Annotated in this window: 56 protein-coding genes; 22 read left to right on the top strand and 34 right to left on the bottom strand. The window is 63.1% G+C overall.

The annotated features are described in order from the left end of the window. Positions 1-103: 103 nt before the first annotated feature. The gene (locus Q0105_RS16560; RefSeq protein WP_298213236.1) at positions 104-1,702 is read left to right on the top strand and encodes a fibronectin type III domain-containing protein; all 1,599 of its coding nucleotides are present in this window, start codon (positions 104-106) and stop codon (positions 1,700-1,702) included. Positions 1,703-1,898: 196 nt separating this feature from the next. Here Q0105_RS16560 and Q0105_RS16555 read toward each other — a convergent pair whose 3' ends face one another. Then, positions 1,899-2,540 (bottom strand): GntR family transcriptional regulator, encoded by a 642-nt coding sequence (locus tag Q0105_RS16555; RefSeq protein ID WP_298213235.1) that lies wholly within the window; start codon positions 2,538-2,540, stop codon positions 1,899-1,901. A 127-nt stretch (positions 2,541-2,667) separates the two neighbouring features. Between Q0105_RS16555 and scpA the strand changes: the two genes are divergently transcribed. From scpA to bioB, 8 genes are all read left to right on the top strand, one after another. Beyond that, positions 2,668-4,839 (top strand): methylmalonyl-CoA mutase, encoded by a 2,172-nt coding sequence (scpA, locus tag Q0105_RS16550; RefSeq protein WP_298213234.1) that lies wholly within the window; start codon positions 2,668-2,670, stop codon positions 4,837-4,839. Between the two features lie 17 nt (positions 4,840-4,856). Next, positions 4,857-5,327, top strand: a complete 471-nt coding sequence (locus Q0105_RS16545) for a GNAT family N-acetyltransferase (protein ID WP_298213233.1) — start codon at positions 4,857-4,859, stop codon at positions 5,325-5,327. Then, a complete protein-coding gene (gene meaB / locus Q0105_RS16540; RefSeq protein ID WP_298213232.1) occupies positions 5,324-6,343 on the top strand; it encodes a methylmalonyl Co-A mutase-associated GTPase MeaB in 1,020 nt (339 codons plus the stop codon). The genes Q0105_RS16545 and meaB overlap by 4 nt, the downstream gene beginning before the upstream one ends. Positions 6,344-6,378: 35 nt before the next feature. After that, entirely contained in the window at positions 6,379-7,911 is a 1,533-nt protein-coding gene (locus Q0105_RS16535; RefSeq protein ID WP_298213231.1) for an acyl-CoA carboxylase subunit beta, read from the top strand. Between the two features lie 27 nt (positions 7,912-7,938). Then, on the top strand, positions 7,939-9,987 hold the full coding sequence (locus Q0105_RS16530; RefSeq protein ID WP_298213230.1) for an acetyl/propionyl/methylcrotonyl-CoA carboxylase subunit alpha: 2,049 nt from the start codon (positions 7,939-7,941) through the stop codon (positions 9,985-9,987). 66 nt (positions 9,988-10,053) lie between these two features. Next, positions 10,054-10,536 carry a VOC family protein gene (locus tag Q0105_RS16525; RefSeq protein ID WP_298213229.1) on the top strand — a complete coding sequence of 161 codons (483 nt, stop codon included), beginning with the start codon at positions 10,054-10,056 and terminating at the stop codon, positions 10,534-10,536. Between the two features lie 100 nt (positions 10,537-10,636). Next, positions 10,637-10,888 (top strand): hypothetical protein, encoded by a 252-nt coding sequence (locus Q0105_RS16520; protein ID WP_298213228.1) that lies wholly within the window; start codon positions 10,637-10,639, stop codon positions 10,886-10,888. Positions 10,889-10,901: 13 nt separating this feature from the next. Beyond that, entirely contained in the window at positions 10,902-11,960 is a 1,059-nt protein-coding gene (bioB, locus tag Q0105_RS16515) for a biotin synthase BioB (RefSeq protein WP_298213227.1), read from the top strand. A 4-nt stretch (positions 11,961-11,964) separates the two neighbouring features. On the opposite strand, the gene Q0105_RS16510 is transcribed toward bioB, so the two are convergent. The 9 genes from Q0105_RS16510 to Q0105_RS16470 form a co-directional block, all read right to left on the bottom strand. Then, on the bottom strand, positions 11,965-12,252 hold the full coding sequence (locus tag Q0105_RS16510; protein WP_298213226.1) for a YciI family protein: 288 nt from the start codon (positions 12,250-12,252) through the stop codon (positions 11,965-11,967). 52 nt (positions 12,253-12,304) lie between these two features. Continuing rightward, positions 12,305-12,892: a TetR/AcrR family transcriptional regulator gene (locus tag Q0105_RS16505; RefSeq protein WP_298213225.1), complete on the bottom strand. Its 588-nt coding sequence runs from the start codon at positions 12,890-12,892 to the stop codon at positions 12,305-12,307. 13 nt (positions 12,893-12,905) lie between these two features. Continuing rightward, entirely contained in the window at positions 12,906-13,994 is a 1,089-nt protein-coding gene (locus tag Q0105_RS16500; RefSeq protein WP_298213224.1) for an alkene reductase, read from the bottom strand. Positions 13,995-14,236: 242 nt separating this feature from the next. Beyond that, the gene (locus tag Q0105_RS16495) at positions 14,237-15,160 is read right to left on the bottom strand and encodes a response regulator (RefSeq protein WP_298213223.1); all 924 of its coding nucleotides are present in this window, start codon (positions 15,158-15,160) and stop codon (positions 14,237-14,239) included. A gap of 22 nt (positions 15,161-15,182) precedes the next feature. Then, positions 15,183-16,352, bottom strand: a complete 1,170-nt coding sequence (locus Q0105_RS16490) for a two-component system response regulator (RefSeq protein WP_298213222.1) — start codon at positions 16,350-16,352, stop codon at positions 15,183-15,185. Beyond that, positions 16,345-19,395 (bottom strand): response regulator, encoded by a 3,051-nt coding sequence (locus tag Q0105_RS16485; RefSeq protein ID WP_298213221.1) that lies wholly within the window; start codon positions 19,393-19,395, stop codon positions 16,345-16,347. The genes Q0105_RS16490 and Q0105_RS16485 overlap by 8 nt, the downstream gene beginning before the upstream one ends. A gap of 69 nt (positions 19,396-19,464) precedes the next feature. Beyond that, on the bottom strand, positions 19,465-19,998 hold the full coding sequence (locus Q0105_RS16480) for a molybdopterin-dependent oxidoreductase (RefSeq protein WP_298213220.1): 534 nt from the start codon (positions 19,996-19,998) through the stop codon (positions 19,465-19,467). A 396-nt stretch (positions 19,999-20,394) separates the two neighbouring features. Then, positions 20,395-20,841: an OsmC family protein gene (locus Q0105_RS16475; protein WP_298213219.1), complete on the bottom strand. Its 447-nt coding sequence runs from the start codon at positions 20,839-20,841 to the stop codon at positions 20,395-20,397. Positions 20,842-20,862: 21 nt separating this feature from the next. Beyond that, a complete protein-coding gene (locus tag Q0105_RS16470; protein ID WP_298213218.1) occupies positions 20,863-21,771 on the bottom strand; it encodes an MBL fold metallo-hydrolase in 909 nt (302 codons plus the stop codon). A 97-nt stretch (positions 21,772-21,868) separates the two neighbouring features. Between Q0105_RS16470 and Q0105_RS16465 the strand changes: the two genes are divergently transcribed. The 3 genes from Q0105_RS16465 to Q0105_RS16455 are packed head-to-tail and all read left to right on the top strand — an operon-like array spanning position 21,869 to position 23,121. After that, a complete protein-coding gene (locus tag Q0105_RS16465; RefSeq protein ID WP_298213217.1) occupies positions 21,869-22,216 on the top strand; it encodes a metalloregulator ArsR/SmtB family transcription factor in 348 nt (115 codons plus the stop codon). Continuing rightward, positions 22,210-22,644 (top strand): YeeE/YedE thiosulfate transporter family protein, encoded by a 435-nt coding sequence (locus Q0105_RS16460; protein WP_298213216.1) that lies wholly within the window; start codon positions 22,210-22,212, stop codon positions 22,642-22,644. The genes Q0105_RS16465 and Q0105_RS16460 overlap by 7 nt, the downstream gene beginning before the upstream one ends. Positions 22,645-22,683: 39 nt before the next feature. Next, positions 22,684-23,121: a DUF6691 family protein gene (locus tag Q0105_RS16455; RefSeq protein ID WP_298213215.1), complete on the top strand. Its 438-nt coding sequence runs from the start codon at positions 22,684-22,686 to the stop codon at positions 23,119-23,121. A gap of 32 nt (positions 23,122-23,153) precedes the next feature. On the opposite strand, the gene Q0105_RS16450 is transcribed toward Q0105_RS16455, so the two are convergent. Both Q0105_RS16450 and Q0105_RS16445 read right to left on the bottom strand, forming a co-directional pair. Then, positions 23,154-23,759 (bottom strand): hypothetical protein, encoded by a 606-nt coding sequence (locus Q0105_RS16450; protein WP_298213214.1) that lies wholly within the window; start codon positions 23,757-23,759, stop codon positions 23,154-23,156. A 98-nt stretch (positions 23,760-23,857) separates the two neighbouring features. After that, positions 23,858-24,715 (bottom strand): LysR family transcriptional regulator, encoded by an 858-nt coding sequence (locus Q0105_RS16445; protein WP_298213213.1) that lies wholly within the window; start codon positions 24,713-24,715, stop codon positions 23,858-23,860. 81 nt (positions 24,716-24,796) lie between these two features. On the opposite strand from Q0105_RS16445, the gene Q0105_RS16440 reads away from it, so the two are divergent. Together Q0105_RS16440 and Q0105_RS16435 are read left to right on the top strand one after the other, a co-directional pair. After that, positions 24,797-25,177 (top strand): tautomerase family protein, encoded by a 381-nt coding sequence (locus Q0105_RS16440; RefSeq protein ID WP_298213212.1) that lies wholly within the window; start codon positions 24,797-24,799, stop codon positions 25,175-25,177. A gap of 297 nt (positions 25,178-25,474) precedes the next feature. Further along, positions 25,475-26,281: an SDR family oxidoreductase gene (locus Q0105_RS16435; protein WP_298213211.1), complete on the top strand. Its 807-nt coding sequence runs from the start codon at positions 25,475-25,477 to the stop codon at positions 26,279-26,281. Positions 26,282-26,370: 89 nt separating this feature from the next. On the opposite strand, the gene Q0105_RS16430 is transcribed toward Q0105_RS16435, so the two are convergent. Genes Q0105_RS16430 through Q0105_RS16415 form a run of 4 tightly spaced genes read right to left on the bottom strand, consistent with a single transcriptional unit; the run spans position 26,371 to position 30,080 of the window. After that, on the bottom strand, positions 26,371-27,777 hold the full coding sequence (locus Q0105_RS16430) for an MATE family efflux transporter (protein WP_298213210.1): 1,407 nt from the start codon (positions 27,775-27,777) through the stop codon (positions 26,371-26,373). A 17-nt stretch (positions 27,778-27,794) separates the two neighbouring features. After that, positions 27,795-28,274 carry a MaoC family dehydratase gene (locus tag Q0105_RS16425; protein WP_298213209.1) on the bottom strand — a complete coding sequence of 160 codons (480 nt, stop codon included), beginning with the start codon at positions 28,272-28,274 and terminating at the stop codon, positions 27,795-27,797. A gap of 38 nt (positions 28,275-28,312) precedes the next feature. Beyond that, the gene (locus tag Q0105_RS16420) at positions 28,313-29,590 is read right to left on the bottom strand and encodes an MFS transporter (RefSeq protein WP_298213208.1); all 1,278 of its coding nucleotides are present in this window, start codon (positions 29,588-29,590) and stop codon (positions 28,313-28,315) included. Then, positions 29,580-30,080 (bottom strand): MarR family winged helix-turn-helix transcriptional regulator, encoded by a 501-nt coding sequence (locus Q0105_RS16415; RefSeq protein ID WP_298213207.1) that lies wholly within the window; start codon positions 30,078-30,080, stop codon positions 29,580-29,582. Before Q0105_RS16415 ends, Q0105_RS16420 begins: the two co-directional genes overlap by 11 nt. Positions 30,081-30,153: 73 nt before the next feature. Between Q0105_RS16415 and Q0105_RS16410 the strand changes: the two genes are divergently transcribed. Both Q0105_RS16410 and gloA read left to right on the top strand, forming a co-directional pair. Next, a complete protein-coding gene (locus Q0105_RS16410; RefSeq protein WP_298213206.1) occupies positions 30,154-30,705 on the top strand; it encodes a PaaI family thioesterase in 552 nt (183 codons plus the stop codon). Further along, entirely contained in the window at positions 30,702-31,115 is a 414-nt protein-coding gene (gene gloA / locus Q0105_RS16405; protein ID WP_298213205.1) for a lactoylglutathione lyase, read from the top strand. Before Q0105_RS16410 ends, gloA begins: the two co-directional genes overlap by 4 nt. Before the next feature lie 109 nt (positions 31,116-31,224). Here the strand turns inward: gloA and Q0105_RS16400 are convergent, their stop codons facing one another. Continuing rightward, the gene (locus Q0105_RS16400; RefSeq protein WP_298213204.1) at positions 31,225-31,740 is read right to left on the bottom strand and encodes an OmpA family protein; all 516 of its coding nucleotides are present in this window, start codon (positions 31,738-31,740) and stop codon (positions 31,225-31,227) included. 101 nt (positions 31,741-31,841) lie between these two features. Here Q0105_RS16400 and Q0105_RS16395 point away from each other — a divergent pair, with 101 nt between their 5' ends. Next, the gene (locus Q0105_RS16395) at positions 31,842-32,435 is read left to right on the top strand and encodes a gamma-glutamylcyclotransferase (RefSeq protein ID WP_298213203.1); all 594 of its coding nucleotides are present in this window, start codon (positions 31,842-31,844) and stop codon (positions 32,433-32,435) included. Positions 32,436-32,536: 101 nt separating this feature from the next. Further along, positions 32,537-33,061: a superoxide dismutase family protein gene (locus Q0105_RS16390; RefSeq protein WP_298213202.1), complete on the top strand. Its 525-nt coding sequence runs from the start codon at positions 32,537-32,539 to the stop codon at positions 33,059-33,061. Positions 33,062-33,091: 30 nt separating this feature from the next. Here Q0105_RS16390 and Q0105_RS16385 read toward each other — a convergent pair whose 3' ends face one another. Further along, the gene (locus Q0105_RS16385; protein WP_298213201.1) at positions 33,092-33,691 is read right to left on the bottom strand and encodes a nucleotidyltransferase family protein; all 600 of its coding nucleotides are present in this window, start codon (positions 33,689-33,691) and stop codon (positions 33,092-33,094) included. Positions 33,692-33,750: 59 nt separating this feature from the next. Continuing rightward, the gene (locus tag Q0105_RS16380; RefSeq protein ID WP_298213200.1) at positions 33,751-34,518 is read right to left on the bottom strand and encodes an SDR family oxidoreductase; all 768 of its coding nucleotides are present in this window, start codon (positions 34,516-34,518) and stop codon (positions 33,751-33,753) included. 102 nt (positions 34,519-34,620) lie between these two features. Here Q0105_RS16380 and Q0105_RS16375 point away from each other — a divergent pair, with 102 nt between their 5' ends. Next, the gene (locus Q0105_RS16375) at positions 34,621-35,520 is read left to right on the top strand and encodes a LysR family transcriptional regulator (RefSeq protein WP_298213199.1); all 900 of its coding nucleotides are present in this window, start codon (positions 34,621-34,623) and stop codon (positions 35,518-35,520) included. Positions 35,521-35,578: 58 nt separating this feature from the next. Here Q0105_RS16375 and Q0105_RS16370 read toward each other — a convergent pair whose 3' ends face one another. Next, positions 35,579-37,312, bottom strand: a complete 1,734-nt coding sequence (locus Q0105_RS16370; RefSeq protein WP_298213198.1) for a methyl-accepting chemotaxis protein — start codon at positions 37,310-37,312, stop codon at positions 35,579-35,581. Between the two features lie 173 nt (positions 37,313-37,485). Next, positions 37,486-38,385, bottom strand: a complete 900-nt coding sequence (locus tag Q0105_RS16365; protein ID WP_298213197.1) for a LysR family transcriptional regulator — start codon at positions 38,383-38,385, stop codon at positions 37,486-37,488. A gap of 150 nt (positions 38,386-38,535) precedes the next feature. On the opposite strand from Q0105_RS16365, the gene Q0105_RS16360 reads away from it, so the two are divergent. After that, complete coding sequence (locus Q0105_RS16360; protein WP_298213237.1) at positions 38,536-39,786, top strand: alpha-hydroxy acid oxidase; 1,251 nt, start codon at positions 38,536-38,538, stop codon at positions 39,784-39,786. A 29-nt stretch (positions 39,787-39,815) separates the two neighbouring features. On the opposite strand, the gene Q0105_RS16355 is transcribed toward Q0105_RS16360, so the two are convergent. The 4 genes from Q0105_RS16355 to Q0105_RS16340 form a co-directional block, all read right to left on the bottom strand. After that, a complete protein-coding gene (locus Q0105_RS16355; protein ID WP_298213196.1) occupies positions 39,816-40,199 on the bottom strand; it encodes a nuclear transport factor 2 family protein in 384 nt (127 codons plus the stop codon). 113 nt (positions 40,200-40,312) lie between these two features. After that, positions 40,313-42,598, bottom strand: coding sequence for a xanthine dehydrogenase family protein molybdopterin-binding subunit (locus Q0105_RS16350; RefSeq protein WP_298213195.1), 2,286 nt, complete (start codon positions 42,596-42,598; stop codon positions 40,313-40,315). Positions 42,599-42,616: 18 nt separating this feature from the next. Further along, positions 42,617-43,078, bottom strand: coding sequence for a (2Fe-2S)-binding protein (locus Q0105_RS16345; protein ID WP_298213194.1), 462 nt, complete (start codon positions 43,076-43,078; stop codon positions 42,617-42,619). 157 nt (positions 43,079-43,235) lie between these two features. Then, on the bottom strand, positions 43,236-43,808 hold the full coding sequence (locus Q0105_RS16340; protein ID WP_298213193.1) for a TetR/AcrR family transcriptional regulator: 573 nt from the start codon (positions 43,806-43,808) through the stop codon (positions 43,236-43,238). 158 nt (positions 43,809-43,966) lie between these two features. Here Q0105_RS16340 and pdxH point away from each other — a divergent pair, with 158 nt between their 5' ends. Then, entirely contained in the window at positions 43,967-44,605 is a 639-nt protein-coding gene (gene pdxH / locus Q0105_RS16335; RefSeq protein WP_298213192.1) for a pyridoxamine 5'-phosphate oxidase, read from the top strand. A 57-nt stretch (positions 44,606-44,662) separates the two neighbouring features. Beyond that, on the top strand, positions 44,663-45,079 hold the full coding sequence (locus Q0105_RS16330) for a hypothetical protein (RefSeq protein WP_298213191.1): 417 nt from the start codon (positions 44,663-44,665) through the stop codon (positions 45,077-45,079). Between the two features lie 48 nt (positions 45,080-45,127). Here Q0105_RS16330 and Q0105_RS16325 read toward each other — a convergent pair whose 3' ends face one another. From Q0105_RS16325 to Q0105_RS16285, 9 genes are all read right to left on the bottom strand, one after another. Next, on the bottom strand, positions 45,128-46,084 hold the full coding sequence (locus tag Q0105_RS16325) for an AEC family transporter (protein WP_298213190.1): 957 nt from the start codon (positions 46,082-46,084) through the stop codon (positions 45,128-45,130). 74 nt (positions 46,085-46,158) lie between these two features. Beyond that, positions 46,159-47,106 (bottom strand): sensor domain-containing diguanylate cyclase, encoded by a 948-nt coding sequence (locus tag Q0105_RS16320; protein WP_298213189.1) that lies wholly within the window; start codon positions 47,104-47,106, stop codon positions 46,159-46,161. Between the two features lie 434 nt (positions 47,107-47,540). Further along, the gene (locus Q0105_RS16315) at positions 47,541-48,002 is read right to left on the bottom strand and encodes a hypothetical protein (RefSeq protein WP_298213188.1); all 462 of its coding nucleotides are present in this window, start codon (positions 48,000-48,002) and stop codon (positions 47,541-47,543) included. A gap of 72 nt (positions 48,003-48,074) precedes the next feature. Further along, entirely contained in the window at positions 48,075-49,070 is a 996-nt protein-coding gene (locus Q0105_RS16310; protein ID WP_298213187.1) for a hypothetical protein, read from the bottom strand. A 260-nt stretch (positions 49,071-49,330) separates the two neighbouring features. Continuing rightward, positions 49,331-51,460 (bottom strand): TonB-dependent receptor, encoded by a 2,130-nt coding sequence (locus Q0105_RS16305; RefSeq protein ID WP_298213186.1) that lies wholly within the window; start codon positions 51,458-51,460, stop codon positions 49,331-49,333. Positions 51,461-51,657: 197 nt separating this feature from the next. Further along, positions 51,658-52,062 carry a hypothetical protein gene (locus tag Q0105_RS16300; RefSeq protein ID WP_298213185.1) on the bottom strand — a complete coding sequence of 135 codons (405 nt, stop codon included), beginning with the start codon at positions 52,060-52,062 and terminating at the stop codon, positions 51,658-51,660. A gap of 38 nt (positions 52,063-52,100) precedes the next feature. Next, positions 52,101-52,697: a DUF3299 domain-containing protein gene (locus Q0105_RS16295; RefSeq protein WP_298213184.1), complete on the bottom strand. Its 597-nt coding sequence runs from the start codon at positions 52,695-52,697 to the stop codon at positions 52,101-52,103. Positions 52,698-52,731: 34 nt separating this feature from the next. Then, the gene (locus tag Q0105_RS16290) at positions 52,732-52,983 is read right to left on the bottom strand and encodes a hypothetical protein (protein WP_298213183.1); all 252 of its coding nucleotides are present in this window, start codon (positions 52,981-52,983) and stop codon (positions 52,732-52,734) included. Between the two features lie 76 nt (positions 52,984-53,059). Beyond that, on the bottom strand, positions 53,060-53,683 hold a 624-nt coding region (locus tag Q0105_RS16285), incomplete at its 5' end, for an FtsX-like permease family protein (protein WP_298213182.1).

The following is a 53,683-nucleotide window of genomic DNA, read 5'->3' as shown; positions in this document are numbered from 1 at the left end:
CTTGGACAGCTATACACCAAAATAATTCAATTTACTTCTGAGACACCACACTAGCGCGACGCTGAACTACAGCCTGTCCATCGCGGCCAGTGCTGGCAGCGTGGTGTTCACTCGCACCGGCGGCACTGCAGACCCCAACTCGCCCCAGACCTGCGCACTCCAAGGCGCAGCCTTGAACAGCGGCGCCAGCAGCGTGGGCCAGGCCGTCGACACAAATGGCTGCAGCGCAGGCCTTGGGTTGGTGGATGGCACGAGCTACGCCGTGGTGCTCTCGGCCTCCAACGTCCAGGGAGCGGATCAGGTGGCCCGCTATGACAACGGTATTGGCATGCTGACTTACGACATCACGCCGCCAACCGTTGCAAGCAGCACGCCCACTGTGGTGACCGACACCGGTGCGGACGGTACGCTCAACGTTGGTGATACGTTGGTGCTGAGTTTCAGCGAACCCGTGCTGGTCAGCCAGGTGACGCTGGGCAACCTCTCGCTCAACAACGGCCACACGTTATCTTCCAGCACCCTGGCCGCCAATTCTGCCGTGGGAGGCTATGCGAGCAGCTTCACCCTTACTCTTGCGGGAACCCCGACGCTTGCCGTCGGCGACACTCTCACCATCGCGAGCGCCCAGGTGCTCGATCGTGCAAGCAATGCGGCCACGGCCAATGCCGTCTTCACCGTGCCGGCCTTTGTAGCGGGTACGCCCACCGGCGTCGCAGCCACGGCTGGCAATGCGCAAGCTACCGTCACCTGGACTGCGCCTGCGGGTAATGGCGGCAGCGCGGTCACCGGCTACCGCGTGCAGCTTGCCACCAACCTGGGTGGCCCTTACAGCGACGCGGGCGGGGGGTGCCTGCCAGCCACCACGTTGGCATCGACGACGCCGAGTTGCGTTGCGTCCGGTCTGAGCAACGGCACCACCTACTACGCCAAGGTCGCGGCCCAAAACGGTGTGGGTCTGGGCAACTATTCCACTGCATCGACGGGAGCAACGCCGACAGCGCTTGTCAACGGTGTCTGTGGCACGGCCAATGGCGTTGCGAGCACCTTCACGCCCAGCGCGGGGCTGTGCACGGCGGGCAATGCCAGTGCCGTGACCGATGGTTCGCCATGGGCCTGGAGCTGCGCGGGAACGGCCGGAGGCACCACAGCGAGCTGCTCAGCCCCCAACACGAGCCTGCCCACCAACAATGGCACTGGACGCGCACGCTTGGTCCCTGGGCACAACTGGGTGGTTGACCATGCGGACTCTGGCGGCTTCATCCCAACCACGGGCCACGCCAAGTCGCCGCCCAACCTGCCACCGGGCATTCATTTCCCCTATGGCCTGTTCGACGTGAAGCTCACGGGGGGCGATCTGAATTCGAGCACCTCACTGGTCCTGACCTATCCGGCCAATCTGCCCCCCGGCACTGCTTATTGGAAATATGGACCGGAACCCGGCAATGCCGCGCCGCACTGGTACCAATACCCGAATGCGGTCATTTCGGGCAACCAGATCACGCTGACGCTCACGGATGGCCTGCAGGGCGATAGCGATTTGAGCGGCAACGGCGTGATTTTGGATCCCGGCGGCCCGGGGGGCGTGCCGGGTGGCGCCACGGGCATTCCCAGCCTTTCGGAATGGGGCCTGTTGCTGCTCTCTGCATGCCTTGGGTTGATGGGCCTGGTATTTGCGCGCCGGAGTTCGGCGAGGGGCCTTTGAGCGGAGGCGCGTATTCGTATTGATTGATCTCGCGGAGACCGTGCAACGGTCTTTGCGATATATGTCAACACGGTGCTCGGCCGATAGCTTGGCCATCCGCCAGCATGGCGAGGTGGGGCGAAGCCACAAGAATACAAGCGGGTGGCGTCGAAATGCACGCCGCGAGGCGCCAACAACCTGCCACCAGCAGCCGTTCTCAGTGGGGGCTGGCCGCTTCCAGTCCCTGCGCAAAGTGCGCCTGCATGGCCTTGGCCGTGGCCTTGCCGTCGCGCGCGACCATGGCGGCGAGGATGGCGCGGTGTTCGTTCAGCGAATCCTCGATGCGCCCTTGCTTGAGCAACGAGTTGTGGCGGTTGAGTTTCATCACCTTGCGCAGGTCGGCCACCATCTGGCCGCGCCAGCGGTTGTCGGCCAGCTCCAGCAGCAGCATGTGAAAGCGCTCGTTCACCGCAAAAAAGCGCTCGCGCTCGCCAGCGGCGGCTTCCAGCTCGGCATGCAGATCCTGTAGCGCTTGCAACTGGGCCGGTGTGGCGGTGGTGGCCACCACGCCTGCGGCATCGCTCTCCAACAGGCTGAGCAGGTGGTACACGTCGCGCAGGTCTTTTTCGCTCATCTCGGTCACGTAGGCGCCCCGGCGCACTTTCATCGTGACCAGGCCCTCGGCGGCCAGCACCTTCAGCGCCTCGCGCAGCGGGGTGCGGCTGATGCCGAATTCTTCGGCGATTTTGAGCTCGTCGATCCAACTGCCGGGCTCCAGCTCGCGGCTGAAGATGCGCTGGCGCAATTGCTCGGCGACTTCTTCGTACAGGGCGCGGGGCGTGAGGGTGAGGGCGGACATGGGTCGATTGTAAGCTGCGTAGAATATTTTGAATCAATAATTATGAATGATGTAAACTCGACGCCACATCGGGATCAACCCCTGCACCGTTTTCTCGCCCACTGCCATCTTCGGAGAAGCCTTCGCCATGAGTGACACGCCCCCCAACAACGCCCCCGAGTTCGCTGCGTCTTCATTGGAAGCCTGGGCCAAGGCTGCCGCCAAGTCGGCCCCCGGTGGTGATGTGAATGCACTGAACTGGGTGACGCCCGACGGCATCACCGTCAAGCCGCTCTATACCGCCGAAGACACGGCCAATCTGCCGTATGCCAACACGCTGCCGGGTTTCGAGCCTTATCTGCGCGGCCCCCAGGCCACCATGTATGCGGTGCGGCCGTGGACCATTCGCCAATACGCAGGCTTTTCGACCGCCGAAGAGTCCAACGCCTTCTACCGCAAGGCACTGGCGGCGGGCGGGCAGGGCGTGTCGGTGGCGTTCGACCTGGCCACGCACCGTGGGTATGACAGCGACCACCCGCGCGTGACGGGCGATGTGGGCAAGGCGGGCGTGGCGATTGATTCGGTCGAGGACATGAAGATCCTGTTTGACCAGATACCGCTCGACAAGGTATCGGTTTCGATGACCATGAACGGCGCCGTGCTGCCCGTGCTGGCAGGCTACGTGGTGGCGGCAGAAGAGCAGGGCGTCTCGCAAGACAAGCTCAGCGGAACCATTCAGAACGACATTCTGAAAGAGTTCATGGTGCGCAACACCTACATCTACCCGCCCAAGCCGAGCATGCGCATCATTGGCGACATCATTGGCTACACGGCCAAGAACATGCCCAAGTTCAACTCGATCTCGATCTCGGGTTACCACATGCAAGAGGCCGGGGCCAACCAGGCGCTGGAGCTGGCCTTCACGCTGGCGGACGGTAAGGAATACGTGAAAACCGCCATCGCCTCGGGCCTGGACGTGGACGAATTCGCCGGGCGCCTGAGCTTCTTCTGGGCCATCGGCATGAACTTCTACCTCGAAGTCGCCAAGATGCGTGCCGCGCGCCTCTTGTGGTGCCGCATCATGAAGGAGACCGGCGCCAAGAACCCCAAGAGCCTGATGCTGCGCACGCACTGCCAGACCTCGGGCTGGTCGCTCACCGAGCAAGACCCCTACAACAACATCGTGCGCACCACCATCGAGGCCATGGCGGCCGTGTTTGGCGGCACGCAGAGCCTGCACACCAACGCGCTCGATGAAGCCATCGCGCTGCCCACCGAGTTTTCCTCGCGCATCGCGCGCAACACGCAACTCATCATCCAGGAAGAGACGCACATCACCAACGTGGTCGACCCTTGGGCTGGCAGCTACATGATGGAAAAGCTGACCCAGGACATGATGGACGCCGCCTGGAAGATCATCGAAGAAGTCGAAGCCATGGGCGGCATGACCCAGGCCGTGGACAGCGGCTGGGCCAAGCTCAAGATTGAGGCCGCCGCGGCCGAGAAGCAGGCACGCATCGACAGCGGCAAGGACGTGATTGTTGGCGTCAACAAATACAAGCTGGCCAAGGAAGACCCGGTCGACATCCTGCAAATCGACAATGTGAAGGTGCGTGACGGCCAGATTGAGCGCCTGAAAAATATCAGGTCAAAACGCGACTCAGCGCTTGTGCAGAAAGCGCTGGATGCTCTCACTTCTGCAGCAGAAGACGGCAGCGGCAACCTGCTGGATTTGGCCATCAAGGCCGTGCGCCTGCGCGCTACGGTGGGCGAGGTGAGCGATGCCTTGGAGAAGGTTTTTGGGCGCCACCGCGCCGATACGCAAAAGGTGACCGGTGTGTACGCAGCCGCTTATGACTCGGCCGAAGGCTGGGACAAGCTCAAGACCGAAATCAACGAATTCGCCGAAACCGAGGGCCGCCGCCCCCGCGTGATGATCGCCAAGCTGGGCCAGGACGGCCACGACCGGGGCGCCAAGGTGGTGGCCACGGCCTTTGCCGACTTGGGGTTTGACGTGGACATGGGCCCGCTGTTTCAGACGCCCGAGGAATGCGCGCGCCAGGCCATCGAGAACGACGTGCATGCGGTGGGCGTGAGCACGCTGGCTGCGGGCCACAAAACGCTGGTGCCCGCCATCATCCAGTCGCTCAAGGACCAAGGCGCCGACGACATCATTGTGTTTGTGGGCGGGGTGATTCCGGCGCAGGACTATGAGCACCTGTACGAAGCGGGCGTGAAGGGCATTTATGGGCCTGGCACGCCGATTCCGGCCAGCGCGAAGGATGTGCTGGAGCAGATTCGCAAAGCCGTTGCCGCGTGAGTTTGGTCGCATCTCCCATGTTCAGCTTTGGCAGCGTCGACGCAGGGGACTTTGGTTCCATGGCGGATCTTCGTGCCGAAGCCTTGCGCGAGAGTCTGGAGCGTCTGGGCCGTTTTGACCCCTTGCGTGTGCGAGAGCGCCTGCGCAGTGCATTTGAGCCTGCTTGCATGCGGCACATCTTGGTGGGCGGGGAGCGAATTGGATATCTCACTCTCATTCCAAAGGCCGACGCGCGCTGCTTGCGGTTGCACCATCTGTACATTCGCCCCTCCCACCAAGGTCAGGGTGCTGGGGCTTGGGCCCTGGAGTGGGTCAAGGCGCAGGGCAGGTCATGCGCGCAGGATATTACTTTGAGCGCCTTGCGCGGCAGTGACGCCAATCGCTTCTATCTGCGCCACGGATTTCAACTGGTGGAGGAGCAGGAGTTCGATCTGGAGTACCGGTGGAGCCCTGCGTTCGAGTCCAACGGGGCGGAGGTCGCGCCATGAACCTCTATCAAGGTGTGGTGGGCCAACCCGGCCCCCTCCAACGCCGCGCTATGTCCAAAGCCATCACGTTGCTCGAATCCACGAGGCCGGACCACCGTGCCCAGGCCGACGAGTTGCTCACGCAGCTCCTCCCCCACACCGGCAAAGCCTTCCGCCTAGGCATCAGCGGCGTGCCCGGCGTAGGCAAATCCACCTTCATCGAAGCCCTGGGCCTGTACCTCATCGCCCAGGGCCACCGCGTGGCCGTGCTCACCATCGACCCGTCGAGCACCGTCTCGGGTGGCTCTATCCTGGGCGACAAGACGCGCATGGAGCACCTGTCGGTGCACGAAAAGGCCTACATCCGACCCAGCCCATCCAGTGGAACCTTGGGCGGAGTCGCAGAGAAGACGCGCGAAGCCATGCTGGTCTGCGAGGCCGCAGGCTATGACGTGGTCATCGTCGAAACCGTGGGCGTGGGCCAGAGCGAGATTGCTGTGGCGGGCATGACGGACATGTTCGTGCTGATGCAATTGCCCAACGCGGGCGACGACCTGCAGGCGATCAAGAAGGGCGTGATGGAGATTGCGGACCTGGTGGTCATCAACAAGGCCGACATCGACAAGAACGCTGCCACGCGCGCCGAGGCGCAGATCACCTCATCGCTGCGCCTGCTCAGCCAGCACGGCAACCCCGAAAACGCGCACCACAACGAAACCCTGTGGCACCCACGGGTTGTGCAGATGAGCGCGCTGCTGGGGCAGGGCGTGGACAGCTTCTGGGCCGCCGTCACGCAGTTTCGCCAATTGCAAACCGCCAACGGCCGCCTGGCCACGCGGCGTGAAAAGCAGGCGCTGGCCTGGATGTGGGAGCGCATCGACGCGGGCCTCAAGCTCGCGTTTCGTCAGCATGCGCAGGTCAAGGAGCTGCTGCCGCAGTTGCAGTCCGACGTGGCCGCAGGGCGTATCGCGGCATCGACTGCAGCAAGAAATTTGCTGCTAGCGCAATCCCATCAAGCGCAAGCAGCTATCAAATAAATAGTAAACACAAACCCATTCACCAAAGGACGACCATGCAAGACATCCTGGATCAACTGGAGAAAAAGCGTGCGCTGGCACGCCTGGGCGGCGGGCAAAAGCGCATTGATGCGCAGCACGCCAAGGGCAAGCTCACAGCGCGTGAACGCATCGAGCTGCTGCTGGACGACGGCACGTTCGAAGAATGGGACATGTTCGTCGAGCACCGCTGCACCGACTTCGGCATGGAAGCCAATAAGATCCCTGGCGACGGCGTGGTCACCGGCTACGGCATGATCAACGGCCGCCTGGTGTTCGTGTTCAGCCAGGACTTCACCGTGTTCGGCGGCGCGCTCAGCGAGACGCATGCCGAGAAGATCTGCAAGGTGATGGACCAGGCCATGAAGATGGGTGCCCCCGTGATCGGCCTGAATGATTCGGGCGGTGCGCGCATCCAGGAGGGCGTGGCATCGCTGGGCGGTTATGCCGACGTGTTCCAGAAGAACGTGCTGGCCAGCGGCGTGATTCCGCAGATCAGCATGATCATGGGCCCGAGCGCTGGTGGCGCCGTATATTCGCCCGCCATGACGGACTTCATCTTCATGGTGAAGGATTCAAGCTACATGTTCGTGACCGGCCCCGAAGTCGTGAAGACCGTGACGCACGAAGAGGTGACGGCTGAAGAACTGGGCGGCGCCGTGACGCACACCACCAAGAGTGGCGTGGCCGACATGGCGTTTGAGAACGACGTGGAGGCGCTGATGATGCTGCGCCGCCTGTACAACTACCTGCCGCTGAACAACCGCGAAAAGGCCCCCGTGCGCCCGAGCAACGACCCGGCCGACCGCGCCGACCGCTCGCTCGACACCCTGGTGCCCGACAACCCGAACAAGCCGTACGACATGAAGGAACTCATCGTCAAGACGGTGGACGACGGCGACTTTTTCGAGCTGCAGCCCGAGTACGCCAAGAACATCCTCATCGGCTTTGCCCGCATGGAAGGCCAAACCGTGGGCATCGTGGCCAACCAGCCGCTGGTGCTGGCTGGCTGCCTAGACATCAAGAGCTCCATCAAGGCCGCGCGTTTTGTGCGCTTCTGCGACGCCTTCAACATCCCCGTGGTCACGTTTGTGGACGTGCCCGGCTTCATGCCCGGCACCAGCCAGGAGTACGGCGGCATCATCAAACACGGCGCCAAGCTGCTGTACGCATACGCCGAGTGCACCGTGCCCAAGATCACCGTCATCACACGCAAGGCCTACGGCGGCGCGTACGACGTGATGAGCAGCAAACACTTGCGCGGCGACGTGAACCTGGCCTGGCCCAACGCCGAGATCGCGGTGATGGGCGCCAAGGGCGCGGTGGAAATCATCTTCCGCGAAGACAAGAACGACCCCGTGAAGCTGGCCGCGCGCGAGGCCGAATACAAGCAGCGTTTTGCCAACCCGTTTGTGGCCGGTGCACGTGGCTTTATCGACGACGTGATCCTGCCGCACGAGACGCGCAAGCGCATTTGCCGCTCGCTGGTGATGTTGCGGGATAAGAAGCTCGAAAACCCGTGGCGCAAACACGGGAACATTCCGCTCTAAAAAGAACAAGAACCCAGGAGATCACACATGTTCACCAAAATCCTGATCGCCAACCGTGGCGAAATCGCGTGCCGAGTCATCGCCACCGCCCGCAAGATGGGCATCGCCACCGTCGCCGTCTACTCCGACGCCGACAAAGAAGCCCGCCACGTCAAGCTGGCCGACGAGGCCGTGCACATTGGTGCGGCGCCCTCGCGCGAGTCTTACCTGCTGGCCGACAAGATCATTGCCGCCTGCAAACAGACCGGCGCACAGGCCGTGCACCCCGGCTACGGCTTCCTCTCTGAAAACGAAGCCTTTGCCAAGCGCTGCGAAGACGAAGGCATTGCCTTCATCGGCCCCAAGGCGCATTCGATTGCCGCCATGGGCGACAAGATTGCGTCCAAAAAGCTGGCGAATGAAGCCAAGGTCAACACCATTCCCGGCTACAACGACGCCATCAGCGGCCCCGAGCAGGCGGTGGAGATTGCCAAGGGCATTGGTTACCCCGTGATGATCAAGGCCTCGGCCGGCGGCGGTGGCAAGGGCCTGCGTGTGGCGTTCAACGACAAGGAAGCGTTTGAAGGCTTCACCAGTTGCCAGAACGAGGCCCGCAACAGCTTTGGCGATGACCGCATCTTCATCGAGAAGTTTGTGCAGGAGCCGCGCCACATCGAGATCCAGGTGCTGGGCGACAGCCATGGCAATGTGATTTATCTGAACGAGCGCGAGTGTTCCATCCAGCGCCGACACCAGAAGGTGATCGAAGAGGCGCCGTCGCCCTTCATCAGCGACGCCACCCGCAAGGCCATGGGCGAGCAGGCCGTGCAACTGGCCAAGGCCGTCAAGTACCAAAGCGCGGGCACGGTGGAGTTTGTGGTCGGCAAGGACCAGGATTTCTACTTTTTGGAGATGAACACCCGCCTGCAGGTGGAGCACCCGGTGACGGAATGCATCACCGGCCTGGACCTGGTGGAGCTGATGATCCGCGTGGCGGCGGGCGAGAAGCTGCCGCTCACGCAAGCCGATGTGAAGCGCGACGGCTGGGCCATCGAATGCCGCATCAACGCCGAAGATCCGTTCCGCAACTTTTTGCCGTCCACCGGCCGCCTGGTGCGCTTTCAGCCGCCCGAGGAGTCGATGTTCCAGGCGGACACGACCAAGAAGCTCGGTGTGCGCGTGGACACGGGTGTGTACGAAGGCGGCGAGATCCCCATGTATTACGACTCGATGATCGCCAAGCTCATCGTGCACGGCACTGACCGCAACGACGCGATCGCCAAGATGCGCGCGGCGCTCAACGGCTTCGTGATTCGCGGCATCAGCAGCAACATCCCGTTCCAGGCCGCGCTGCTGGCGCACCCCAAGTTTGTGACGGGCGACTTCAACACCGGTTTTATTGCCGAGAACTACGGCAAGGGCTTCCACGCCGAAGACGTGCCACACGATGACCCGCTGTTTTTGGTGGCGCTGGCCGCCTACATGAACCGCCGCTACCGCGCACGTGCCTCGGGCATCAGCGGCCAGTTGGCCGGGCATGAGGTCAAGGTGGGCGAGCAGTTTGTGGTGATCACGCTGGGCGCCGAGGGCCAGAACCAATACCACGATGTGACGGTGTCCGATTTTGAAGACAAATCGGGCTCTAGCGCTGTATTGGTGGGCGGCAATAGCTATCAAATTAGCAGCACGGCAACGCTGGGCCAGATCCGTGTGCAGGGCGCCTGCAACGGCCAGGGCTTTACCGCCCAGGTGGAGCGCGGCGTGGGCAAGAATCCGCTGGCGCTGCGCATTGCGCACAACGGCACACAAATCGACGCGCTGGTGCTGTCGCCACTGGGGGCCAAGCTGTACAAGCTCATGCCGTTCAAGGCACCGCCCGATCTGTCCAAGTTCCTGCTCTCGCCCATGCCCGGCCTGCTGGTCGACGTGGCGGTGCAGCCCGGCCAGAAGGTGCAGGCCGGTGAAAAGCTGGCCGTGATCGAGGCCATGAAGATGGAGAACATCCTTTTTGCCGCACAAGATGGCGTGGTCGGCAAGATCACGGCGGGCAAGGGTGAATCGCTGGCGGTGGACCAGATCATTCTGGAATTTGAATGAAATTGGCCTCTAGCGCTTGCTAATAAAGCGCTAGCAGCTATCAAAAACAGAGCGATTGAGATATTCATGACAAGCACGAACCCCAACACGCTGCGCCCCTTCAAGGTGCTTGGCATTCAGCAAGTCGCCATTGGCGGCACCGACAAGCAGCGCATGAAAACCCTGTGGGTGGACATGCTGGGCCTCACACAAACCGGCACCTTCCAGAGCGAGCGCGAGAACGTCGACGAAGACATCCTGGCCATGGGCCGGGATGCTTTCAAGGTCGAGGTGGACATCATGCAGCCGCTCGACATCGACAAAAAACCCGCCGTGCACACCACGCCGCTCAACCACATCGGCCTGTGGATCGACGATTTGCCCCGCGCGGTGGAATGGCTGACGGCAAAGGGCGTGCGTTTTGCGCCCGGCGGCATTCGCAAGGGCGCAGCGGGCTACGACATCACCTTTTTGCACCCCAAGAGCAATGACGAGTTTCCGATTGCAGGGGAGGGCGTGCTGATTGAGCTGGTGCAGGCGCCCGCGGATGTGATTGCTGCACTCAGTTGAGTATGTCGCGCTGATCGGCGCGCTAACGTCGCCTATCTTCGAGCGCCTGCGCAACTGATTTCGCACCAGATCGCCACAGATAAGCGCCTGTTGCGAGCGCTTGAAAATCGCCACTGTGGCGCTTTTCAGAAATCGCGCCAAATGCAGCGAAGATGCGGCCTTCTGCGCGCAAAAAACTCTGAACTTGAGCGCCGTTGCCGTCGCACTTTTATTGGCACTTTTTGTGACCCTACGGTGCATGTTTGTGCCGCTTTCTCCTAGAGAATCCGCCCCAGCCGCTGCGAACCGCCCAGGTTCTGGCCGGTGCGCGCTGATGAACAACCCGCAGCAGGGCAGAAGCCTTGATGAATGAAGGAACCCCTCCCATGTCCACCACCCTGGCCTCCACCGCCACCCCATCGGCACAGCCCGTCCAATTGCACCGCCGCCCTGCAGCCCCCGTGGCCCAAGGCCCCTGGTCGGTGGAAGCCATCCAGGCGCTGCTCGACAAGCCTTTGATGGACCTGCTGTTCGAGGCGCAGACGGTGCACCGCCAGCACTGGCCTGCGGGCGACATCGAGCTGGCCACGCTGCTGTCGGTCAAGACTGGCGGCTGCCCTGAAAACTGCGGCTACTGCCCGCAGGCGGCCGAGTTCGACACCGGCGTGAAGGCCGAAAAGCTGATGGCAGTGGACGAGGTGGTGCGCGCCGCCCAGGCCGCCAAGGACGCGGGCGCCACGCGCTTTTGTATGGGGGCCGCCTGGCGCGCGCCCAAGGACCGCGATATTGAAAAAGTCAGCGCCTTGATCGGCGCCGTGAAGGGCCTGGGCCTGCAGACCTGCGCCACGCTGGGCATGCTCGAATCGCACCAGGCGCAGGCGCTGAAGGACGCAGGGCTGGACTACTACAACCACAACCTCGACACCGCCCCCGAGTACTACACCGACGTGGTGAGCACCCGCGCCTATCAGGACCGGCTGGACACCCTGCAGAACGTGCGCAGCGCGGGCATCAGCGTGTGCTGCGGCGGCATCGTGGGCATGGGCGAGGCGCCCGTACACCGCGCAGGCCTGATCGCGCAACTGGCCAATCTGCAGCCGTACCCCGAGTCGGTGCCCATCAACAGCCTGGTGCGCGTGCCCGGCACGCCGCTGGCCGACAGCGACCCCATCGACCCCTTCGACTTTGTGCGCGTGATCGCCGTGGCCCGCATCACCATGCCCAAAGCGCGCGTGCGCCTGTCGGCAGGGCGCCAGCAAATGGGCGAGGCGGTGCAGGCGCTGTGTTTCATGGCCGGGGCCAATTCGATCTTTTACGGCGACAAGCTGCTGGTGACGGGCAACCCCGACGTGGATGCCGACGTGCAACTGCTGGCGAAGCTGGGCCTGAACGGCCACCGCACCACCACGACCGAGGCGGAGCACGGGCATCATCACCATGCATAGTTAATCAGTCGATGAGCCTGGCAAAACCTTCCACGGTGCGAGATGGCGTCACGCTGATGATCTCCGGCACCACCACACCGTGGGCGACAAAGGGGTCTTGCTGAACCCTCGATGCGAGTTCTTCTTTGGTGGTTTTGGCGGCCAAAATCGCGCCGCCTTGCGCGGACTCCAGCGAACCGGCCATCAGGAACACGCCGTCGTCGATGCCGCTCTGGATCCACTGGTTGTGCGCGGCCATCCACTGGGCTGCTTGCGAGCGGTTGGGGCCGAATTTGAGAAAAACAATGTGCATGGTGAACTCCTCCTATGGCATGGGGTTGTAGGGGGTTGGAAAACTGCGTTGCTCAAGAGCCCTGAGGAGCCACAGACTGCACCCAGGCCTCGATCTGATCGACCTCGTGGCGGATGAACACTTCGTCATGAAAAGCATTCGCCAGGGAGGCGATGCCCTGGCTTCGGGCCAGCAGGTGCATCGCTAGTGTGTCGGCATCGTCGGCGCGGCCCAGCGCGGCAAACTGTTCCGCCAGCCATCGGCGAAACTGGCCGAAGATCATTCCGGCGTCGCCCTGTGAGGGATGCTCCCGCTTGGCCAGCTCGGCGCACAGCGTGCCCACCGGGCAGCCAAAGCGCTGGATGTCCTGGCGGTTGTCGATCAGCATCTGCGCAAAACACTTCAAGCGTTCGGCAGGCGTGTGCCCCTTTTGAGCCCAGGCATCGAGCATGGCCTGGGTTTGGGCGGCACGGTGCGCTATTACCGCCGCAAGAATGTCGTCCTTGGTCTTGAAGTGGTAGTAGAAATTGCCCCGCGAAATCTTCACCTCGTCAGCGATGTTGGCAAACGAGGTGTTCTCGAAACCACGCTGATAGAACAAGAGGTCTGCTTTTTCAACGATCTCCTGGCGGGTGCTAGGCTTGGGTGCAATGGTTTTCATCATGGCGGGGCTTTCAGTCCATCGCGGTGGGCGTAGCGGCCGCAGGGTAATCGGTGTACCCACGCTCATCTCCTCCGTAAAACGTGGTGGGGTCGGGGTCGCTGAGCGGCAGGTCGTGCCGAAAACGCGTCACCAGGTCCGGGTTTGCAATGAAGGGCTTGCCAAAAGCGATGAGGTCGGCCGCGCCGCTACGGATGGCTGCCATGGCGCGTGCTTTGTCGTAGCCATTGTTGGCGATGTAGGTTCCGCCAAATTGGCGCCGAAGCAACCCGTAGTCCAGCGAGTGCGGGGCGGCTGTCATGTCACCCTCCAGCACATGGAGATAGGCCAGGCGGCGGGCGGAAAGCACCTTCGCGTAGAACCCGAAGTGAGAGGCCGGGTCGCTGTCGCTCATGTCGTTGAAACGGTTCTCCGGGCTCAGGCGCACGCCAATGCGCTCCGTTGCCCACACTTCGCCGACGGCGTCCAGGACCTCCGACAGGAACGCCATGCGCCGCGCCGGTGTTCCACCATAGGCATCCGTGCGCTGGTTGGTTCCATCGCGCAGGAATTGGTCGATGAGGTAGCCATTGGCCCCGTGGATCTCCACGCCATCGAACCCCGCAGCCTGGGCAATGCGCGATGCGGCCTGGAACTGGGCCACCACGCCGGGGACTTCATGGGCAGAGAGTTCGCGCGGCGTGGTGAACGGCTGCATACCTGTGTAGGTAACGGCCATACCCTCTGGGCGAATCGCAGACGGAGCCACCGCAGGTCCGCCGTCAGCTTGCAGGCTGGGGTGCGAGATGCGCCCGCAGTGCTGCAACTGGGCAAAGATGCGACCACCCTTGGCATGGACTGCCGCAGTGACCTGGCGCCAACCCTCAGCCTGCGCGTCGGTGTAGATGCCTGGCGTGCCTGGGTAGCCGACACCTTGCGCGGAGACGGGGGCGGATTCGGCAATCACCAGCCCGGCATCGCCACGCTGGCCATAGTGGATGGCCATGAGGGGCGATGGAACGCCATCGGGCGCGGCCCGGTTGCGCGTCATGGGGGCCATCACCATGCGGTTGGCCAGGGTGACGCCACCCAGCGCTACGGGAGAGAACAAATCAGCAGCCACGAAAACCTCCTTTCAACATCGATTAGGACGATTGGCCTAATTATTAGGGCAATTGTCCAAATCAAGCAAGTAGGCTGTTTTGTGTCGACAAAAAAAGGCGCCGTTGCCGAAACCCGGAAGCACCGAAAACGCTGGAGGAATGGCGATCGGAAGGCTTGGCCCATAAGCCGAGCACCGCCAGGGAGCCACTGCACAAATCGAGCGGCAGATGAACGCGGCGCAATGATTCGCGCGGAGGTTTCCTAGGCGTCCACCGTGGTCTGCAAGCGCAGCAGGTCTGAGCTCAGCCGCTGCACTTCGGTGCGCAATTGCGCGTTTTCGCGCTGCAGGTCGAAGTCTTTTTGCAGCTGCTTGCGGTGTTCCACATAGACCATGAGGTTGCTCACGCGCAGCTTGAGCAGTTCGGGGTCGATGGGCTTGAACATGTAGTCGATGGCGCCCAGGCTCAGGCCCTTGTGGCGGGCCATTTCGTCGGTGATGGCGGTCACGAAAATGATGGGTGTGTACTCGGAAGTGTGGTGCTCGCGCAGCCTGCGCGCCACCTCAAAGCCGTCCATGCCGGGCATCATCACGTCGAGCAGGATGACATCGGGTGGCGCATCGGACTGGCAGATGCTGAGGGCTTTTTCACCGCTCTGGGCCACTTTCACCTTGAAGCGGTCGCGGAACAGCCCCGCGATCAGTTGCAGGTTGTCCGGCGTGTCGTCCACCACCAGCAAGGTGCCGCGGTCGGCAGGGCCGCCATCGTCAGGCGCCGACGCGGAGGTGGATGCGGGCACGGTGGCTCCGCGTGTGAGCACGCGCTGCAGGCGCTCCACCAACCGACGTGTGGTGAAGGGTTTGATCAGCAGGTCATCAATGCCCAACTGGATGGCCTTTGCAGCCGATGCGCGGTCGAGCCCGCCCGACATGAGGAGAAAGGGCACGTTCGCCAGGCGCGGCTCGGCGCGCATTGACTCCAGCACCTCCAGGCCGCTTTGCACGGCCGTGTTCAGGTCGGCCACCACCACGTGCACGGGTTCGGAGCGCAGAAGTTGCAAGGCACGCGGGCCATCCCTGGCTTGCAGCACCTGGGCGAATCCGGCCCCTTCGAGCTGGCTGGCCAGGGTTTGGCGCATGACGGCGGCACTCTCGGCCAGCAATACGGTCGTTTGTGCGGGGTGCATGGGGCCTGTCACGTTGTTTTTTTCAGATCTCGATGTGCTCGGAGGGAAAGTCATTCGCAATGCGGTCGATCTGCGCCTGCAGCGCGGGTGCGCCGTCGGCATAACGCTGGGCAATCTCCTGGAACTCGCCGGACAGGGCGATGAAGGCGTCCACCATGTCGGGGTCGAAATGGCTGCCCCGACCTTCGCGAATGATCTCGGTGGCCCGCTCGTGCGAGAAGGCGGGCTTGTACACGCGCTCGGAGATCAGCGCGTCGTACACGTCGGCCACGGCCATGAGCCGCGCCGACAGGGGAATGTCATCGCCCGCCAGCCCTTGGGGGTAGCCCGAGCCATTCCATTTCTCCTGGTGGCTGTAGGTGATCTCTTTGGCGTAGCGGAAGAAGGGGTTGTCATGTGTGGTCTCGCTCTCGGCGGCCAGGATGGCGTCGCGGCCCAGCGTGGTGTGGGTCTTCATGATCTCGAACTCTTCCGCCGTGAGCTTGCCGGGCTTGAGCAGGATGCGGTCCGGAATGCCGACCTTGCCGATGTCGTGCAGCGGGGCCGACTTGAAAATCGTCTCGATGGCGGTGTCGGTCAGCTCGTCCTTGAAACGCGGGTGTTTTTGCAGGTACAGGGCCAGCGTCTTCACATAGTGCTGGGTGCGCCGGATGTGGTTGCCGGTTTCGTTGTCACGCGTTTCGGCCAGCGATGCCATGGCGCGGATGGTGGCGTCCTGCAGCTCGGCCATGGCCTGCGTGCGGGAGGCCACCTCCTGCTCCAGGTATTGGTTGTGGTGGGCCAAAAAATCGCGCGCGCGCTTGAGCTGCAGGTGGTTGCGCACGCGGGCCATCACGATGGCGGGGTTGATGGGCTTGGTGATGTAGTCCACCACGCCCAGCTCCAGGCCAATGCTTTCGTCTTCCGACGCGCTCATGGCGGTGAGAAAGATGACCGGGATGTTCTCGGTCTCGGGGTTGAACTGCAGGCGCCGCAGCACCTCGTAGCCGTCCATGTCCGGCATCATGATGTCCAGCAGGATCAGGTCGGGCTTGCTCTCGCCAGCCACGATCTGCAACGCACGCTCGCCGCCGGGCGCGAGCTTGACCTTGTATTCCGTGCGCAGCAGGTCGCTCATCAGCGACAGGTTGTCTGGCGTGTCGTCCACCACCAGCACCGTGCATTTGCCGTTCAATTCCATCGGGCTATTCATGAACCGGGTCCTCCTTGTTGTGCATGCCGGGGATGTGGGCGTTGCGCAAGGCGGCCAATGCATCCACAAAGTCGTAGCTGTCCAGCGCCCGCTTCATGTCGGCATAGGCGGGCCCCAACAGGGCCTTCAGGACGGGGGCGGAGTCCTTGAACAGCTCAATGGCGTCGGAATCGTCGTCTGCCAGCAGGGCATCCAGTTGGCCCACCAGTTTCTGCGCGGCCTCGGCATCGATGGGCGGTGTGTTGGCCGCATGGGCGGCACCGGGTTCGTCGTCCGGGGGCAGGGCGCTTTGCAGCGCTGCGATCAGTGCCTGACACTCCGCATCCACGGGGCGCAGCAGTTCTTCGATCGCGGCAGCGGAGGCGTTCTCGTCGATGGCCTGTTCCACCACCGCCGCCAACGCGGCCAGCCGGGTGGCGCCGATGGTGCCTGCGGTGCCCTTGAGGGTGTGCATGGCGCGCAATGCATCACCGCTCTGGTGCGCGGCCAGGGCTGTCCGGGTGGCTTTTGCGGCAGATGCCTGCCCGGCCACGAACTTGCGCAGCAGGCTTTCGTAGGCGGGGCGCTTGTCGAGCACGCGCCGCAGGCCCGCCGTCACGTCGAGCCCGTCGATAAGGCGCAGCGCATCGTGTGCCGGGGCGGGATCGGGGGTTGGGGTGGCCTGTGGTTCGGGCGAGCCGGGGGCCTCTAAGGCCTCGGCGCGCGGTGCGATCCACTGCAACAGGCCAGCAAACAGCTCGTCGGGATCGATGGGCTTGGCAAGGTGGCCGTTCATGCCGGCTTCCAGGCAGCGGTCACGGTCGCGGCTCATGGCGTTGGCGGTCATGGCCAGCACGGGCAATTGGGCCCAGGCCGGGTTTTCGCGCAGCAGGCGCGTGGCAGTCAGGCCGTCCATCACCGGCATCTGCATGTCCATCAGCACGATGTCGTAGGGCGCCTTCGCCAGCATGTCGAGCGCGATCTGGCCGTTGTCGGCCACATCCACCACCAACTCGGCCCCTTGCAGCAGCTCTGCGCCCACCTGCTGGTTGAGGTCGTTGTCATCCACCAGCAGCACCCGGGCGCCCCGGATCGCGGACATGTCGAGCAGGCGGTGTGGTGTCTGGGCACGCGGCTGCGGGTTGGCCGCCAGGCTGCGGCCGCCGAGTACGCGGATGGCGGTGTCAAACAGTTGCGACGGGCTGACGGGTTTGGTCAGCATGAGCCCAATACCTGCGTTCTCCAGCTCCTGCTGCACATCGTCGCGGCCCGCCGCCGTCACGATGACCGAGCGGGGAGGGTGGCGCAGCAGGGCCAACTCGCGGTGGGTGGCGAAGCCGTCCATGCCAGGCATCTTCCAGTCCAGAAACGCGATCTCGCAGGGCCGCCCGGCCTCTTCGGCCGCCTGCGCCTTGGCAACGGCCTCTTGGCCCGAGCTGGCCGTGGTGACCGCAAAGCTCATGCTGCCCAGCAGGGCGCTGAGGATCTGCCGCGCCTGCTCGCTGTCGTCCACCACCAGCACATGGCGCCCGCGCAGGTCGGGTTCGGGCATCAGGGGGCAATGGGCTGCCGTGCCCAGGCCCAGCCGGGCGGTGAACCAGAAGGTGCTGCCCTGGCCCGGTGCACTTTGCACGCCCACTTCGCCGCCCATCAGGCCCGCGAGCTTCTTGGAGATGGCCAGACCCAGGCCCGTGCCGCCGTATTTGCGCGTGGTGGACGTGTCGGCCTGCTCGAAAGAGCGGAACAGTCGCGACTGCTGCTCTTCGGTAAGGCCGATGCCGGTGTCCTGCACCTCGAAGCGCACCAGAACGCCGTCGGCGTCCCGCGATATTTCGCTGACCCGCACGATGATCTCGCCGACCTCGGTGAACTTGACGGCATTGTTGGCGTAGTTCACCAATATCTGCCCCAGGCGCAAGGGGTCGCCGCGCAATTCGTCGGGCAGGGCAGGGTCCACGTCGAACAGCAGTTCCAGGCCCTTGCTGGCTGATTTGCCGCTGATCAGGTTGGCCACGTTGTCGAGCACGCTGCGCAGCTCGAAATCGGCCTCTTCCACTTCGAGTTTGCCGGCTTCGATCTTGCTGAAATCGAGGATGTCGTTGATCAAGCCCAGCAGGTGCTGGCCCGAGCGCTGGATTTTTTCGACATAGTCCCGCTGGCGGGGCGAAAGATCGGTGCCCAGCGCCAGGTGGCTCATGCCGATGACGGCGTTCATAGGGGTGCGGATCTCGTGGCTCATGTTGGCCAGAAAGTCCGACTTCATCTGCGAGGCGTCCTCGGCCTTGGAGCGGGCGATCTCCAGGTCTTCCTTGTGCTGGTTCAGTGCAACGTTGAGCTGCTGCAACTCGGCCGTGCGTTCGGCCACGCGGGCCTCCAGCGCTTCTTCGCTGCGCTTCAGGGCCTCTACCAACTCGGCCTGGGCGGCCATGGCCAGGGATTTGGCCTTTTCGCGTTTGAGAAACTGCCGCGCCATGGCGATGGCGAGCAAAAACGTGAGCAATGCCTGGAAGGCGGTCAGCCCGGTGGTCAGCAGAGCTTGTTGCTGAACCTCGGCGTTGCGCGAGTCCCCCAGCAGGGACGACACGCGGGACGCGTTGAGCGATAGCTCCTGCACCGTGTCGCGCAGGGTGTCGAGCTCGGCCCGCAGAAGTTGCATGTTCTTCTGGCTGGAGACCGGGTCCACACTGGCACCAAAGTAGCCGTCGCCTACCGCCACAAACTTCTGCAAGGCGGCCAGTGCCTTGGCGTAGATGGGCTCCTCATGCATCAGCGTGCGCGCAGACCCGCTCTCCAGCGCGCTGAAGCGGCTCAGAAAGAGGTCATAGCGCAGCTCCAGCCGCGACATGGAGATATTTCCAGGTGCCAGTTCGAACTCGTGCAGCGCATGGTCGAGCTTTTCATACTCGACGTTGAGCTGCAAAAACGACCACAGCGCATTGACATCGCCCCGCCGCATCACGGCCTCGACGCTGCGGTACTGCTGGTACTGCACCACGGCGATGGCCGCATAGGCCAGCACCAAGCCTGCAATGATGAGCCGCAGGATATGTTTGCTGCGCAGCATGCCTAGGTGGAGGAAGAAGTGTGTGTGAGTAAGTAGGTGTGTGCGCTTGAACGGGTAGGCCGGTGATGGCTACCGTATCCGCAAGGCGTTGAGCTGCCAGGCCGCGCGGTTGTAGTACAGCTCACTGCGCAGCTCGGCCTTGGCGTCGAACGGGTACACGATGAACAGCGGCCCCTTTTCGCGGATGGGCATGGGCCGGTTGTTCATCAGGCGGGCCACGATCACGTCGTGGCGGGTGGCGTCATCCGCAGGGATCTCGGTCTTGTAGTCGTTCAGGGCCACTGCCGTGATCTTGGTCCCCTTGGCCCCCACGGCAGCCAGCACATCACGCAGCAGGGGGCCGGTGAAGGTAACGACGCTGGGGTACCAGGGTGTTTGTGTGGAGAAGGTGTGCTGGGGCAGCCTCTCCAGCATCTTCATGTCGAACTGGGCCTGCTGGCCCTGGTTGGCCTTGGTGATGGTCCCCTCGATGGTGAGGAGCACCGGGCCGGTAGGCTTTTCGAGGGCCTGGACTCCGAAGGAAACTGACAGCGCGAGTGCACTAACAACGAGGCCACGGCCCCAACCGGCACCCAGGCGTTCCCCCGAAAAACATGCTTGCATGGCGATCCCCCTTTTTCGCAACAGTCTCGCCATGCATGAGCAAAATGTAAACAAATTTTTGGCAACTCGCGATGATCTCCGTGGGGCCTGATGTGCCAACGCAGACAGGGGCAGGCGCGCACGGGTTCATGCGTGGGGCTATGAGAAAAAATCAGGCGGGAAAGAGATTTCCACGAAAAATACAGTGTTAGCGCTTTTTAATATTGGATAGTTTGCTATTATTTTTGATTGAAATAGTTGTTTGAGTGACTGACGGTGCCTACTGATAAAGCCGTTGTGTGTTGCTTATTGAAGAGCAGTTTTGCTTGGCTGCACAGCCCAAGGCAGCCACGCCGTATCACTCCATATTTTTGAAATGTTTCCTGGAAAGAGGCAAAGACCTGGGCGTTGCAGGGCTTATTTCAGGACCACATCGTCGGCGTCCAGCACCTTCACGGCGATGGGAATTCCCTGGCCCACGCTTTGTGTCACCGTGCAATAGCTTTCGAACTGGCTGAGCACGCGGTCCAGGTGCTGCAGTTGGCTGGCGGGCACGCCCAGGTGCAGGCTGGCACCCATGCGCAGCACGCGCAGGCGGCCTTCGGGGTTGCGTCCGATCTCGGCCACCACGGTGGCGCGCAAGGGCTCCGGGGTCTGCTTGAACTTGCGCAGGGCGAACAGCAGCGAATCAGTGAGGCAGTTGCCCACCGCCGCGCACAGCAGTTGCACGGGCGAAGGCCCCGTGCCGGTGCCCAGTGGGGCAGGCTCGTCGCCGATCAGGTTGGGGACGGATGCGCCGAACTGGATGTCAAAGCGGTAGTCCTGCTGCTGGACGAGTTCGACGGTGACTTGCTCTTGGCTCATAAAAAAGACCTCCGGGCGGGTTCAGATTTCGGATGAATGGGAAACAGGGCAGGGCGCCTGAACGGGCTCGCACAGTGCATTGACCGGTATCTTCAGGTAGGCCACGCCGTTGTCTTCGGCCGGCGGCATCGCCCCGGCCCGGATGTTCACCTGCACCGAGGGCAGGATCAGCGTGGGCATGTCGAGCGTGGCATCACGCCGCGTGCGCAAGGCCACGAAGGCGTCTTCGGTCACGCCGTCGTGCACGTGGATGTTGTGGGCGCGCTGCTCGGCCACTGTGGTCTGCCATGCGATAGCGCGCCCGGTGGGCGGGTAGTCGTGGCACATAAAAAGGCGGGTCTGCGGCGGCAGGCTCAGCAGCCTGCGCACCGATTGGTAGAGCGTGTGTGCATTGCCGCCCGGGAAGTCGCAGCGCGCCGTACCCACATCGGGCATGAACAAGGTGTCGCCCACAAACACCGCATCGCCCACCTGGTAGGCCATACATGCCGGGGTGTGGCCCGGCACGGCCAGGGCCATGGCTTCGAGCTGGCCGATGCGAAACACCTCGTTGTCGTGCAGCAGATGGTCGAACTGGCGGCCGTCTGGCCGGAACCCCGGCTCCAGGTGAAAGAGGGCCTTGAACACCTCTTGCACCTGGGTGATCGCCGCGCTGATGGCGATGCGCCCCCCCAATTTGCCGCGCAAGTAGTGCGCGGCCGACAGGTGGTCGGCATGCGCGTGGGTTTCCAGGATCCACTGCACTTTCAGGCTGCGGGCCTGAACGAACTCGATCAGCCGCTCGGCAGAGTGTGTGCGGGTGCGGCCCGACTTGGGGTCGTAGTCCAGCACCGAATCCACCAGTGCGCAGTGGCCTCCAGGCTGGTCAAAGATGACGTAGCTCACGGTCCAGGTGGCGTCGTCGAAGAAGGCCTGTATCTGAGGTTTCATCTTTGCTGGCTTTGAGTTTCAATTTTTATAATTTATTGATTTATATATTGTTTGTCAATAAACTATGGGCCATCTCATAAATCAGGAGTGCACCACGATGCGCGCCGAAGCCACCATCGACCTCGAAAGCCTGCGCCGTTCGGCCGACAGCGCCTGCCGCCTCATGAAAGTGCTCTCCAACCCCGACCGCCTGCTGCTGCTGTGCCAATTGAGCCAGGGCGAGAAGCGGGTAGGGGAGTTGGAGGCGTTGGTTGGCATCTCCCAGCCCACGCTGTCGCAGCAACTGGGTGTGCTGCGCGAGGATGGCCTGGTCAACACCCGCCGCGAGGGCAAGAACATCTATTACGAAATCGCCAGCCCGCAGGCGCTGGCGGTGATGGATGTGTTGTTTGAACAGTTTTGCGGCCCATCCCAGGTGGCCGCCAGGGAGAGCCAGGCATGTTGATCGATTGGACCCATTTCACACCCTGGACAGCTTTGGCGGGCGGCCTTCTGCTGGGCCTGGCCGCGGCGCTGTTCCTGCTGTTCAATGGCCGGGTTCTGGGCATCAGCGGCATCGTGGGTGGTTTGCTGCGCCCACGTGCGGACGATATTGGTTGGCGCCTGGCCTTGGTGTTGGGCATGCTGGTAGCCCCCGGCCTGTATGGCTTGTTTGCGGGTGCTGTACCACCACCGCGCATTGATGCGGGCTGGGGCATGGTGGTGGTGGCCGGGCTGCTGGTGGGTGTGGGCACGCGCTATGGATCGGGGTGCACCAGCGGGCACGGGGTTTGTGGGCTCTCGCGCCTGTCGCCACGGTCGCTGGTGGCCACCCTGGCTTTTATGGGCGCGGGGTTTGTCACGGTGTTTATTGCGCGGCATGTGCTGGGCTGAGCGTCCCTCGAACCCCTTAAACCCCATGGGAGCATTGATATGAAGAACCGTATTGCAGAATTTTGGGTGGGTCTGATGTTCGGCGTGGGCCTCATCGTCTCTGGCATGACGGACCCCGGCAAGGTGCTGGGCTTCCTCGACTTGGCGGGCCTGTGGGACCCATCGCTGGCCTTTGTCATGGCAGGCGCCATCGCGGTCGGCGCGGCGGCGTTTGCTGTCGCCAAAAAGCGCACCACCAGCTTTTTGGGCGGCGCCATGCACCTGCCCACGGCCCGTGGCATTGACCGCCGTTTGGTGGCGGGCAGCTTTGTGTTTGGCGCGGGCTGGGGCCTGGCGGGCTTTTGCCCCGGCCCGGCGATTGTGTCGGTGGGAGCCGGTCAACCCAAAGCCATCGCCTTTGTGCTAGCCATGCTGGCGGGCATGTGGCTGTTTGAATGGGCCGAGGGCCGCGCGCGCGGCAGACTGGTGGAGCAGTAACTGCTCTTGGGGTCAGAAACGGGAGCGCGCGCTCAGCGCTTGCCGGTGCTGCCGCTGAAGCGCAGCGTGTCGAGCGCCATCACCAGGCCCGGCTCCGTTGCCTTGGCGTCTTCGTCCGATACCTGGGTCATCACGATCACGGTGGTCTCGCCAAGGGTGGCCTTGAAGAAACGCGCCTCGTGCGGCAGGTTCTGGCCCAGCAGGCTGACGACGAAGCGCTGCGAGACGCCTTTGTTTTCCTTGCCGGCCACCTGGCGGGTAATAGGCCCGGCCTTTGCAGGGCCCATCCGGGCCTGTTGCGCGGTGTTGTCCCGCGCAGCGTTCTCGCGATTGCGGGCAGCTGTCGCCGCGAATTTCTCGATGTCCTGGCCTGCAAGAAAGGGGCTGAACATGAAGCTCACCACAGCCTGGTTGGGGCCTTCAAGGTCGATGCTGCGCAGACGGGTTTCGTCCTGCGCGACCACGTCTTCTGCGACCTTCCAGTCCGCCGGGTGCTCAAAACTCACACCATCTTTACTGTAGGCAACGGGAGGCGCTGCATGGGCAGGTTTCAGCGCCATGAGGGCAAGCGATGCAAAGAAGACCAGCGACAGGAACAGATGGGCGCTAGCGCGGCGAGATAGGCGGATGGGGTGCATAGGACAGGAGGAACAAAGACGGTCGCAAGGATTCTTGCACGAACAGATGTCCGACACCCCGGCCCCGTTCTATCGCTCACCGTACGGGCCGGCACGATCTAACCTCGGATTGCACTTTTGAACGCTGCAGCAAGCGCTGCAACCACGTCACGCGACCGCTCATCTTTGTGTCGTGAGTGCAATAGCACCGGCAGGAGCGGTAATTCAGGGAGCCTCAACTTGGAGCCTACATTCACAGCGCCAAATGGCAGCATTCGTGGGGCCAAGGCGGCAATGCCAATGCCAGCCATTACAGCGGCAGTTACGGCTGCCACACCGCCTCCTACAAAGACTTCGGTCCATGGCACCGCTGCTTTGTCCAGATACTCGCCAGCCATCTGACGTACCCCACAAGGCTCAGCCATTGTGGCCAAAGGCAGCGGTTCTTCGGGGCGGTGCAACCAACTTGGAGAGGCAAACCAGCCGAATTTTTCTTCGGCCAGGATTTCTCCGTCCGCCCGCCCCGTGTGCAGGCGGACTATCACGGTATCGAGCTCCCTTCTGTCGAAGCTTTGCAGCAAATCACCTGAAGACGCAATCCGAATGGCGATTAATAGTTCAGGGTCCTGGGCGTTCATCCGGGCAATCAGTGCTGGCAGCTCCGGCCCGGCTACGTGATCGCTGATGCCGATGGTGAGCCGCCGCCTTGCGCCTGTAAATGCGTTGAGGGCTCGGTGGTTGGCTTCAAGCAGTTCACGGGCATGGCTGAGAAAAGCAGAACCTTTGGGCGAAAGCTCTACATGCCTTGGCGTGCGTTCAAAAAGACGGCAACCCAATCGGTCCTCAAGCCGTTTGAGCTTCAGGCTGACTGCAGCCTGTGTTGTCTGCGTGGCTTCCGCCGCACGAGTGAAGCTGCCGAGTTCGGCAATTTGGATAAATGCGGCAACAGCATCCAAGTCTAGCGGGCGTCTGTTCATATCAAAATCTTATCATTGAAATTTCTTTTGATAACAAATGAATATACATAGCATGTGCACTTCACTTCACAAAGGACTGAAATGCCATTGACCCACATTGCACTGCGCGCCGGAAAACCCGAAGCCTACCGGCAAGCAATTTTTGACAGCCTTCATAGGGCGATGCATGAAACATTCAACGTGCCAGAAGACAACCAATTCATGACCATCAGCGAACATGACGCGGCAAACTTCCGATACGGAGCCTCATACCTGGGGATTCAGCGAAGCGAGAATATTGTGATGATTCAGATCACTGTGAACAACACCCGCACCGTGGAACAAAAGAAGGAAATGTTTCGCAGGATTGCTCAGTTGCTTGGCGAAAGCCCCGGCATTCGCTCAGAAGACGTATTCGTCAACCTCATTGAGGTCCAGAAAGAGAATTGGTCACTTGGCAATGGATTGGCGCAATACGCGTAAAGATGTGTTGAAAGCGGCTTAGCTTGTAAAGCTACAGCCGCTTTCCTTTTGAGTGCAGGCAATTGAGGAAGCGATCGGGGCGAACAGCCCATTGAAGGGGACTTCCTGTCGGACCGCTGCTATCAATTGCAAAGCGTACGCGTCCGTACTTGTTATTTTACATAATATACATCGTATCTAGTCATGGATGCCCAGAGCCAACTTCCACCCCAACACCTCAGCAGCCACCATTTCACCATCCCGCGCCCAAACCTTCTCTTTCTCTATGGCGTCGGCAAGCCGTTACGATCCATGCCCATGAACTTTCCAACCCCCACAACCACACCGTCTTCTGCATCTTCCGTCCACTTTGGCCACCAGGGCCGGGTCTGTGTGGTGACTGGCGGTGCGCAAGGGATTGGCGAAGCCTGCGTGCGCCGCTTTGTGGCCGAGGGAGCCAAGGCGGTGATCGTGGACGTTGATGATGTGCGTGGCCAGGCTTTGGCGCGGGCGTTGGGCGCGCTGTATGTGCGTTGTGACGTGGGCGACAAGCTGCAGGTGGATGCGCTGGTGGCCCAGGTGCTGGCGGCCCATGGGCGTATTGATGTGCTGGTGAACAATGCGGGCATCTTTCGCGCGGCGGATTTTCTGGAGGTGACTGAGGCGGACTTTGATGCCGTGCTGCGGGTCAATCTCAAGGGCTCGTTCCTGGTGGGCCAGGCGGTGGCGCGGGCCATGGTGGGCTCGAGCGGCGGCGCGATTGTGAACATGAGTTCGGTCAACGGCGTGCTGGCGATCCCCAATATCTCCAGCTACAACGTGAGCAAGGGTGGCGTGAACCAGCTCACACGCGTGATGGCCCTGGCGCTGGCTGACAAAAACATCCGGGTGAACGCGGTGGCGCCCGGCACCATTGCCACCGAGCTGGCCGCCAAGGCGGTGCTGACCAGCGACGATGCCAAAAACAAAATCCTGGGCCGCACGCCCATGAAGCGGCTGGGTGAGCCTTCCGAGATCGCCGACGTAGTGGCCTGGCTGGCCAGCGACGCAGCAAGCTATGTGACCGGCGAAATCGTGACGGTGGACGGTGGCCGCATGACGCTGAACTACACCGTGCCCGTGTAACGCAGCCGGTGCAATCATTACATTTGCTATGATATTTATAGCTTCTAGCGCTTATTCATAAAGCGCTAGAGCCGTTTTTTTGCATAAATTCAAGCCTGCGGGACCCGCCGCAGCAAGCCTGACATGCTGCGCGGCCAACCCACCCGGCCAAACCAGGCGCCGCCTGCGATGGCCCAGGCGTTGACCAGGCCGTACAACACCAGCGCCCCGCCCTGCGCGGCGAACACGGCGGTCAGCCCGCCTCCCCAGCGCAGGGCCAGCCAGCCGCCGGTTACGGCCACTGCCAGCCGCGCAATGTTGCCGATCACCGGCCACATCAGGCGCCCTGCCCCCTGCGAGGCAAAGTACAGCACCAGGCCCAGGCCAAAAAAGCCGTACACCGGGCCGACCGTGCGCAGGTACAGCGCGCCCGCGTCGATCATGGCCGGGTCGCTGTTGAAAAGCCGCAGCCAGGCGCCTGGATAGGCGGCAGCCCACAGGCCGATGGCCTCGGTCATCGCAAACGCCATGGCGGCGCCGATCCAGGTGGCGCGCAGCGCCCGTTCGCGCTGGCCGGCGCCGATGCAGGTGCCCACCATGGCCACCAGGGGTGCGCCCAGGCCGAACACCAGCGGCACCAGCAGGTATTCAAGCCGCGAGGCCGTGCCATAACCCGCAATAGCCGCCGTGCCAAAGCCCCCGACCAAGGCGGTCGTCACGCCAATGGCCAGGTTGGTGGCCACGGTGGACACCGTGCCCACCAGGCCCACACGAAGAATGTCTTGGAACAGCGCCCAGCGAAAGCGGATCTGCGCGAACGACGGGCGCAGCAGGCTGCGCGGCGACCACAGATATGCCGCAAGCACGGCGCTGCCCACTGCATAGTACGCCATGAGCGCAATGGCACCGCCCGCTATGCCCAGGCCCGGCAAGGCGCCCCAGCCAAAGATGAGCAAGGGCGACAACGGCACCAGCACAAACGCGCCCAGCACCGTGACGTAGGCAGGCACGGCCATGTTGCCCGTGCCACGGATCACGGCTGAGAGCGTGTTGAACAGCCAGACCAGGAAAGCGCCTGCAAACACCCAGTTGGAATAGATGAGCGCCGCCTCCAGCGCCCCGCCCGTGCCGCCCATGCGGGTGTAGAGCCAGCGCCCTCCCCCCACCAGCGCCACGGTAAAGACCAACGCAAACACCGCTGCGATGGCCAGCGCGTGCAGCACCAGCGCATCGGCATCGTCACGCCGGCGTGCACCCAGCGCCCGCGCGATGGCCGAGGCAATGCCACCGCCCATGGCGCCCGCCGAGGTCATCTGCATCAGCATGACGACCGGGAAAACCAGCGCCATGCCCGCCAGCGCATCCGTGCCCAGTTGGCCGACGAAATAGGTCTCGATGAGCCCGACACCCGCCTGCGCCAGCATCACCAGCACATTGGGCGCAGCCAGCCGCAGCAGCGTGGGCGCAATGGGCGCCTCCAGCAGCATGCGGGTGCGCGGGTTCAGGGCGTCGGTCATGTTGGGGCCGCAAACCTTCAGGCGCCGGGCCTGCGCGGCACCACGATGCGCACGGTGGACACCTGCACCACATCGCCATGCTGGTTGCGGGTTTCGCTGCGCACGGTGACCATGCCGCGGTCGGGCTTGGACTTGGAGGGCTGTATCTGCATGACCTCGCTCACCACATGCAACACATCGGTGGCGCGCGTGGGGCGGGGCCAGCTCAGTTCGCCCCCTGCCCCGATGATGCCGCCCGCAATGGGCAGGCCGCTCGTCACTTGCAGGCGCATGGTGACGGCCGCCGTGTGCCAACCGCTGGCGGCCAGCCCTTGAAACAATGTGGCGCGGGCCGCATCGTCATCCAGGTGAAAGGGTTGCGGGTCGAACTGCGCGGCAAACGCCTTGATCTGGGCTTCGTCCATGGCGTGCTCGCCGCTGGTGAAGCGGTCCCCCACGGTAAGGTCGTCCAGATAGATGGGGGCGGATGAAGGCTTGGCGGCCTGGTGGTCGGTCATGAAAAATCCCTTTGTCTGAATGGGTGGATTGATCTTTCTCAGGCCGCATGGGCCGCAGGGCTTGTGGGGCGCACCGGGCGCGCCTCGCGGATGGGCAGGTTCACCAGTGCGGCGCCTGCAGCCAAGGCGATGTCGATGTACCAAACCCAGTCATAGCTGCCCGTGGCCTGAAAAACCGTGCCACCCAGATACGCGCCCAGAAACCCGCCGATCTGGTGCGACAGCATCACGATGCCGAACAACATTGCCATGTTGGCAGTGCCGAACATCTTGGCCACCAGCCCCGCCGTGGGCGGCACGGTGGAGAGAAACGTCACGCCCATCACGGCAGCAAAAACCATCACCACGGCGGGCGTCTTGGGCGCCAGCAGAAAGATCAGCACCGCCACGCCGCGCGTGGCATACAGCAGCGCCAACAGCGACTTCATGCGCCAGCGCCCCACGGCCCAGCCCATGGCCAGGCTGCCGACGATGTTGAACAGGCCAATCACCGCCAGCGCCCAGCCGCCCACTTCAGGCGGCAGCCCGCAGGCTGCGATCACACCGGGCAGATGGGTGGCCAGAAAGGCCACATGAAAGCCGCACACCAAAAAGCCGATCGCCAGATAGCGGTAGCTGGGCGTGGCCAGCGCCTGGGCAATGGCCTCGCGGGCGGTCAGCGCCTTTTGGCCGGATGCTGCGGCGGCCTGCGCCGCGAGCGCGTTGGCATTGCCCTTGAGCGCCCACACCGCTGGCAGCGCCAGCAGCACCATGATGCCCAGCCACTGCATGGCGCTGGCCCAGCCCACGGCCGCCGTGAGGCTGATGGCGATGGGCGCCATGATGAACTGGCCAAACGAGCCACCCGCATTGACGATGCCACTGGCCAGGCCGCGCTGGTGGGCGGGCACCAGGCGCGCCGTGGCGGCCATCAGCACCGAGGGGCCGGCCATCCCTGCCCCGCCTGCCGCCAGCACACCGATGGCGAAGATCAGGCCCGCCGTGGTGGTCATATAAGGCGTGATGAACGTGCCCAGCGCCACCAGCGCTACGCCCAGCAAAATGACGCGGCCCGTGCCGATGCGGTCGGCCACGGCGCCTGCAAAGGGCTGGGTCAGGCCCCACCAAAGCTGGCCGAAGGCAAACGCCAGGCTGATGCTGCCGATACCAAGCGCCGTGGAGGTGTTCAGCGCCGACAGGAAGAGGCCCATGGTCTGGCGCGTACCCATGGTCAGCGCAAAGGTGCCCGCCGCCGCCAGCAGCACCAGCCACAGGGCCAGTGGTGCAGCGGACTTTGCCGCTGTGTGAGGGGTGTTCGGGGAGTGGTTATTCGCCATCGCCAGCCTCCTGCTCGGGCAGCGCCGCCAACAAGGCGAGCGAATCGTCCACCAAGCTATGCAGCGCCATCACACGTTCCACACCCAGGGCATTGTTCAGCGCCACTTGCGCGGTCTTCCAGTGGCGCAATGCGTCGGCGCGCTTGTCGCGGCCCGCGTCGGTGATGTGCACCAGGCGGCTGCGGGCATCGGCGCCCGCCTCCAGCGTCACCCAGCCCGCGTCCACCAGCGGGCGCAGGTTGCGCGTGAGCGTGGATGCATCCATCTTCATGGCCGCCGCCAGATCGCTGGGGCGGATGGGGCCGAGGTTGAGCGCATGCGACAGCAGCGAATATTGCGTGGTCTTGAGCCCACACTTCGCCATCTCGACGTCGTAGTGGTGGGCCAGGCGGCGCATCAGCTGGCGCAACTTGAAATTGGTGCACCCCCGTGGCACCGTGGCGGCGATGGGTGGTACGGCTGGCTCAAGGATGGGAGTGTCGGCTTGCATGGATTTAATTGTATCTGCAATAATTGCATATGCAATACATTCGTTTCAATCACCACAACAAGCAGGAAACCCCATGACCCAACACAACCAACTCGAACACTGGCTGGCCCAGGAGCGCGACGTCCTCGTCAGGTTGGACGCGGGCCCCGGCCCCGGCGTGGCCCGGCGCGAGCAGATCGCCCACCTGAGCGGCCTGCAGCAAATGCAGGCCATGCTGCGCGGCGAGCTGCCCTATGCCGCCATTGCCAAGACGCTGGATTTTCTGCTGGTGGAGGTGGGCGAAGGCACGGCCATCTTCCAGGGCACTCCGGGCGTGGCGCATTTCAACCCCATGGGCACCGTGCACGGGGGCTGGTTCGCCACCCTGCTCGACTCGGCCCTGGGCTGTGCCGTGCACACGCGCATGGAGCCGGGGCGCGGTTACACCACGGCCGAGCTGGGCATCAACCTGGTAAAGGCCCTCACGCCCAAGGTGCAGCGCGTGCGCGCCGAGGGCCGCGTGATCCATTGCGGCCGCCAGTTGGCCACCGCCGAGGCGCGCCTGGTGGGGCCGGACGGCACGCTGTACGCCCACGCCACCACCACCTGCCTGGTTTTTGACATGCCTGCACAATCAAAGGGATGAAACTCCTCCACACGATGCTGCGCGTTGGCAACCTTCAACGCTCGATTGATTTCTACACCCAGGTGCTGGGCATGCAACTGCTGCGCCAGTCCGAAAACCCCGAGTACAAATACTCGCTGGCCTTTGTGGGCTTTGAGGGCGGCAACCCCGGCCAGGCCGAGATCGAGCTGACCTACAACTGGGGCGTGGAAAGCTATGAACTGGGCACGGCCTACGGCCACATCGCCCTGGGCGTGCCGGATGCGTATGCAGCGTGTGAAAAGATCCGTGCGTCTGGCGGCAACGTGACGCGTGAAGCAGGCCCCGTCAAGGGCGGCACCACGGTGATCGCTTTTGTCACCGATCCGGACGGCTACAAAATCGAGCTCATCCAGCGCGCCGAGGGCGCTTTGGGGACAGGTTTGCGCTGATTTGCTATCTAATTTATAGCTGCTTGCGCTTGATGAATAAGCGGTAGAGGCACTTTTGACCATAAAAAACCCGGCAATGCCGGGTTTTTTATGGGTGCGGCAGTGGCGATTACTGCGCGCTCAGGACCACTTCCACGCGGCGGGCTTCGGCGCTGCTGCCGCTGGCCGTGGTTTCTTCAGGCTTCTTGAGCTCGATGCGGTCTTCCGCCACGCCCAGGGCCTTCAGGGCTTCGCGCACGGCCAGCGCGCGCTGCTTGGCCAGCTCGACATTCAAGGCGGCGTCGCCCGTGGCGTCGTGGAAGCCAGACACCACGGCCTTCTTGCCTTCAGCGACGCCCTTGACCACATCGACCAGGACTTCGTTGGCGCCGGGCACCAGCTCGGCCTTGGCGCTGGCAAAGTAGAACTTCACCACGCCGTTTTCAACGCGCACGCTGGCTTCATCGACAATGACAGCCATCGGCGCTGCTTCGGCCGCCACCGCTGCGGCGGGCTTGGCGGCACCCGAAGCGCCCATGCGCTTGACCACCACGGTGCCCACCACCGCAGAAATCACCAGCGCAATCAGCGCAAACAGGAAACCAAGGGCAAAACGTTGTTGGCTATCGTCGTCAGAACTAGACATTGAAAATCCCCAGAGTGATAAAAAAGTGGTGTGGCCGTGGCAGACCTTCGCAATGGCTGCCCCGGCATGCTGAACAAAGCCTTCGATTGTAGAGTGCCGCCATGACGAACTTCCCACCTCCGCTGCGCGATCCGGCCCCGATGCTGGAGCGCGCCCTCAAGGAATGGGGCGGCCACCAGGATCTGTGGGTATTTGGCTACGGCTCGCTCATCTGGCGCCCTGATTTTGACTACCTGGAGCGCCGCCCTGCCACCGTGCACGGCTGGCACCGCGCGCTCAAGATGTGGAGCCGCATCAACCGGGGCACGCCCGAGTGCCCTGGCCTGGTGTTCGGCATGCTCTCGGGGGGCAGTTGCCGGGGCATGGTGTTTCGGGTGGACAAGGCACATGCACGCCAGGTGATGGTCGATTTGTGGCAGCGCGAAATGGTCACCGCCGTGTATGACCCGCGCTGGCTTACCAGCCACACGCCCCAGGGCCCGGTGAGTGCGCTGGCCTTCACCCTGTCGCGCAAAAGCCCCAATCACACGGGTGTGCTGCCCGACCACGAGTACCGCCGCATTTTCGAGCAGGCCTGCGGGCGCTATGGCACCACACACGACTACGCCCAGGCCACCTATGACGAATTGCGCAAGCTCGGCATCCACGACCGAGCCTTGGCGCGCTTGATTGCCATAGCCCGAAAAAATACATAACGCATATTTTTTCTGGACAGGCCTGCGGTGGGTGGCCAGACTGTGCCCTGCCGCCGGGTTCAATACCCCACCCTTCCACCGCACACCAAGGAATTTAAACCATGAATGTCCGTTTCGCTTTTGCCCTGTCGTCGCTGGCCGCCGTGGCGCTGGTGGGCTGCGCGTCGCACCAGTCGGGTAACCGGGCCACCGCCCAACTGGAGCCCACGCGCGGCAACACCACCAGCGGCACCGTAGCATTTGTCCAGACCCGCGACGGGGTGCAGGTGTCGGGTGAAGTGCGTGGCCTCAAGCCGGACGCCGAGCACGGCTTCCACATCCATGAAAAGGGCGACTGCTCCAGTGGCGACGGCATGAGCACCGGCGGGCATTTCAACCCCACGGGCAAAGCCCATGGTTCGCACGGCGCGGGCGATCACCACACGGGCGATCTGCCCAGCCTCAAGGCGAACAAACAAGGTGTGGCCACATTCAGCTTCGTGTCGCACAGCATCAGCGTTGCCGGGCCTACCACCGACATCGTCGGCAAGGGCTTGATCGTTCACCGCGATCCGGACGACTACAAGACCCAGCCCACCGGCAACGCAGGTCCACGCGTAGCCTGCGCCGTCATCACGGCAAAGTAACGGACCAACCAACCGAACGCGCTCGCTGCATCAGCAGCGGCGGGCCGCCAGCAAGCGCTCTGCGTGCTCCAGATCCTGCACGGTGTCCACGTCGGTCACCGTGCCCTCGTCTTGCACCGCTACCCGCAGCACCCTGCCCTGCTGGGCGTGTTTGCGCACCACGCTGGCCGCACCCTGTTCGCCCGTAAGGGCCTGCAAATCCTGAAGGCACTCGGCCGCAAACCCCACAGGGTGGCCCCGTTCGCCGTCGAACTCCGGCACCACCACGGCGCAGCCTGATGCCAGCGCGTCGGCCAGTGTGCGCAACGTGTCGGGCTGGACCAGCGGCAGATCGCCCGGCAGCACCAGCCAGCCGGGTGCATCGGTGGTGGCACGCACAGCCGCCGCAATCGAATCCCCCATGCCGGGGTGCCCCGCATCCTCCAAATGCCAGGGCAAGCCGCTGGCGCGCACGGCGGTCAGTGTGTGCTCCAGCACATGCTGGCCTGCCAGCAGCGCACGCAGCTTGTGCACGGCGCCGCCCGATGCGGCAAACCGTTCGCCCCGGCCCGAGGCAAGAACCAGCACGACGGGCTTTGCAAACGCGGGGCGTTTTGTGAGAGGAGCAACTGCTGCAGTCTGGATAGGCATCGCCACATGCTAAGGGAATGGCGAATGGAACGGTGAATGGAACGGCGAATCGCCTGCGCTCAAGCCAGCGTGTAGCCTCCGTCCACCACCAGGTTGTGCCCGCTCACAAAGCTGGCGGCCTCAGAGAGCAGAAACAGCACTGGCGCAGCGATTTCTTCAGGCCGCGCGGGCCTGCCTGCAGGCGATGCCTGCATGGCCGCGCGCATGTTGTCCTCGCTGCCAAAGCCCGCCAGCGCCATGGGCGTGATGGTGGGCCCAGGGCTTACGGCATTGACCCGGATGCCTTGCTGAAAATACTCCAACGCAGCATTGCGCGTGAGGCCCAGGGCCGCATGTTTGCTGGCGGTGTAGGCCGCGATGCCCGCAAAGGCCACCTCGGACGAGATGGACAGGTTGTTCACGATCGCGCCACCGCCGCTCGCCAGCATGGCGGCGATCTGGTGTTTCATTGCATGGAAGATGCCCATCACGTTGGCTTGCAACACCGCCTGCACGTCAGCCGCCGCCAGCGTGTGCAGTGATGCGCCCAGGCCGAGCATGCCCGCATTGTTGAAGGCCCCATCCAGCCTGCCGAAATGCTGCACGGCTGCGTCAACGCAGCGCTGCACGCTGGCCTCGTCGGCTACATCGACGGGCGTGACCCAGGCCTCGCCGCCAGCGGCTTGCACTTGCTTGGCCACCGCCTCGCAATCGACGACGCGGCGCGCAGCCAGCACAACCCTGGCGTGCTGGCGCCCCAGCGCAATGGCCGTGGCGGCCCCAATGCCGGACGACGCACCAGTCACCAAAATCGCCTTTCCGGCAAGGCTCCATTCGCTGTTTTGCATGCTGTTTCTCCTTGGTTTGTGCAAATCAGCGGGTAGCTTATTGACGCAATAAGAATGGATAAATAGTTAAAAAATGGATTGGTTGGTGAATATGATTCATTAATGAATCTCGACCTGGCCGATCTCAAGCTGCTCAGCACCGTCGCCCGTCGCCTGAGCTTTCGCATGGCGGCGCAGGAGCTGGGCCTCTCGGCCTCAGCCGTGAGCCATGCCGTGCGGTCTATCGAAGAACGTTTGGGCGTGCGCATGTTCAGCCGCACCACACGCAGCGTGGCGCTGACGCCCGCAGGCCGCCAACTGCTGGACCGGGTCGCCCCAGCGCTGCAGGACATCGCATCGGCCATCGACGGCATCAACGAATTCCGCGACACACCACAGGGCCTCCTGCGCATCAATGCGCCCCGCCCGGCTGGCGAGTTGGTGCTTGGCCCGCTGGTGGCCGAGTTTCTAGCGCGCCATCCCAAGGCCGAGGTAGAACTCGTTTTGGACGATGGTTTTGTCGACATTGTGGAAGGTGGTTTTGATGCCGGTGTGCGTTATGGCGAGAGCCTGCAGCAGGACATGGTGGCCCTGCCCCTCGGCCCGGCGCAGCGCCTGATGGTGGTGGGATCTCCTGCATTGCTGGCACGCGCAGGGACACCCCGCACGCCACGCGACCTGCTCGCCATGCCCTGTGTGCGCATCCGATTTCCAAGCGGCGCTCGTTATGCGTGGGAGTTCGAGAAAGCGGGCGAGAAAATCACGGTCAACGTGGAGGGGCGCCTTACGGTGGGCGAGATGCCGCTCATGCTGGAGGCCGCGCTCGCGGGTGTAGGTTTTGCCTACGTGTACGAGCCCTATGCCCGCGCAGCCCTGGCCAGCGGTGCTTTGGTGGGGGTGCTGGAAGACTGGTGCCCGCCGATTCCGGGCTTTTACTTGTATTACCCAAGCCGCAAGTTGCCGACGGCCACACTGCGCGCCTTTGTGGAGCTTGTCGCGGCACAGTTCAAACCACACCGCTGATAAAAAGGAAAGGGCGCCCGGCCTTGCTTATCGGCCGGCGCCGTTCACACAGACAGGCTCAAAACGATGCCCAGTCGTCGTCATCCGACTTGGACTTGGCCGCCGTGGCGGCCTTGGGTGGTGCGGAATGGCCCAGTGTGGCCGGTGACAAGGTGGCAGGCTTGCGTGCCGCCTGCGGCGCGGCCACGGGCTTGCGTGGCGCCGCAACAGGCGCTTTGGCGATGAACGGCGCGCCCGCATTGGTGGCCTGGCTGTCGATCTTGAAAACCGAGACCGTCTGCACCAGGTCCGCCGCCTGGTTGTTGAGGCTACCCGCTGCGGCCGCCATCTGCTCGACCAGCGCTGCGTTCTGCTGCGTGGCGTGGTCCATGTTCTGCACCGCCTCGCCGATCTGGCCCACGCCCTCGCTCTGCTCGCGGCTGGCGGCACTGATCTCGGCCATGATGTCGGTCACCCGGCGGATGCTGGAGACCACCTCCTGCATGGTGGCGCCCGCCTTGTCCACCAACGCAGACCCTTGCTCGACCCGGTTGACGCTGTCGGTGATCAGCCCCTTGATCTCCTTGGCCGCTGCGGCGCTGCGCTGTGCCAGGGTGCGCACCTCGCCTGCCACCACCGCAAAGCCCCGGCCTTGCTCGCCAGCGCGGGCCGCTTCCACGGCGGCGTTGAGCGCGAGGATGTTGGTCTGGAACGCAATGCCATCGATCACCGAGATGATGTCCGCGATCTTGCGCGAGCTGTCGTTGATGCCCTTCATGGTGTCCACCACCTGCGACACCACCTCACCGCCCTGGACGGCCACACCCGAGGCATTCTGGGCCAACTGATTGCCCGCCTGGGCGTTGTCGGCGTTTTGGCGCACGGTGGAGCTGAGTTCTTCCATGCTGGCCGCCGTTTCTTCCAGCGAGCTGGCCTGGCTTTCGGTGCGGCTGGACAGATCGTGGTTGCCCTGGGCGATCTCGGCACTGGCGGTGGACACCGCATCCGCCCCCAGGCGCACGCGCGACACGATCTGCATGAGGTTCCCTTGCATCTCTGCAAGAGCTCTCAACACTGCGGAGACTTCGTCCTTGCCACTGGCATCGACACGGAAGGTCAGGTCCCCCTTGGCCACGGCCTGCGACAGATTCAGTGCCTGGCCCAGCGACTGCGAGATACCCCGGATCAGCACCCAGCCAAACAGCGATGCGGCAAGCACCGCGATGACGAGGGCTGCCACGGCGATATTGCGGTTGGTGTTGTAGACCACCACAGAGTCATGGAAGTCCGTCTTGGTCAGCTCATACTGGAACGCGATCAGCGCATCGATGTCCTTGATCACCGGGGTGTACAGCGGGAGCACCTTGCTCTCAGCGACCTTCTTGGCGCCCTCGATGTCCTTGGCCTTCAGCGCCTGCATCATGGGAGCAAGCCCTTCCGTACGAAACTTGGCGCGGGTGGCCTCAAAGCGCTCAGCCAGCTTGGTCTCTTCAGCCGTCAGTTGCGTGGAGCGGTATTTTTTCCAGAGGACATCAAGTTCTCCCAAACGGGTGTTGATCTGGGCCACCTGCTTGTCGATGTATTCGGGCTGCGGATTCAAGAGAGCCAGCGACGCTTCTAGCAGGTTCGTCACGACGCCACGCTGAATGAGCGAAAGATCGCCCACGGGCACCATGCGGTCGTTGTAGGTAACGTCGAGTGCTTCGTTGGACAGCGATGCGGCGCGCAGGCCGAGCCACCCGATACCCACGGTAATCATGCCCATGAAGACGATGAGCAAGGCCAAGCGGGTTGAAATTTTGAGCTTGTTCATATTGTGTTGACCTTTGGGGTAGACATGACGTGAATTCAACAACAATCCGTTGATTTCAATCTCAATGTGGCTGAGCACTTCATGCCCGTCAAGAGCGGTAACCAGATGTAATTCGCAAGGATTCGAGTCACATCCCAAGCCATGGCCTCGGCCCGCTATCCGACCCACCGCAGTCAAAAAGCGCTGCTCGCCACCGTGAAATCCGCCTGCTCCACGGCCAGCCCGCGCAGCGCCCCCACCAAAGGCCGCAGGTCATCGCGTCGGCTATGCAGCCCGTAGGCCAGCTGCCCCAGGGGCACGGGGCTGGGCAACTCCTGCAGCACCCCACGGCTGCACAGGGCCTGCGCCCAGCCCTGGGGCAGCAGACCAATGCCACTGCCATGTGCCAGCAGACCTACGATGGCGCCCCATTGATTGCAGACCAGACGGCGCGCGGGGTGCGCTCCAGCCAGCCGCAGCCAATTGTCAACAATGTGCATCACGCCCGAACCCTGCGGCAACATCACCAGTGGATGGGACTGCAGCGCCTCGGCATCCATGCAGGGCAAGCCTGCGGCGATATCAGGGCATGCGCACCAGGTGAAGCTGGCTTGCGCCAGTGGCACCGAGGTCAGAGCGCCGCGGCTTGCAGGGCCTGCGATCACGGCCACATCCAGCTCGCCCTTTTCCAGCCGCTCGGCCAGGGCCGCACCCACATCCACATGCACGCTCACCTCCAGCGCCGGGTGCGCGCTGGCGATGGCTGCCACCAAGCGCGGCAGCCAGGTCAGGGCCGTGAGCTCGCCCACGCCCAGGCGGCAAAGGCCGCGCAGGCCGGTGGTGTGGCCCATCTCCTGGTGCAAGCGGTCGGCCTGCTGCAGCAGCGCACCAGCCAGCGGCACCAGGCGCGTGCCTGCCTCGGTCAGTGCCGCACGGTGCCCGCCCCGGTCGAACAGCACCTGCCCCAGCGATGCCTCCAGCTCGGCAATGCGCTTGGACAAAGACGACACCGACAAGTGCACACGCTCGGCGGCCATGGCAAAGCTGCTGCAGGTGGCTGCCCAGTAGAAGGCTTCGAGCTGTTTGAGAGTCATGGCTTATTTGTTTCTATTTGGCGAATGACTGGATATTAATAAATTCGCTTTCTTGATCTCTATGGATTCCAGACACTGCCTTCGACTCTCTCTTCTTCAGACTGGAAGCACACCGTGTCCACCCCCTCCCCCACTCTCCCCAACTCCTCCATCAACGCCTGGCAGGCCTTCAACGGCGCAAACCGCAGTGGGCGCACCCGCAACCTGCTTTCGCTCGATGATTTCGAAGCCGCCGCCCGCCGCGTGCTCCCGCGCCCCATCTTTGGCTACGTGGCTGGTGCGGCTGAAGACAACCGCGCGCTGGCCGACAACCGGCACGCCTTTGACGAGTTGGCCCTGGTGCCACGCGTGCTGTGCAACGTGGCGCAGCGCCAGCAAGGGGTGACGCTGTTTGGCAGGCGCTACGCCAGCCCCTTCGGCATCGCGCCCATGGGCATTGCGGCGCTGTCGGCCTACCGAGGCGATGTGGTGCTGGCGCGGGCCGCAGCGGCGGCGCGGGTTCCTGCGGTGCTCAGCGGCAGCTCGCTGATTCGTCTGGAGGAAGTGATGGACGCAGCCCCCGGCACCTGGTTTCAGGCCTACCTGCCCGGCACGCCCGAGCGCATCGACGCACTGCTGCAGCGTGTGGCGGAGGCGGGTGTGGAGACCCTGGTGGTGACGGTGGACATCCCCGTGGCAGGCAACCGAGAGAACAACATCCGCGCGGGCTTCTCTACCCCGCTACGCCCCGGCCTGCGCCTGGCGTGGGACGGCCTGGTGCGCCCGCGCTGGCTGGTGGGCACACTGCTGCGCACACTGGCGAGCCATGGCATGCCACATTTCGAAAACTCGTTTGCCGAGCGGGGCGCGCCCATTCTTTCATCGCGCGTGCAGCGCGACTTTGCCGAGCGCGACCACTTTGACTGGAGCCACATCGCCCGCATTCGACGCCTGTGGCGCGGGCCCCTGGTGGTCAAGGGCATCCTGAGCCCGCTCGATGCGGCCTTGGCGCGCCAGCATGGCGTAGATGGCATCATCGTCAGCAACCACGGCGGCCGCCAACTCGACGGTGCCGTGGCGCCGCTGCGGGTGCTGCCCGCGATTGCTGAGCAAGCCGGTGGCGCCATGGTGGTGATGCTGGACGGCGGCATCCGCCGCGGCACCGACGTGGTGAAGGCCCTGGCGTTGGGCGCACAAGCCGTGTTTGTGGGCCGCCCCTTCAACTATGCAGCGGCGGTGGACGGCGAGGCCGGTGTCGCCGCCGCCATCGACCTGCTGCGCGCCGAAGTGGACCGCAACCTCGCCATGTTGGGCGCTAATGCCTGTGCAGACCTGGGGCCTGGGCATCTGCTGGACAAGCAAGCGCCCTGGGCGCTCGCTGCCCCGTCAGTGCCCTGCGCTGCGTACCCCTTGCAGAGCTAAACAGAGACCTGCGGCATTGGCTGAGTCGCTCATGGATCTGCCGACCTCGTTAATGGGCCGAAGAATCCAATGACCCGCTGGATCTCGCCTTTGGCATTAACCTCCAAGAAATCGATTCCCTCAGGCAGCGACGTCCCATCGGATTGAACGACATGCCAAGCAAAACGAACACATCCGTGATGCTCGTCCACGTTGCTCGTTCTTCTTACTTTGGATCCTGGACGTCGAGCCAGCACTTTTGTGATGTGCGCAAGGAGCTCGTCGCCGCAGGCAGCATGAACCGTTGGGTCTGTGTAAGTGGCGTTCGATGCCCATATCGCTGCCAATTGCTGGCGCCGAAGCGCTGGATCGGGCTCACACCAAACATTGCAGTAGGCATCCACAAGGCCGGTCAGTGTGTTGTCGTCTGCCATCTTGTTCCCTTGTTGATTAAAAGTGGCCTGACAAAAGTCGCAACGAAACCAGTCCGTGCGGCTTGCGAACACACCGGGCCGCCCCCAGGCCCGGTATGTCCACGTTCACGCCATCATCCCAGCTTAAACGGCAGATCCCTCGGCGCCTTCCCCGTCAGCCGCGCTATTGCATTGGCAAACGCCGGTGCCAGTGGCGGCAAGCCAGGCTCGCCCATGCCCGTGGGCGGGTCGGCACTGGGCACAATGTGCACGGCCACCTGGGAAGGCATGTCGGTGATGCGCGGCACGACGAAATCGCCGAAATTGCTTTGCTCCACCACGCCATCCTTGAGCGTGATGGCCGCGCCGGGCAGGCACATCGACAGGCCCATCAGCGCCCCGCCCTGCACTTGCGCTTCCACGCTTTTGGGGTTGACCGCCAGGTTGCAGTGCACGCCTGCCGTAATGTTGTACAGCTTGGGCGTGCCGTCTTTGCTCACCGAGGCCTCGACCACATAGGCCACGACCGACTGAAAGGATTCGTGCACCGCCACGCCCCAGGCGCGGCCGGGGGCGAGCTTCTTCTTGCCATAGCCCGATTGCGCCACGGCCAGTTGCAGTGCGGCCTTGTGGCGCGGGTGCTTGTCGCCCATCAGGCCCATGCGGTAGGCCACGGGGTCTTGCTTGGTGGTGCGGGCGACTTCGTCGATCAGCGTTTCCATGACGTAGGCCGTGTGGGTGGAGCCCACACTGCGCCACCAGAGCACGGGCACGTTCACATCGGGGTGGTGCACCGACAGCTTCATGGGCACGTCGTAGGGCTCCTTCATGCCTTCGATGGCCGTGGCATCCACCCCGTCTTTGATCATGAAAGCCTCGAACGGCGAGCCCTTGGTGATGGACTGGCCCACGATGACATGGTCCCACGCCAGGATCTTGCCCTGTGCATCGAACCCGATCTCGGCGCGGTGCACGTGCATGGGGCGGTAGTAGCCGCCCTTGACGTCGTCCTCGCGGCTCCAGAGCATGCGCACGGGGGCGGTGATGCCTGCCGCGCGCGCGGCCTTGGCCACGCCGCAGGCCTCCACCACGTAGTCGCTGGTGGGAATACCGCGGCGGCCAAAGCCGCCGCCGGCCATCTGCGTGTTGACCTTCACGTTCTGCGGCGAGAGGCCCAGCACGCGTGCAGCGGCCATGCCGTCCAAGGCCGCCATCTGGGTACCCATCCAGAGCTCGGCCTTGTCTCCATCGAGTTTCACCGTGCAGTTGAGCGGCTCCATGGGTGCATGCGCCAGGTACGGGAACGTGAACTCGGCACTGATCTTGTGCGCGGCCCCTGCCAGCGGCGCCATGTCGGCCTGCATCGCCACATTGCCGGGTTTGGCGGCCAGCTCGCGGTACTGGGCGAGCATCTGGGTGCTGTCGGCCTTGCCAACCGCGCCCGTATCCCATTCCGCCTTGAGTGCATCGCGCCCCTGCTTGGCGGGCCAGTAGCCGTCGGCCACGATAGCCACGCCCTCGCCGCCCCGGTCTGTGGGCACGCGCAGCACGGCCTTTACGCCCTTGATGGCCTTGGCGGCGCTGTCGTCCAGCGATTTCAGCTTGGCACCAAACACTGGTGGATGGGCCACCACGGCCGTGAGCATGCCGGGCAAGCGCACGTCAATGCCGTAGCCCTGCTGGCCGCTGGACTTGGCTTTGGCGTCCAGCCGCCCGGTGGGCTTGCCGATGATGCGAAATTGCTTGGGGTCTTTAAGGGTGACCTTCTCGGGCACGGGCTGCTTCATGGCCGCTTCGGCAAGCTGGCCATAGCCCAGTTTCTTACCACCGGGGCCGACGACGAAGCCGTTGCTGGTGCGCAGCGCCGAGGCATCCACGCCCCACTGCGCCGCAGCGGCTGCCACCAGCATGGCGCGGGTGCGGGCGCCCAGTTCGCGGTATTGGGTGTAGGAGTTTTTGATGGAATTGGAGCCGCCCGTGATCTGCAAGCCCAGGATGGGGTCTGCATAGGCCGGGTTCGCGTCGCCGTGCACGCTGCGCACCTTGCTCCAGTCGGCATCCAGCTCTTCGGACAGGATCATGGGCAGGCCGGTCTGCACGCCCTGGCCAAAATCCAGCCGATTGATGGTGACGGTGACCGTGCCATCGGTGTCGATGCGCACGAAGGCCGATGGCTGCTCGAACGGCTTCAGGCCAGCGGGAGCCGCTGCTGCGGCGCCCTGCGCCCCCGCCGCCAGCGGAAACGCGCCCAGCGCAAAGCCCGAAGCTGCAGATACCTTGAGGAAGGTGCGGCGCGCCACACCATTCGGAGCATCAAATGCTATTGAATTAGTAGCTGCTTGCGCTTTATCCATAAGCGCCAGAAGTCCTTTTGGCATGTTTTCACGGGCGGCTTGCAAGGCATGGGTGTCGAAGTGCATGGTGTTCTCCTTCTTCAATCAAGCCAGGGTCTTGGCAGCGTCGTGAATGGCGGCGCGGATGCGCACATAGGTACCGCAGCGACACACATTGCCCGCCATGGCAGCGTCGATATCGGCATCGCTCGGCTTCTTCTTGCCCTTGAGCAGCGCGGTAGCGCTCATGATCTGGCCGCTTTGGCAGTAGCCGCACTGCGCTACGTCGTGTTTGACCCAGGCGGCATGCACGGCCTTGCCCACTTTGTCACTGGACGTGATGGCTTCGACGGTGGTGATCTTCTGGCCCGCAGCGGCCGAGATGGGTGTGACGCAGGATCGAATCGGCGCACCGTTCAGGTGCACCGTGCAGGCGCCGCACAAGGCCTGGCCGCAGCCAAACTTGGTGCCGGTCATGCCCAGCGTGTCGCGCAAGGCCCAGAGGATGGGCGTGGATTCGTCGGCATCGACCGCAGTGTCTTTGCCGTTGATGTTCAAGGTGGGCATCGTGGGGAGCTCCTGTTGTAGGAAAGACGGCGCCTGAAAAGGACGGCGCAGGCAGTTGCGGCCAGGGGCGCCGCAGGAATTGTTGTTTTAAGAGAATATTTATTCGATTAAAACTGAAATTGGCAATTCGTGCTCGTGTTCGACTTTTTCAACATCCTTAGGCTTTGAGTGCGTCCCAGCACAACCCAAACGCCATTTTGTGCACCGCCTCTTCATCAGGCAATACCTTGGTGCGGATCAAATTACCGGTTTCGCGCACCGATCCCACCAGGCTGGCCGTGAGCAGCGGGATGGGCACGGCCTTGAGGATCTCCTGCTGCTGGCCTTCTTCCATCAGCGCAAAAAAGCCTGCCATCAGGCGCGTCGAAAACTCGCGGTTGCCCTCGGTGAACCAGGGCGAGTTGTAGTACTGCTCCTGGAAAATTACTTCGGCATATTGGTCCAGCCGGTGGCGCAACAGGTTGCCCCAAATGCGCCGCACCCGTGCCCGGTAAGGCGTGCCGGGCACCACGCCCTCCATGATGCGGGCAGCAGTCACCGTCTTGGCATCCTGGTAGAGCTGGCTGATGAGCTCGTCCTTGGACGGGTAGTACACATACAGCGTGCTCGTAGCCATGCCAGCGGTGCGCGCGATCTCGGCCATGGTCAGGCCGCTCAGGCCCGTTTGAGCCACCAGGTCAAAGGTGGCCTGGGCAATGGCGCGCTGCTTCTCGTCGTCTTTGGGTTTCATGGCGCCTTCACTATAAGCGAACAACAATTCGACAACAATTGATGCCACTCAAGCGGCTTTTTGAAGCAATGCCGACCCTAAGAACCTGTTCAATGTCTTTTTTGGATCCAAAAAGACATTGAACAGGTTCTCAGCCCCCGGCGTGCACAATCGTGCCCATGACCACCTCCATCGCCGACCTTCGCAAGAGCTACGAGCGCGCCGAACTCAACGAAGACGCCTCACACGCCGCCCCCCAGCAGCAGTTTGACCAGTGGCTCAAAGAAGCCATCAGCGCCCAAGTGCCCGAGCCCAACGCCATGACCCTGGCCACTGTGGGCAGCGACCTGCGCCCCAGCACCCGCATCGTGCTCATCAAGGGCTACGACGAGCGCGGCATCGTCTGGTTCACCAACTACGACAGCCGCAAGGGCCGTCAGATTGCAGGCAACCCCTACGCAGCCTTGCAGTTCCACTGGGTGGAGCTGGAGCGCGTGGTGCGTATCGAGGGCGTGGTGGAAAAGGTCAGCGACGCGGAGAGCGACGAATACTTCAACAGCCGCCCGCTCGACTCACGCATCGGCGCCTGGGCCAGCCCGCAAAGCCAGGTCATACCGGGGCGCAGCGTGTTGGTGACCAATGCCGCCAAATACGGCGCGCAGTTTTTGCTGAAACCGCCCCGCCCGCCACACTGGGGCGGCTACCGCTTGAAGCCCGACCAGTGGGAGTTTTGGCAAGGGCGCAAGAGCCGGCTGCATGACCGGTTGCGGTATCGGTTGGATGGGGGGGAATGGGTGCGGGAGCGGTTGGCGCCGTGAGCCCTGCTATTAATATTGACTGTGACAGCGGCCCCTTGTCACATCGGGCGAGACTCCATGTCTGACATCGCCTATCTGCATCTTCAAACTGGCACTGATTTACCCACTCTTTCGCTGGAGCGCTTTCGTGTCCTGGTCATGATCGAGTCGGAAGTGCCCGCTCTCTGGCAAAACGCCGTGAGCGAATGGCTAGTGCGCTCAGGCTGTCTGTACATGATGGCCTGGGGCCCTGGCTGCAGTTCCTGGGACGACTCCGTTGACTGGGCCAATATCGAGCAGTTCGCTTATGGAGAAATACCGGATGAGAGCTTTGTGCTGACCTCATGGCATGACAACCAGTCACTGCAGGAGGTCATGCATTTCTGCAAGCATTTCGCAGAGCACCCCTTTGCAGAGCTGCGCGCGACGCTGCTTTTGCATATCGCACCTGAGTCGCGCGAGGACGAAATTCGCAGCTTGTTCAACGATGCGTAGTCGCTCAAAGAGTCTGCTGAGCGGTTGATTGGTGCACAGTTGCAGTGGTCACCCCACCACCCACCGCGTCACCGCCAATATCACCACCGGCATCGTCACCAACCCCAGTGCGGTAGACACCGCCACGCTGGCTGTCACCTCGTCCTCGGCCACGCCATAGCGCTGCGAAAACAAAAACACATTCGCCCCCACGGGCAGCGAGGCCGCCACGATCATCACGGCCAGCGGCAGGCCCGAAAGGCCCAGCGCCCAGCCCAGGGCCGCCAGCACCATGGGGTGCACCACACATTTGACGAGCGCAATGCGCATGGCCGCCTTGAAATGGTGGCCCACCTTGGTAAAGGCCAGCGTCACCCCCACCAGCAGCAGCGCAATGGGGCCGAGTGCCTGGCCCAGCAGTTGCAGCGGCTTGTCCACCACCTCGGGCAACACCAGGCCGGTTTGGGCGAACAACAGGCCCGCGATGATGGGCAGCGGCACCGGGTGCACGATGCCGTTGCGCATGGCCTGTAGCACAGTGCGCCACATAGGCTGCTGCGCCCCGCCCTCCCGCCCCGCATGTTCGCGGGCCGCGGCCAGCTCGAACACCACGGTGGCGGCCGTCAGCAGGATGAGCGAGTGCACCGAGATCAGCGTGAACAGCGTAACCAGCCCCGCATCGCCAAACACCAGGCCCACCAGGGGCACCCCAATCATCAGCGTGTTGCTGAAGGTATTGGCCAGCGCACGCGCCGCGCCCAGGCTGGTAAACCCCTGCACGACTAGCGTGGCCGCGTACACGATGCCAAACGCCACGAAGTAGATGCCTACGGGGCCGAAGTTAAGGTCTTCGATGTGCACCGAGCTCATGGTGCGAAACAGCAGTGCGGGCGTAAGCACCATGAACACCAGGTTGGCCAGGTCCTTCACGGCCACGGCCCGAATCCAATTGCGACGCCCTACATAAAAGCCTATGGCAATGAACAGGACGACGGGAATCAGCGAGACAAAGACGGGGGAGTTCACGGAGACGGAGCGCAGCAGTGCAGAGATACGACGGGCGCAGATTGTCTCTCACCGGGCCAAAAGCCGCAGGGCGGTCAAACAGCGAGTTGAACGCCCTCGATCCGGTTTCTGCCGTTATTTTTGGCCGCATACAACTGCCCGTCCACGGCTTCGATGAAGCTGGAAGGTGTGGTCGAAGCCCCCGGAGTGATGGTGCCCACACCCACGCTGACGGTGACGAATTGGTCGTGCGGCGATTGCGCATGGGGAATCGCCAGCTTGCGGATCAGCCGCTGGCAACGCTCAGCCACCTTGCGCGCCACGGTGGCATCGGCCCGCGGCAGCAGCACCATGAACTCTTCCCCACCGAAACGCGCCACAAGGTCCTGCGGGCCATCAAGCGCCAGACTCAGCGTGTGCGCGATCTCCACCAGGCATTTGTCACCCCGGACATGGCCGTAAATGTCGTTGTATTGCTTGAAGAAATCGATGTCGAACATCAGGATGGACAGAGGCAGCCTGTTGCTGCGCGCGCTTTCCCATTCCAGCTCCAGGCTGGCATCAAACCGGCGCCGGTTGGCAATGTTGGTCAGCCCGTCCTTGAACGACAGCGCCTCCAGCTCCTTTTGCATCGCGAGCAGTTTTTCTTCGGTTTTCTTGCGCTCACTGATGTCGAACATGAAGCCGATCAACGCCTCTGGCTCGCCCTGGTCGTTGCGCACCACATGCACCACGTCGCGTATCCACACATAACCGTTGCTCGTGGTCAGTGCACGGTAATCCGCCTCGTGGTCCACCCCGGCTTGCGATTGCGCCACGCAGAAGTTGACCACGTGGTCACGGTCATCGGGGTGCATGCGCATGGCCCAGTCTTCCACACCCATCCAGCTCTCCGGGCTCCAGCCCAGCAGCGCTTCGATCTGCGGGCCGATATAGGTAAACCGCTTGGTGGCCCAGTCGATCTTCCAGGGAATGGCTTTCGTGGATTCCAGAAGGGTCTGATAAACCGCGCTGTCACTATTGATGTCGTTCATATCGGACATGGTCAATGTCTCCCAGGTGGATACGAGAACGGTGCGGCACAGGCGAGTCCGGCGACCGCCAGCGGCAGAGAATGAAGGGAAGCGTACTTTAATTCTGTGAGGGCTCTTGCTAAAGCCCACTTTGGCGATGGCAGAACATGCAATGCAGTGAGGCTGGTGCGGCCTTGCGGGGACTAGGAGCCTGGCGCAAGGCCGGGCCATTGTGCTCGCTCTGCTTTCCTCTGCGCAGTATCAACGACGATCGATGGTGATAAAAAATTCTGCTACCGCTTATTCGAAAAGCAATTATTGTCATCAAAAATACACCAATTACTTTTGGCGGTTTGGCAGGGAAGCGCCGCTATTCAACGTTTGAACTAATCGAAAAAGCCCGCGAAGCTGGGGAAAATTTACTGCAGCGAGTGGCTATATACGGATATATTTTCTTTTCAAGGCTATGTTTGCTTTCGTCGAAGAAGTAAAGTCGCTCCAATCAGTGCCGGAAATATTGCAGCCGCTACGATGGCAGGGCCGACAATATCGGGGAAGGCGCTGGCACCCGCGAGTTCAGCGTACTGCGTAATGGCTTTACCGCTTGAGAAAGAAGTCGCAACTCCGATCAAGACAAGCATGCCAGCAAACAAAGGCTTCTCCCAGGGCGCGGCATCCGTTTTCGTTTCAGCGTCTTCAAAACAATGATTTGCGATCAGTACGGCGAGGGCTGCTACACAGCCAGCGACCGCGCCTTCGGGTTGGCCCAGAAGCGGGAACAGCGCAAGCTCATTGCCAAACGTGAACGCAAATGTCGACATAGCCCAGAACACTGTCAGTCGTGAGTAGCTGGTGCGTTGGAATGCGCGCGCCAACAAGCACCCTAGCGTGGCCCAACAGGCTGCGATGATGAATGCAAAAGTCATTCAGTGTTATTGATAGACAAACAATAAAACCTGGCCCTTGCGGTACTTCGACCGGTTTGGCCATTTTGCGATCTACGCGGATTTTCCGAGGTCTCGCACAATTCGATCATGAACAAAGCCTGGGTTCATCCGCTCTCGGAGACCGTTTGCGATCCAGACCCACGGAATCGTTTCGATTTCCCCATTCAGCGCGCTGATGGTTTCCTTGGCTTCATTGGTAGCCCCGCATGCATAACAAGCGACCGCAAACTGGTTGAGGCCATAACCAAAGAAGCTGCCGTTTGGATTTTCGAGTTTTTGCCCCAACGTACTTGGATTTGCGTCGAGCCATGCGTAGAGCGCTGCGCTTACTTTGTCGGCATGCTCTTTGGAGCGTATTTTCTTGAGACCATCCCGTCCATGGGCCAGGACATATTCGTTGTAAGAAGATGCCACCAAACTATGAATGATGCTTCCACGGGGCGCATGTCGTGAGGCCTCCTGTGAAAATTTGAACATTTCGCGATGGCTCCCACCCCATTTCTGCGTTGTGGCGGTGAAGTATTTGTAATGCGCTGGCCAATGAAGTGGCGCGCGGGAAATTGCCTCTGAAAACAAACGGCTCAAATGCTCTCTGGAAGCATCGCCACCCAATTCTGCGTGAATGAGCCATGCATAGGGATCAGCAGATGCAGAGTCAAGGCGCGCTGCAATATGCAGCGGCTCCTTGGCATCCTTCAAGCTATCCAAAAATGGCTTCCACGCAGCTGAATCAACGTCTTTCGCATATGAACTACCGCGAATGTTCCAGCCTGTCGTAATGAGGCTCGCACCCAGCACCGTATGGGCCAGGGACGAACGGGAACATGCTTTTGCCCATGTAGCAGCCAAAGGCACAGACCCACTGCTTACACCAAATCCGTAGATCAGCCGTTCACGACTTTCATCGTTGGCGCTAGAGAGCATCAGCTCAGCCTCTTCATACGCACCTTGCTCAACTTTTCGCACCAACCGCTGGGATGCAGCTTGGGCTGAATTGCCCGCAACGACAGCGTGCGGCTTTAAACCGATGAGTTTGAGAAGTGACATCAATGAAACCCAAGTGGAAAACCGGATTCAGACGACGGCACATCAAGCCGCATCCGTCGGGCAAAGAACCGCTGCACTTTCCCTTTGGGTATATCAATCATGGCGGCATGGGGGTAGAGGCTCCCAAGGCTCCCGGGCGGTAAGTGAACGCAGGTGCTTCGGCGCGATGCTACTGCATCCGTTTTTCTCCAAGAATTCATAGAGAACACAGGCTGGCAGCCCCACCCCACCAGCCCGGTCGCCTCACATGCGCCTTCGCATCAAAACGCCACCTTCACCCCCACCGCAATACTCCGCCCCATCAACGGCGCCGCATTCTTGATGAACGAGGTGTGCGCATACGCCAGGCGGTCCGTCAGGTTGTTGGCCTTCAAATACACCTGCCAAGGCGTGCCGCTGCTGAGCTGGCCGTTGTAGCTCACCCCCAGGTTCAGCATGCCGTAACCCGGCGTGGCGGTTTCGAACGCGGCTACGCGGTTTTGGCGGGCCACTTGCACCCATTCGATCTGGCCTTCCCAGGCATTCCAGTTGGCGTCCAGGCGCAGGCCCGCGCGGGTGGCGGGGATGCGGGGCAGCAGGCCACCACTGGCGAGCCGGGCGCGCACGGTGTCGCCGAACAGGGTGATGCCCAGGTTGCGCGTGATGCGCTGGCGCACCTGGCCTTCGATGCCGGTGAAGGTGGCGTCGGCTTGGCTGTATTGCAGCAGTTGCAGGCCATCCACCGCGTCGAGCGTGCGGCCGTAGATGTAGTTGTTGATGCGGTTTCTGAACACGCTCACGCCGAAGGTGGTGTCGCCGCTGGTCTTCTTCAGGCTCACGTCGATGTTCTGCGATGTTTCGGAGCGCAGGTCGGCGTTGCCGCGCTCGTACGTGCTGGTGGCCATGTGCAGGCCGCGTGCGTACAGCTCTTCGGCCGAGGGGGCGCGGCTGGCGTGGGTGAACGAGGTGCCGACCTGGTAGCCGGGCGTGAACTTCCACACCGCGCCCAGCGATGCGGAGGTGCCGTTGTGGCTGCGTTCGATGCCGCTGGTCAGGGCCTCGGCCGTCTGGCGGTCGTGGCGCAGGGCGGCTTCAAAGCGCCAGTCGCCCAGGCGGTATTCCTCCAGCGCAAAAAAGCCCAGCTTGCGGGTGATGGTGGGCTCGACATAGGCCTCTTCGCCCACGGCGCTGAACTTGCGCTGCGAGGTTTGCAGGCCTACCACCCCCTTGAAGCCTGCCAGCGGCAGGTGCTGCAGCTCGATGCGCGTATCATAGGCCTTGTTCTTGAAGGTGGTGGCGATGGCGCCGCCCTCGACCTCGTCGTGCACGTAGTCGGTGACGCCCGCGCGCAAGCGCAGCGCCGAGAAGCCCGTGAACGGGTTGCGCAGCTCGCCGCGGATGTCAAAGCGCTCGCTGCGCAGGTCCACGACCGGCACTTCGCCGTGGTCATGGTCGTGATCGTGGTCATGGCCGTCCCCCTCCTCGCCCTCATGGGCGCCGCAGTGCAGGTGGTTGCCGTGGGTGTGGCAGCCTTCAAAGCTGTGGTTGTGGCCCGGCAGGCCGTATTTGGCGGCCTGGCGCGTATAGGCGGCGCCCAGGTAGCCACGCTCGCCCACCCACGACAAGCCCACGCTGCCGGTGTGGGTGCGGTTGAAGCTGCCCAGCACCTTGCGGGTGGCTTCGCCCTCGGGCGCCCAGCCTTTGCCGACGCGGTAGTCGCCTGCGTCGCGCGCCACGCCTTCGACGTGCACGGCCAGGTTGCCGGTGCCGCCGGTGAGAGAAAAGGCCCCTGCCCCTTCGCGCGCGCCGGTGTTGGCGCGCAGCTCAGCGCTGCCTTCATAGCCTTTTTGTGGGACAGCGGTGGGCACCTTGCCGTCGAGCACATTGACCACGCCGCCCACGGCGCCGTTGCCATAGACCAGGGCCGATGGGCCGCGCAGTACTTCGATCTGGGTGGCGAGCATGGGTTCGGAGACCACGGCGTGGTCGGGGCTGATGGTGGAGGCGTCGTGCAGCTCAGCGCCGTCGCTCAGCACCTTGACACGCGGGCCATCCATGCCCCGGATGATGGGGCGGCTGGCGCCCGCGCCGAAGTGGCTGCTGGTGATGCCGGGCTCGCTGTTCAAGGTTTCGCCCAGCGTGGCCTCGCGGCGGCGCACAAGTTCATCGCCCTCGAGCACGGTGGCGGGGGTGGTCATGTCGTTGGCGCCCAGTTGCAGGCCGCTGGCGGACACGGTGACGGAGGGCAGGCTGGGCGCGGCCTCGGCGGCAGGCGCGGTCTGCTGTGCCTGGGCGACCTGGGTGATGCCCGCGCTCGACAGCGCCAGCATGGCGGCAGCCAGGGCCACGGGGCGCAGGGCGGGATGGCGGCGGTGAGCAGAGGATCGGAGGGGGTGAGAAAAAGTGGTCATGGTGGTTGCTTGCGACAGCGGCATGCAGCCCCGCGCCACACGGCACGAAGCTATGAATAAAAATGCCTCTAGCGCTTGATAGTCAAGCGCTAACAGCTATGAAATCAGGAGTAAAAGGCGCAATACATGCGCCCGCACAGGGCCATGCAACAACCCTGCAGAAAGCAGTGCAGAGGTGGGGTAAAAGGCGCCGCGCTTCAGGCCGCTGGCGGGCCGCGCGCCTGGAACAGCGCGATGTGCGAAACCCCAGCACGCCCCGCAGAGTGCGGGGGCGGGGCCTGCGGGGGCACGGCGTCGGGCAGCACCAGGGTGGCGCTGTGCAAGGCATCGCCCAGCGCCAACTGGTCAAGCAAAAGGCAGTCTGCCGGGGCATGGTGGGCCAGAAACGACGATGGCCACGGCCCGTGGCCCTGCTCTGCCGCTGCCGGGGCCTGCTGCCCGGCATGCACATGGTCGAGCGCGCCGCCGTGGGCCACCTGGTGCAGCCGCCCCAGTGTGGGCGCCACCAGCAGGGCCAGCAGCAGCCAGGCCAGGGCCAGGCGCTGCGCCACCCGCGCCTGCAGGCGGCGCGTGGGTTGGAGCGGGTGGAAGGCGCGGGTCACAAAGAAAGAAAAAATCGAGGCTGGAGAAGGAGGCTCGGCTATTTCACCGGCACCGCATCCACCATGCGGTAGAACAGGCCGTACTGGTCGTCAGACAGCAGCGTGAATGTGCCCTCCACCACCACGGGCTCCAACGAGTAACGCACGGGCGTCTTGGCCCGCACCTCGATCATGCTCTCAGGCCCGCCGGGGATGCAGAACGAGCAGGTCAGCGGCACCGAGGTGAGCAGAAAGTACGTGTGCGTGGCTTTGCTGACCTTGAGCGGCATCATGAAACCCTGGAAGCGCTGCGTGGTCTTGTTCATGCTCTTTTGCACGTCATTGAACACGGGCAGGATGCCGTCCTTGGTGGTCTTCTTGCCCAGGTCGGTCAGCACCGACCAGGGAACCACGTCATTGCGCTGAGGCAGCGGCGCAATCGGGCTGTTCGGGCTGTGATAGCCCGCGCCCGAACCGGGCGGCACCACCGTGCCAGCGCCCTCGGGCAGGGGCGATGAAAGCACGGGCGTTGCCGCTGAAGCAGGCTTGGCGGCAACACTTTGCTGGGCCTGCGCACCGCCAGCCAGGGCCAAGGCGGCCACCCAAACGACGAAGTGGAGCGTTCGGCGACAGGTGGGGGTCAGGGCTTGGGACATGGCGGGCATGGGTAAAAAGAGGACTCTCAGGCACTCAGTGTGCGTGCTTCATACCGCAGTATTTTCCGATGGCCAGGCTTTTACATGCGGCTTGCAGGTCTTTCTGGCACTGGTCATGGCCCTTGCCCGACTCCAGGCACTTGGCAGCAGCCTCGTGCGCGGCGGCCATGGCGCGGTGGCGGGCGATGTCTTCCTTGGTGTCCTTGTCGTTGTGTGCCTGGGCATGGGCCAGCGCACCCACAAGCAGCATGGGCGCCAGGGCAAGAGCGATAAAGCGTTTTTTCATGACAAGCCTTTCATTTCAGTTGGTTGGGTTTGAAATCAGCAATAAATAAATAGATAGATAAGTAGCGGTAGCTGCGTCAGGGCTGGCTCAGCAAATCGGCCACATCGGTGCGATAGGCCTGCATGGCGGGCAACAAGGCGGCCAGCGCCGCCACACCGGCCGCCAGCAGCGGCACGCCTGCCTCGGCGGGCAGCCAGATCCAGCCCGTAACGGGCAGCAGCCCCTGCGCCTGCAGCGCCCAGCCCAGCCCATGTGCTAGGCCATGGCCCAGCAGCAGGCCCAGCGCAGAGGCCATGGCCGCCAGCCACAGGGCCTCGCACAGCACCAGCCCGGCCACACGACCCGGTGGCGCGCCCAGCATGCGCAGCATGGCAAGGTCTGCCCGGCGCTCGCGCACGGCGTTCCACAGCGCGATGAACACGCTGAGCGCGGCCACCGCCAGCAGCACGCCGCCAAAGGCGCGCAGCACATCAATCCCCACGCCCAGCAGGCGCAAGAGTCGCGTGACTTCGATGGCGGGCGCCGCCGCCTGCATGGCGGTGTTGCTGTTGACCTGGCGCGGCAAGGTGACGGCGGCCATGGGCGTGCGGTAGCGCACCAAGGCCACGGTCACCTCGCGCTCTTGCTTCAATATCTCCAGGTCCTCGGCATCGTTGGCCGTGGCGGTCTCGTGCACCATCCAGACGGATTCGGTGCTGGT

It is taken from the genome of Acidovorax sp. (assembly GCF_027492855.1).
Classification (GTDB): domain Bacteria; phylum Pseudomonadota; class Gammaproteobacteria; order Burkholderiales; family Burkholderiaceae_C; genus Acidovorax.
This window is presented reverse-complemented; position numbering and strand designations above follow the sequence as displayed.

Bases quoted from the DNA above. Each gene is read 5' to 3' on its own strand.
- Q0105_RS16555 (WP_298213235.1), bottom strand. From the start codon at position 2,540: ATGTCCGCCCTCACCCTCACGCCCCGCGCCCTGTACGAAGAAGTCGCC.
- scpA (WP_298213234.1), top strand. From the start codon at position 2,668: ATGAGTGACACGCCCCCCAACAACGCCCCCGAGTTCGCTGCGTCTTCA.
- Q0105_RS16545 (WP_298213233.1), top strand. From the start codon at position 4,857: ATGTTCAGCTTTGGCAGCGTCGACGCAGGGGACTTTGGTTCCATGGCG.
- meaB (WP_298213232.1), top strand. From the start codon at position 5,324: ATGAACCTCTATCAAGGTGTGGTGGGCCAACCCGGCCCCCTCCAACGC.
- Q0105_RS16535 (WP_298213231.1), top strand. From the start codon at position 6,379: ATGCAAGACATCCTGGATCAACTGGAGAAAAAGCGTGCGCTGGCACGC.
- Q0105_RS16530 (WP_298213230.1), top strand. From the start codon at position 7,939: ATGTTCACCAAAATCCTGATCGCCAACCGTGGCGAAATCGCGTGCCGA.
- Q0105_RS16525 (WP_298213229.1), top strand. From the start codon at position 10,054: ATGACAAGCACGAACCCCAACACGCTGCGCCCCTTCAAGGTGCTTGGC.
- bioB (WP_298213227.1), top strand. From the start codon at position 10,902: ATGTCCACCACCCTGGCCTCCACCGCCACCCCATCGGCACAGCCCGTC.
- Q0105_RS16510 (WP_298213226.1), bottom strand. From the start codon at position 12,252: ATGCACATTGTTTTTCTCAAATTCGGCCCCAACCGCTCGCAAGCAGCC.
- Q0105_RS16505 (WP_298213225.1), bottom strand. From the start codon at position 12,892: ATGAAAACCATTGCACCCAAGCCTAGCACCCGCCAGGAGATCGTTGAA.
- Q0105_RS16495 (WP_298213223.1), bottom strand. From the start codon at position 15,160: ATGCACCCCGCACAAACGACCGTATTGCTGGCCGAGAGTGCCGCCGTC.
- Q0105_RS16490 (WP_298213222.1), bottom strand. From the start codon at position 16,352: ATGAATAGCCCGATGGAATTGAACGGCAAATGCACGGTGCTGGTGGTG.
- Q0105_RS16485 (WP_298213221.1), bottom strand. From the start codon at position 19,395: ATGCTGCGCAGCAAACATATCCTGCGGCTCATCATTGCAGGCTTGGTG.
- Q0105_RS16480 (WP_298213220.1), bottom strand. From the start codon at position 19,998: ATGCAAGCATGTTTTTCGGGGGAACGCCTGGGTGCCGGTTGGGGCCGT.
- Q0105_RS16475 (WP_298213219.1), bottom strand. From the start codon at position 20,841: ATGAGCCAAGAGCAAGTCACCGTCGAACTCGTCCAGCAGCAGGACTAC.
- Q0105_RS16470 (WP_298213218.1), bottom strand. From the start codon at position 21,771: ATGAAACCTCAGATACAGGCCTTCTTCGACGACGCCACCTGGACCGTG.
- Q0105_RS16465 (WP_298213217.1), top strand. From the start codon at position 21,869: ATGCGCGCCGAAGCCACCATCGACCTCGAAAGCCTGCGCCGTTCGGCC.
- Q0105_RS16460 (WP_298213216.1), top strand. From the start codon at position 22,210: ATGTTGATCGATTGGACCCATTTCACACCCTGGACAGCTTTGGCGGGC.
- Q0105_RS16455 (WP_298213215.1), top strand. From the start codon at position 22,684: ATGAAGAACCGTATTGCAGAATTTTGGGTGGGTCTGATGTTCGGCGTG.
- Q0105_RS16450 (WP_298213214.1), bottom strand. From the start codon at position 23,759: ATGCACCCCATCCGCCTATCTCGCCGCGCTAGCGCCCATCTGTTCCTG.
- Q0105_RS16445 (WP_298213213.1), bottom strand. From the start codon at position 24,715: ATGAACAGACGCCCGCTAGACTTGGATGCTGTTGCCGCATTTATCCAA.
- Q0105_RS16440 (WP_298213212.1), top strand. From the start codon at position 24,797: ATGCCATTGACCCACATTGCACTGCGCGCCGGAAAACCCGAAGCCTAC.
- Q0105_RS16435 (WP_298213211.1), top strand. From the start codon at position 25,475: ATGAACTTTCCAACCCCCACAACCACACCGTCTTCTGCATCTTCCGTC.
- Q0105_RS16430 (WP_298213210.1), bottom strand. From the start codon at position 27,777: ATGACCGACGCCCTGAACCCGCGCACCCGCATGCTGCTGGAGGCGCCC.
- Q0105_RS16425 (WP_298213209.1), bottom strand. From the start codon at position 28,274: ATGACCGACCACCAGGCCGCCAAGCCTTCATCCGCCCCCATCTATCTG.
- Q0105_RS16420 (WP_298213208.1), bottom strand. From the start codon at position 29,590: ATGGCGAATAACCACTCCCCGAACACCCCTCACACAGCGGCAAAGTCC.
- Q0105_RS16415 (WP_298213207.1), bottom strand. From the start codon at position 30,080: ATGCAAGCCGACACTCCCATCCTTGAGCCAGCCGTACCACCCATCGCC.
- Q0105_RS16410 (WP_298213206.1), top strand. From the start codon at position 30,154: ATGACCCAACACAACCAACTCGAACACTGGCTGGCCCAGGAGCGCGAC.
- gloA (WP_298213205.1), top strand. From the start codon at position 30,702: ATGAAACTCCTCCACACGATGCTGCGCGTTGGCAACCTTCAACGCTCG.
- Q0105_RS16400 (WP_298213204.1), bottom strand. From the start codon at position 31,740: ATGTCTAGTTCTGACGACGATAGCCAACAACGTTTTGCCCTTGGTTTC.
- Q0105_RS16395 (WP_298213203.1), top strand. From the start codon at position 31,842: ATGACGAACTTCCCACCTCCGCTGCGCGATCCGGCCCCGATGCTGGAG.
- Q0105_RS16390 (WP_298213202.1), top strand. From the start codon at position 32,537: ATGAATGTCCGTTTCGCTTTTGCCCTGTCGTCGCTGGCCGCCGTGGCG.
- Q0105_RS16385 (WP_298213201.1), bottom strand. From the start codon at position 33,691: ATGCCTATCCAGACTGCAGCAGTTGCTCCTCTCACAAAACGCCCCGCG.
- Q0105_RS16380 (WP_298213200.1), bottom strand. From the start codon at position 34,518: ATGCAAAACAGCGAATGGAGCCTTGCCGGAAAGGCGATTTTGGTGACT.
- Q0105_RS16375 (WP_298213199.1), top strand. From the start codon at position 34,621: ATGAATCTCGACCTGGCCGATCTCAAGCTGCTCAGCACCGTCGCCCGT.
- Q0105_RS16370 (WP_298213198.1), bottom strand. From the start codon at position 37,312: ATGAACAAGCTCAAAATTTCAACCCGCTTGGCCTTGCTCATCGTCTTC.
- Q0105_RS16365 (WP_298213197.1), bottom strand. From the start codon at position 38,385: ATGACTCTCAAACAGCTCGAAGCCTTCTACTGGGCAGCCACCTGCAGC.
- Q0105_RS16355 (WP_298213196.1), bottom strand. From the start codon at position 40,199: ATGGCAGACGACAACACACTGACCGGCCTTGTGGATGCCTACTGCAAT.
- Q0105_RS16350 (WP_298213195.1), bottom strand. From the start codon at position 42,598: ATGCACTTCGACACCCATGCCTTGCAAGCCGCCCGTGAAAACATGCCA.
- Q0105_RS16345 (WP_298213194.1), bottom strand. From the start codon at position 43,078: ATGCCCACCTTGAACATCAACGGCAAAGACACTGCGGTCGATGCCGAC.
- Q0105_RS16340 (WP_298213193.1), bottom strand. From the start codon at position 43,808: ATGAAACCCAAAGACGACGAGAAGCAGCGCGCCATTGCCCAGGCCACC.
- pdxH (WP_298213192.1), top strand. From the start codon at position 43,967: ATGACCACCTCCATCGCCGACCTTCGCAAGAGCTACGAGCGCGCCGAA.
- Q0105_RS16330 (WP_298213191.1), top strand. From the start codon at position 44,663: ATGTCTGACATCGCCTATCTGCATCTTCAAACTGGCACTGATTTACCC.
- Q0105_RS16320 (WP_298213189.1), bottom strand. From the start codon at position 47,106: ATGTCCGATATGAACGACATCAATAGTGACAGCGCGGTTTATCAGACC.
- Q0105_RS16315 (WP_298213188.1), bottom strand. From the start codon at position 48,002: ATGACTTTTGCATTCATCATCGCAGCCTGTTGGGCCACGCTAGGGTGC.
- Q0105_RS16310 (WP_298213187.1), bottom strand. From the start codon at position 49,070: ATGTCACTTCTCAAACTCATCGGTTTAAAGCCGCACGCTGTCGTTGCG.
- Q0105_RS16305 (WP_298213186.1), bottom strand. From the start codon at position 51,460: ATGACCACTTTTTCTCACCCCCTCCGATCCTCTGCTCACCGCCGCCAT.
- Q0105_RS16295 (WP_298213184.1), bottom strand. From the start codon at position 52,697: ATGTCCCAAGCCCTGACCCCCACCTGTCGCCGAACGCTCCACTTCGTC.
- Q0105_RS16290 (WP_298213183.1), bottom strand. From the start codon at position 52,983: ATGAAAAAACGCTTTATCGCTCTTGCCCTGGCGCCCATGCTGCTTGTG.